This is a genomic window from Methylobacter sp. (assembly GCF_036845245.1).
Classification (GTDB): domain Bacteria; phylum Pseudomonadota; class Gammaproteobacteria; order Methylococcales; family Methylomonadaceae; genus Methylobacter_A.
Genome location: NZ_DAIUEH010000001.1, coordinates 1 through 57,671, shown reverse-complemented (window position 1 = coordinate 57,671; position 57,671 = coordinate 1). Strand labels below are relative to the sequence as shown.

Here is a 57,671-nt window from a genome sequence, read left to right as displayed (position 1 = left end):
GACCCTGACCGCAACGCCTATTCCGCGCACCTTGAATATGGCGATGTCGGGCTTAAGGGATATTTCCATCATTGCCAGCCCGCCGCCTAATCGTCATGCGATCAAAACTTTTATCAGCGAATGGATAGATGCACAGGTTAGGGAAGCCTGTTTGCGTGAGATCAAGCGCGGCGGGCAGGTGTTCTTTTTGCATAACGATGTTAAATCGATGGAAAAAATGGCCAGGGAACTGGAAAAGCTTGTACCTGAAGCGCGGATTGAAATTGCGCACGGACAAATGCCGGAGCGTGAACTGGAGCGCATCATGCTGGATTTTTACCATCAGCGCTTTAATCTGTTGTTGTGCTCTACCATTATCGAAAGCGGTATCGATATACCCAGCGCCAACACGATTATTATCAATCGCGCCGATAAGTTGGGGCTGGCGCAGTTGCATCAGTTGCGCGGCCGGGTCGGACGTTCGCACCATCGGGCTTATGCTTATTTTGTCGTGCCACCGAAAACGTTAATGAGCAAAGATGCCATTAAACGGTTGGAAGCGGTTGAGACATCAGGCGATCTGGGCGCCGGTTTTATGCTGTCGTCGCATGATATGGAAATTCGCGGAGCCGGTGAATTGCTCGGTGACGATCAAAGCGGGCAAATTCAGGAAATCGGTTTTACCTTGTATACCGAATTGCTTGAGCGCGCTGTCAATGCGCTCAAGTCCGGCAAACAACCGGAACTCGATATGCCGATGGACAGGGGGCCGGAAGTCGATCTGCAAACCTCGGCGTTGATCCCGGAAGATTATCTGCCGGATATTCATGGCCGTCTGGTGCTGTACAAGCGTATTTCCAATACCGAAACCAAAGAGGATTTGCGTGAGCTACAGGTGGAAATGATCGACCGTTTCGGCTTATTTCCGGAGCCGGTAAAAACGTTGTTCAGCGTTACTGAATTAAAGCAGCAGGCGGACAAATTGGGCATCAAAAAAATAGAGGCCAATGCCGTCGGTGGGCGCATTATTTTTTCGGCAACGCCTAATATTAATACGGATCAGTTGATTTCCCTGATACAAACGCAGGCGCAGGTTTATAAATTCGATGGTGCGGATAAGTTAAGGTTTATAAAACCGTTTGAAACAACCGAGCAGAAACTTGAGTTTATAACCGAGTTGCTGGATAAATTAACCATTAAGCCGGCGGTTAAACAATGACAATGCTTAAAATAATGGTTTTTAGCCTAGCGGCAATGTTGGGGATTTTTAGTAGCCCTGTTGTCGCTGAGGGTGGTGCGTATCAAATAGAGTTGATCGTCTTTTTGCAGTCTATGCCTAATACCGAAGTGTTTGATCAAGCTTCCAGTCAAATAAAGTGGCCGTCTGATTTGACTGAACTCTCGGCTTATAACAAACCGGAAAACACAACCCTTGATGACAGTTATGCCGCATTAGTTAAAGATTCGACTTATCGGCCGATCTTATATGTTGCCTGGGTTCAGCCGGGAGAAAAAGGGCTGAGCGCTCCTGTCGATATTCAGAGCGCCGACGGCAAGCTGAACGGCTATCTCCAGATACAACATGATCCGGGTTTGCAAATGACGGTTGATTTGGAGCTTAACGCTAATTCGGGCGATGGTTTCAGTAAATCTGTGGTTTACCGTTTAAATGAAAAGCGAGCCGTTAAATTGAATGAGGTCTATTATTTGGATCACCCAAAGTTTGGGGGCATTGTAAAAATAGCTCCTTTATAAGACATCTGCCAGAAAGCTGGCGTTTATCCTGAGCCGTCGGGAAAAGGTCTAATAAGGAGGACTATATTTACATTCGACCAACAATAAAAAAACTAGGGTTAAAGCGAATATTTATGTTATTAAAGTGCGGGCGATGGACATATCTACTATATTGAATGCAGGCATTTGAATTTGTGGAGTGACGACAGATGAGCTTTTGAAAGATCCCGGATAGATTGAGATCAATCAGGTTTTTTTAATATGTTCATGACTATTTATTTGACGTTTTATAAAAATAAACGGCTAATAAGGTTTGCTAAACAGTGCAAATACTTTGTTAGTCAAAATAATTAATTTGCGACTGCATTGATAGATATTTGCTCCTGCAATTTCTGCATTCACCATAATCATGTGGATTATGCAGGGGGTAGAGCATCGGAAGTAGGTGCTTTAGGCGATGCAGGGACAATTGCAGAGGAGGAATAATGAAGAGAAAAGATATAATCCCAACGAGCAAGGAGCGGGTGATGCGGGAAAATGATTTTATCGTTTCCAAAACTGACCTGACCGGCCGGATTACCTACGGGAATGAGATTTTTATCGAGTTTTCCGGATATGACGAGGAGGAGCTTCTGGGGAGTCAACACAACATCATTCGCCACCCCGATATGCCTCGAGTGGTGTTTAAGTTGTTATGGGATTATTTGGCGGAAGATAAAGAGATCTTTGCTTTTGTTAAAAATATGTCAAAAGATGGCGGGTTTTATTGGGTGTTTACCCATGTCGCACCCATGAAAGATAAAAATAAACAAAAAATCGGCTATAGCTCGGTGCGCCGTATGCCTAATCCCAAAGCTATTCCGATTGTGGCGGATTTGTATCGGACCATGCTGGATGCTGAGCGGAACGCGGGGCCAAAAGATGCTATGGCGGCTTCAGGAGCGGTATTGGGTAATGTGTTAAAAGACAAGGGTGTTACTTACGAGGAGCTGATCAATGTATTACAGTCGCTTTAAGAATAATGAATCTATCGCATTAACGATAGTTGCTTTTTGCTGGCTCTGTTCGCTTGTTTACGGATGGATGCCTGTTCTGAACTGGGTAGAGAGCGGCGGAGTAATCATTCCGTCTTTACTGACGGCCGGCTCAGCTTTATCTATTGTTTGGTGGCGCAAATCAAGAGTAGCCGATCAACAGTTGCTGGAGAAATTACTTAACGCCAGTCAGGAATGGGCGCAAGGATCTGTAGATGTACGACTTACCTATATAGGCGGAAAAGAGCGGCCGCTTCAACAGCTTGCCTGGAGCCTGAATAATTTGATGGATCAGGTGGAAACTGCGCAGATAGATATGTATTACTCCATGGCCTATGTGATATATGGGGATTTTACTCGAAAGAGTTATCCGCAAGGGCTACACGGCGGGTTTGCGTCGGCTCTGAAACAGCTTAATTCTGTTGCGAAAACATTATCCTCCACCACAAACTCCATCACTAAACTTATGAATGCCATGGCTGAGGGCGATTTTAACGAAAAAGTTGATGTTAATGTCGAAGGTGAATATAGACGTGCTGTAGATAACGCCATGCAAGCCATGCGGACTATGCAAACGATGTTGGGGGATGTTGGCAAGGTCATGGGTAATGTTGCTCAAGGCGATATCAGTCAACGTGTTCAGGCCGAAGGGCACGGCGACCTCGGCCAATTGAAAGAAGATATCAATCGTTCGCTTGATGCTCTGGGGAGTCTGAATGACATAGCGCTTATTGCGAGTGCGTTGTCCGAAGGTGATCTGACCCAAACGATCAGCAAGGACTATCCAGGCACTTTTGGTGCGGTGATTGCCGGCATGAACGGTACCGTAGCAAACCTCAGGGAGCTGGTAGAAGAAATCAAGGATTCGACCACTAACATCAATACGGCCGCCAAAGAAATTGCTGCGGGTAACAATGACCTGTCGCATCGCACCGAAGAACAGGCGGCCAGCCTGGAACAAACCGCCGCCAGCATGGAAGAGCTGACTTCCACTGTGCAGTTGAATGCCAAAAGTGCTCAACAAGCCAACCAACTGGCTGTCGGCGCGACGGATATTGCAGGCAAGGGGGTTGCAGTAGTAGATCAGGTTGTGACGACTATGGAAGGCATCAATGAGTCCTCGCGCAAGATTGTGGATATTATCTCAGTAATCGACGGTATCGCTTTTCAAACCAATATTCTCGCGCTTAATGCCGCAGTAGAAGCGGCTCGTGCCGGTGAGCAGGGCCGCGGTTTTGCTGTGGTGGCTGGAGAGGTGCGTAATCTGGCGCAACGCGCTGCTGCTGCCGCCGGAGAAATTAAAAATCTGATTGGCGATTCGGTAGAAAAGGTGGAGGATGGGACTAAACTGGTCGCCCGGGCTGGAAAAACCATGGAAGAAATTGTCAGTGCGATTCGCGGAGTTACGGTGATTATGTCCGAGATCAGAAACGCTTCTATTGAGCAAACGTCCGGCATCGAACAGGTTAATCAGGCTATTGGCCAGATGGATGAAGTGACTCAGCAAAATGCCGCCCTGGTAGAGCAAGCCGCAGCAGCTGCTGAATCATTGGAAGAACAGGCGCAAAACTTGTCGGTTACAGTAGGGCGCTTTACTGTTGATAGTGGATCGGTCAGCTCCCAGAGTACGCCCCGTGTAACGCCGAAGGTAAGTAGAAGTCCAGCGCCGGTTAGGGCTAAACCTCAATTGCAGATGGCCAGTGGCGATGACTGGGAAGAGTTTTAAGCTGACTGCCAAGGTTTTAGTTGTCAGTAAATGTCGTTATAGGGCTGATATCTGATTCTGTCTAAATAGTTTCAGGCTATAATAACCGCCATTACTATTCCGACATCTATTCTTAATCCTAATGATTTTTTCACTTATCCACACGTTTGTCCTGAATATGACCGGTTTAATTGTTAATGGTTGAAATGATTGCTATCAATCAACGCAGCAATGAACCGGTTCCCAAAAAAGCACCCTCTTGTTATCGCCGTAAAAGCTACAAAATGATCGTTCTTTTTGTGCTATGGCTTATTTATACTGCCTGCGCATTAGGTTGGTTCATCTTGGAAACGCCGTCCAGTGTACAATGCATAAATCATGTCAATTAAATTTAGGAAAAAGTGATGAATGATCAAGAAGACTTGTTAAAGCCCATTCGTGCACAGGTTGACGGTGTGATGATGGCTACAGTTGCCTTTGTGTTTTTGGTTACAGTCGTTGTCGGATGGGTTTATGACGGGATAGTTTTGAGCTTGGTCATTGGCCTTCCGGCACTAATAGTGCCTTTCTTGATATGGCGTTCGATGCCGGGTACGCTGATCTCAAGGCTGGCGATGGCAAGTGCGCTTGTAATTCAAATAGCGATTCAAATTCAAGTCAGTCATGGCTTGATAGAAATGCATTTCGGGCTGTTTGTGGTATTGGCTTTTTTATTGGCCTACCGGGATTGGCGACCGATTGTTTTTGCGGCCGGGCTGATTGCCGTTCACCACTTGGCCTGTAATTTTTTACAAGCTGCACAGATGGATGTGTGGGTATTTCAAAATGGACCCAACTTCGGTATCGTGTTGCTTCATGCCACCTATGTGATATTTGAATCAGTGATTTTGGTATATCTGGCCGTTCAGCTGCGGTTTGATGGCATTGAATTGGTAACGTTCGAATTACTGGCAGATCGTATTGCCAGTGGTGATTTGAGCACCGAAATGGATGTCAGGCAAGAAAAGGGCATGTTGCATTCAATGAAAACCATGCAGGACGTTATTAATAATTTTGTCACCGCACAGTCAGTAATGGCGCATAAACACGCTGAAGGCTGCATTTTTGAGCAACTCGATGACGCGCGTTTCCCCGGCACTTACGGCAAGATGGCGAAAGAAATTAATGAGCTGGTAGCGAGCCACGTCGCAGAAAAAATGCAAGTGGTCGATATTGTAAGCCAGTATGCCAAAGGCGATTTTTCCCGTGACATGGATCAACTACCCGGCGAAAAAGCCAAGGTGACGGCTGCGGTAGACGCCGTAAAAACAGCACTGCTTGGGATCAGTAACGAAATTAAAGCTATCGTCGGAGCCGGAGTGCAAGGCGATTTTACATACCGTGTCCAGGCCGATAACTTCGAGTTCCTGTTTAAAGAGATTTTGACCGATCTTAATACGTTAATCGAAACCTGCGATTCGGGCTTTAGCGATATTGAGCGTGTTGCGACAGCGCTGGCTCAAGGGGATTTATCGCAATCCATCAGCCAAAATTATCCAGGCACTTTTGGCCAAGTCAAAGAAGCTGTCAATGGAACAGTGGAAAACTTCAAAAATACGATAGGTGGAATTAAGGACTCCGTCGACACCATCAGTGATGCGGCTAAAGAAATTGCAGCGGGTAACAATGACCTGTCGCATCGAACCGAAGAACAAGCAGCCAGCCTGGAGCAAACCGCCGCCAGCATGGAAGAGCTGACCTCGACCGTGCAGCAGAATAGCGAAAATGCCAAACATGCCAGCCGACTTGCTACCAGTGCGTCGGACGTTGCCGGCAAGGGAGTTGCGGCAGTCAGCGAAGTGGTAACAACAATGGAAGGCATCAACCAAGCTTCAAGCAAGATTGTGGACATCATCTCGGTGATCGACAGCATCGCTTTCCAAACCAATATTCTCGCGCTCAACGCCGCAGTGGAAGCGGCTCGCGCCGGTGAGCAGGGCCGGGGTTTTGCCGTGGTGGCGGTAGAAGTTCGCAATCTGGCGCAACGTGCCTCCGCTGCCGCCGGAGAGATTAAAAACCTGATTGGCGATTCGGTAGAAAAGGTCGAGGACGGGACTAAACTGGTCGCCCGGGCTGGAAAAACCATGGAGGAAATTGTTAGCGCGATTCGCGGTGTCACGGCCATTATGTCCGAGATTAGCGCAGCTTCAGTTGAACAAACGTCGGGCATTCAACAGGTTAATCAAGCAATCAGCCAAATGGACGACGTGACGCAGCAAAATGCCGCCTTGGTAGAGCAAGCGGCAGCTGCCGCAGAATCACTGGAAGAACAGACAGGACATCTGTCGAATACGATAGCGGGTTTTAAACTGCATGGTGGCGCACACGTTTCTACTGGTCATGTTAATACTGGATTGGCGGTCGCTTCAAGTCAATCTAATAAAAAAAATGTACTTGTCAGGAGCTCATCCTATAAAAATATTCCTGTGTCAAATGAAACCGGCATAGATTTGGATAAGGCGCTTGAGAAACATTCTGACTGGAAAGTGAAACTTCGTACCGCGATATCAAAGCGTGAGGCGATGGATGCTGCAATGATTTCAAAAGACGATTGCTGTGATTTCGGTAAATGGTTACACGGTGAGGCCAAGTCTAAGCTTGGCCACCGGGCAAGCTATTCGGAATGTGTGTCCAAGCATGCGGCTTTTCATGTCGAGGCCGGTAAAGTTGCGACTATGATTAATGCAAAAAAATTCACTGAAGCGGAGAAAATGCTCGGCAATGGAGCCTCTTTTGTTTCCGCATCAACCGCAGTCGGGGTTGCCATTATGCGGCTGAAAAAAGACATCAGCGCTCCGACAAGCACGGTGGTCGCCAAGCCAAAAGTTCAAGTGGCGAAAGCAAATGCTGATGAGTGGGAAGAGTTTTAAATAGGCTAAGCTACTTGTTTAAACCGTGTTCAGGTTATAATAGCCGCCATTTACCAAGCCTTGGCCGATTGTCCAGGGCTTTTTTCATTACTAAAAGGTGGCTTTACACCGCCGCTCCGTCTCAATAAAATCAAGAAGCGGACTTTAGAATCGGGGGTGTGGCCTCAGTGATTTTCGGATGATTTACTATTAAAAATATGACACAAAAACTTTATATTCAAACCAACGGTTGCCAAATGAACGAGTATGATTCCGATAAAATGCGGGATGTGCTCAACGCTTCACATGGATTTGAATTAATTGATGATCCGAAACAAGCCGATGTCTTGTTGTTGAATACCTGTTCGATACGCGAAAAAGCGCAGGAAAAAGTATTTTCGGCTTTGGGCAAATGGCGCAAGATTAAAGACAAGCGGCCCGATGTAATTATTGGCGTCGGCGGCTGCGTCGCCAGCCAGGAAGGTGCCGCTATCCAAAAGCGGGCGCCCTTTGTGGATATAGTGTTCGGGCCGCAAACCCTGCATCGCCTGCCGCAGTTGCTGGACCAAGCGCGTAGCCAGCAAAAACCTGTAGTCGATGTTTCCTTTCCTGAAATAGAAAAATTCGATGCATTGCCGGAGCCAAGAGCCGAAGGTCCAAAAGCTTTCGTTTCAGTGATGGAAGGTTGCAGTAAATATTGTACGTTTTGTGTGGTGCCTTATACGCGAGGTGAAGAAATCAGCCGTCCGCTGGATGACGTGATTGCCGAAATCACCTCATTGGCCAAGCAAGGTGTGCGGGAAATCAATCTGTTAGGCCAAAATGTTAATGCTTATCGTGGCGTAATGGACGACGGCGACATCGCCGATTTTGCTTTATTACTGCATTATGTGGCGGCGGTGGAAGGTATAGACCGCATTCGTTTTACCACTTCTCACCCGATGGAATTTACTGACGAGCTGATTGAGGCTTTTGCCGAAATTCCGCAACTGGTTGACCATCTGCATTTGCCGGTACAAAGCGGTAGCGATCATATTTTAAAAATGATGAAGCGCGGTCATGCGCGTGCCGACTATATTGAGATTATCCGCAAGCTGCGCACAGTGCGGCCTAATATTTACCTGTCGTCTGATTTTATTATCGGTTTTCCCGGTGAAACCGATGCCGAGTTTGAAGAAACCATGTCTTTCATTGAGGAAATCGGCTTCGATTTATCATTTAGTTTTGTTTATAGCCAACGTCCCGGAACACCGGCGGCTGATTTACCGGATGATGTGCCTGCGGAAGTTAAAAAGCTGCGCCTGGAACGTTTTCAAAATCGCATTAATGAAATGACGGCGGCTATTTCACAGAGCATGATCGGCACCGTACAAACTGTTTTGGTTGAAGGACAGTCTAAAAAGAATCCGTTGCAAATGCAGGGCAGAACAGAGAATAATCGAGTCGTTAATTTTATTGGGCATCCAAGGTTGGCTGGACAGTTTGTCGATGTGCTGATCGCCGAGGCTTTACCCAATTCTTTACGAGGTCGGATAGTCGATGCTTCCGTTGATAAAATTATTAGTAACAGTTGATTTATGATTTCACAGGAAATTTCTCTAGCGCCTGCCGATAATGGCCGGTTATCCAATTTTTGCGGCCAATTTGATGCGCATTTGCGACAGATTGAGTCACGTCTTCAGGTTGAGATCGCTAACCGCGGCAATCAGTTTAAGGTAACGGGTTTAGATAATTCAGTAAAGGCGGCCTGTGCCGTTATGCAGAAACTATTTGCCAGCACCGAGAAAGAACAGTTGACTTCGGAATTGGTTCATTTAGCCATGCAGGATGCCTCCATCGAAGAGCTATTGGACGCCTCGGCAACGCCGTCCCAACAAAACGTAACGATCAAAACCAAATGCGGGATGATCAGGGGCCGCGGGCTCAACCAGCAAGAATATCTGAGGAAAATTGTGACTCATGATATCAATTTTGGCGTGGGACCTGCCGGAACCGGAAAAACTTATCTGGCCGTCGCTTGCGCTATCGAGGCATTGCAAAGCGAAAAAGTCAGAAAAATCATTCTGGTGCGTCCTGCGGTAGAAGCCGGTGAAAAGCTGGGCTTTCTGCCGGGCGATATGGCGCAAAAAGTCGATCCTTATTTACGGCCTTTGTATGATGCGTTATACGACATGCTCGGTTTTGAGCGGGTTGAGAAAATGATCGATAAAGGTATTATAGAGGTCGCGCCGTTGGCTTTTATGCGCGGCAGAACGTTGAATGATGCTTTCATTATTCTGGATGAGGCGCAAAACACCACAGTCGAGCAGATCAAAATGTTCCTTACCCGTGTGGGGTTCGGGTCAACGGCAGTGGTTACCGGCGATGTGACCCAGATCGATTTACCGTCGGAAAAAATGTCCGGTTTGCGGCACGTGCTTCAAGTATTAAAAAATGTCGAAGGCATCAGTTTTACCTTTTTCGATGCGCGTGATGTGGTCAGGCATCCATTGGTGCAGCGCATTGTTTATGCCTATGAAGCTTATGAAAAAGCAAACAAGGCCGAGTCGTGAACCAAATAGAAATCCAGGCTGTTTTTGAATCGGCAGGCCAGCCGGATCAGCAGCAAATCCAGCTTTGGGTTGATACGGCGCTGGATGATTTTGATCAGGACACCGAGATTGTGGTACGTATTGTTGATGAGAAGGAAAGTGCCGCGCTCAATGAACAGTATCGCCATAAATCAGGTCCGACCAATATTCTCAGCTTTCCGGCTGACTTGCCTGAAGGTATTGAGCTGGATTTGCTGGGCGATTTGGTCATATGTGCCCCGGTACTGGAAAAAGAAGCGCTGGAACAGGACAAGATATTGACGCATCATTGGGCGCATATCGTTGTGCATGGTGTGTTGCATTTATTAGGTTATGATCATATCGATGATGATGAAGCCGAGCTGATGGAAGACAAAGAGATAGCAATTTTGCATAAATTACATATCAATAATCCCTATATAGAGGTAAAAGATAAATGAGTGATGAACAACCCCCAAGTAGACACTCCCCACAGAAAAGCTGGGTTGATAAGATCAGCCACTTACTGACTGGGGAGCCGCAAGATCTTGAGGATCTACTTGAAATATTAAGAGAAGCAAGGGAAAAACGTTTATTGGATACGGACGCTTTAGCCATGATTGAAGGCGTTTTACAAGTATCTCAAATGCGGGTCAGGGATATTATGATCCCCCGCATTCAAATGGTTGTCGTACCCAAAGATGCCGAGCTGGAAACCATATTCCCGTTAGTTACCGAGTTTGGGCATTCGCGTTATCCGGTTATCGACGGCGATCGAAGTAAGGTGGTCGGTGTTTTATTAGCCAAAGACTTGCTGGCGCGTGTTTTAGAAAATAAGACCTTGAAAGTGCACGAAATAATGCGGGCGTCATGCGTCGTGCCGGAAAGTAAGCGCTTAAATGTGCTGCTGAAAGAATTGCGTACCAATGGTAATCACATGGCAATTGTTGTCGATGAGTATGGCCAATCGGCTGGACTGGTCACCATTGAAGATGTGTTAGAACAAATCGTCGGCGAGATTGAAGACGAGCACGACGATCATGAAGACGAAGGCTATATTTTTCAACGCAGTTCAAATGAATACATGATTAAAGCGTTGACGCCGATGGATGAGTTTGATGAATATTTTTCAACCCATCTGGCAACTGATGAATACGATACCATTGGCGGTTTTATTGTCAGTCAGCTTGAACATATGCCGAAAAAAGGCGAAAGCCTGGTCGTGGATTCAATGAAATTTGAAGTTATCAGAGCAGACAGTCGACGCGTACATCTGCTAAAACTGAAAATAATTGAGTAGAATTGTCCACGAAAAACACGAGAATATAAGGTTATGTCGACGTGAATTTTTCTCTTCACGCCTAAATTTTTAATCCCGGCTTTAGGATGGATATGTCGCCGTAGATTAATTAGACGTTGCTTTTTTGTGCTTCTCGTGGAGAAAATGTGTATCAGCCTAATCATATTTGATGTATTTAAACCGCGGATCATCGGGAGTGCCTTCCAATGCACCACCCTCTTTACCGGGCTGCCACATCACCACCTCTTCGATTTTACGGGCTAATTCGAAATCCTTGTTAGTAATACCTTTAGCGGCATGATTCATTAATTTAACGATCACAAAGGCATAGGAAACGGTAAGGTCCGGGTGATGGAATGCCGCCTCAGCCAAATGTCCTACCGTATTAACAACCATCAATGTCGCTTTCCAGCCGCTGGTTTTATATTTGCGGCGAATCCAGCCGTTTTCCAGATACCAGTGCGGTAGCTCTTCCTTTAATCGCTGCTCGATATCGGCATCGGAATAAGTGTCTTCATGTGTGCGTTCTCTCCAACCCATAATGGCTCACCTCTTGTTTGCTTATGAAAAGACCGGATAACCTTGCAGTTAGTTCTCCGGTTCCGGATGCGTGGCTTCGCAGCCTTGCTGATAAAAAGTAAATGACGGGGCAAATGGAACAACATCAATCGTCAAAGTTGTTTCTTTCTGGAATAGTTTAATGGGATTAGCCACGCTGTTGCGAAAATTAATGGACAATTGTTTAGTCAGTTTTTCTTGTGCTTCATCTGCGCCCAAGGCAAAAGGATCTTCCGCGAGATTGGTTGCATTAATGGCTTCCTGTAAAGCTTCTGTCGCGAGGGTTTGAATTTTGTTTTCGAAGTCACCGAAGATTTGCGGCCCTTTTTCACGTTTAATTCGTTCTATATCGGCCGGATCGGCATAGAGCAGAAATGCGCCTTTAACACCTTGAAAATCATTTTTACATACGCCGCCATCCATGATTCTGACCAGATTTAATGTTGTGTTGCCTTTAGTCCAGGTCAGCGGTGGATTTTGACCTGACATTTGCGCTGAACCTTCAGTTATTACCGGCGCTTTATCGGGAGCCGGTATGGCTTTTACGTCTTGTTTGAGTTCTTGAGTCGAACAGGCGGACAGTGTAATAAATACTATGCTGATCAAAATTTGTATGCTTGCTTTCATAAATGACGGGTGTCGTTTTAAGTGAGATTAGGGCATTGTAATCGTTAAAAAAGTCGTCAGGTAAAAAAATATGGCTGATCAGTCAAGAAATATAAGATGACATATAAAAAAATAAAAGCATTGATTATGTATAGCTCTTCCAAGCAATTGATCTTTTTTAAAAATGAATATCAACGCCCTAACTCATCACGGGACTTTATCGTTGTTCAATTAAAATTTCGCTTTACAAGCTTGTCATAAGTAATTAAAAAGTGAATTTTAAAGCTAGATTAATTACGACTATGAAAGTATCTAAATCCGTACCAGATAAATCCGCGCCTGAAGTTGGTGTCGACAAAAGTAAAGATGAAGTTGATCTTGATATTGAAGGCTTCGATTTGGGTTTGAGCAATGAATATATAACACTGCCTAATGAAAGTGAGCGAGCCGCAAAAAAGATGGCTGCACGCAGAAAAATTGAGCTGTACTGGGAGAAAAAACGATTGCAGGAGCAGCTCGGTGATTTTTATGACGAGGATATCGATTTTTAATGAAGTAATATCAATAGAGTAGCGCGGCGTTTATTTGTATGGAAATAATATAATTTTTGTTAAGTAACAGATTGTTGAACAGGTCTTGTCGTCGGGAGTCGAGTGTGTAATCTTGTTCAGCCGATTATTCAATCCGGTTTGCGCGTTTTTCGGTTAAAATTGTCACCCGTTAATGAGTTTTTCTTTTCGCAATCTGGATGCCATGACCATTTTCACCCCTGTTACAGCCGTCAATTATTTAAAAAAGTTATTTGTATTAATTTTTCTGATTATTTTTTCCGGTACAGCATCTGCCAAAGAACATTCCTTTCTGGTTCTTAATTATCACGACATACTTACTGCCCAAGATGCTAAACGTTCTGTTGATAAAATGGATGTCGGTGTTGAGCATCTTGAAGAGCATCTGGGGTGGTTGAAAAAGAAAGGTTTCAAGATTGTCAGTGTGCAAAATATTCTTGATGCTGCTGCCGGTAAAGATGTATTACCCGATAAAGCCGTGCTGTTGACCTTTGATGACGGCTACCAGAGTTTTTATACCCGTGTCTTTCCGCTATTAAAAAAATATCATTATCCCGCTACAGTTGCCTTGGTGGGAACCTGGATGGACGGTAACGTCACTGTCGACGATCCGGGCAAACCCTTGCTTACCTGGGCGCAGGTAAGAGAAATGGTGCAGTCCGGTTTGGTAGAGGTCGCCTCGCACAGTTACGACCTGCATAAAGGTGTGAATGCGAATCCTCAAGCCAGCTCGCAGGCCGCAGCAGTAACCCGGATATATGACGATCCGATGCTGGTTTATGAAACCGATGAGCAGTACCGCGAACGTATCCATGCAGCCTTGTTGAAAAGTGCCGAGTTCATTTTTCAGCATGTCGGCGTCAGGCCCAGAGTGATGGTCTGGCCTTATGGGGAATACAATCAAATCGCGGTGCAAGCGTCGCGTGAAGCTGGGATGCCGATAACGATGAGGCTGGACGACGGTTCAAATACCTTGGCGGATATAAGCACCTTGCGTCGATTGATCATGGTGGATAATCCCGATGTCAACCAATTCGCAGAAATTGTTACCGGGCTTCGTGCTGACAGGCCTTTACGGGTAGCGCATCTGGATATGGATTATCTTTACGATAAAGACCCCGAGCAAACCGAGCATAATCTGGATGCCGTGGTTCAACGCATCAAAGATATGCATATCAATACCGTTTATTTGCAGGCTTATGCCGATCCTGACGGCGACGGCAATGCCGATGCGTTATATTTTCCTAATCGCCATTTGCCGGTAAAACAGGATTTGTTCAGTCGGGTTGCCTGGCAGTTAAAAACCGTAGCCAGAGTCAGAGTTTATGCCTGGATGCCGATTTTGGCCTATCAGGGCAAAGCGCCGGAATCGTGGTATGTTCAGGAATGGCGGGACGGCAAGGCACAAAGTGCCAGCCATGTTTATACCAGGTTGTCGCCGTTCAATCCCGAAGCGCGTCAATATGTGGCTGAGATTTACGAAGATTTGGCCAAATATTGCAGTTTTGACGGCATCTTATTTCATGACGACGGAATTTTATCGGATTATGAAGATGTATCGCCGCTAGCGCTGGCTTTTACAAAAGAGGCATGGGGCCTGCCCGACCAATTCGAACAGTTGCATGCAACCAGCAAAATGCGCATGGCGTGGGCGCAACATAAAACCGAGTTGATTAACCAATTTACCGATGAGCTGGCAAGCCGTGTGCGTATTTACAGGCCCGACATCAAGACTGCGCGTAATTTTTATGCGTTGCCTTTGTTAAAGCCTTATAGTGAAGAATGGTATGCACAGTCCTTTAAATCCTTTTTAGCGCATTACGATTATGTCGCCATTGAAGCCATGCCGTTTATGGAAGAAGCCGATAATCCGATACAATGGCTTACAGAATTGGTGAAAGCAGCGGGTAAACAACCTGAAGGACTTAAAAAAACCGTGTTCGAGCTGCAATCAATCAATTGGAAAACCCAGCAGAAAATTCCGATGCCGGTATTTATTGAACAACTTGAGTTGTTGAAAAAACTCGGCGTTAATCACATTGGCTACTATCCGGACAATGTGTTTCAGGATCAGCCACGCCTAACGGATTTGCAACAACATTTCTCACCTCCTATCCAGCCGTAACCATGTATTTTGATTTAATCAACCTGTATAAGGGGGGCAATGCCGCTTGCCCTGAAAAACCATGACGACTTCATTGCAGAACTTGATCGCAATGCTACAAACCCAATGGCATGATTTTTTTTCAGCATGGGAGCCACTGGATGACTACATCGAAGGATTTATTTATTATTATCCTTTGTTTATGGCCTACATCTGGATGTTTGGCGCAATTATTTTTTATTTTCGTTATGAATGGCATCAGCAAGGTAACGCCGAACACCTGCCCGAATTAACCGAACAGCCGCCTGTTTCGATTTTGATCCCCTGTTATAACGAAGGAGACAATATCCGTGAAACCGTGGAAATTTTGCTGAGACAGAAATATCCCGCATTCGAAATTATCGCCATTAATGACGGTAGTAAAGACAACACCCTGGCAATATTGCAGGAGTTAGCAGAACAACACGATCAGCTTCGCGTGGTCAATTTACACACCAATCAAGGCAAGGCGATGGGTTTGCGTACCGCCGCGTTGCTGGCCAACAGTGAAATCCTGATTTGCATTGACGGCGATGCGTTGCTGGCTCCAGAAGCCATCGCCTGGATGGTGCGGCATTTTCTTAATAACCCGAATGTCGGTGCGGTCACCGGTAATCCGCGTATTCGTAATCGTTCTACGCTATTAGGCCGGATTCAGGTTGGCGAATTTTCGGCCATCGTCGGCATGATCAAGCGGGCGCAACGGTCATACGGACAGGTATTCACCGTCTCCGGCGTTATTGCCGCCTTCCGTAAATCCGCATTGCACGATGTCGGTTACTGGAGCAACGACATGGTCACCGAAGACATAGATATCAGCTGGAAGCTACAGCTAGCCGGTTGGTCTATCTATTTTGAACCGAATGCCTTGTGCTGGGTGTTGATGCCGGAAACCCTGCAAGGCTTATGGAAACAACGATCACGTTGGGCGCAGGGCGGAACCGAAGTGTTGTTGCGCTATTTTCGCGACCTGTTTCGCTGGTCGTCGCGCGGCATGTGGCTGTTGTATGGCGAATGCCTGATCAGTATCTTCTGGGCGTTTTTAATACTGTTACATATACTTTACGCACCCGTGGCATTGTTTAACGAGTCGACTAACGAATCGTTGCATGACCTTAGTCCTAACTGGACCAGCATGCTGCTGAGCCTGACCTGCCTTATCCAGTTCGGCGTCAGCCTGTTCATAGATTCGCACTACGAATACCGTACCGGCGGCGTTGCTCGGTATTATTACTGGATGGTCTGGTATCCCCTGGTGTACTGGTTGATAAATGTCGGCACCACCATCGTAGGCTCGATTCGGGCGATAAAGAAGAAACGCGGGCAACGCGCTGTCTGGGTCACCGTGGATAGGGGCTTGCGCGAAAAATGAAAGAATACATTATTAATGCTCCGCAGTTACAAAGCCTGCAAAAACGGGTGGGCGCTTTATTTGTCTGGGCCATCTGTTGGGTGATGTGGGTTTATTTGTTGATTCCTTTGGTCACATTAAGCAGCTGGGTGCTGGGTGATAGAAAAATGATCAACGAAATGCGCTGGTTTGGCGGTTACAAAAGCCTGCTGCAACTGATGGAGATTTATGTTGTAACTTTACTGGTGATGGTTGCACTCTGGTTATGCTGGATTTTTTATCGTAAATTCCGTAGCAGGATAATACTTCCGGCAGCAGATAAAATTGTTAACGACACCGAGCTGTGCGCGTTTTATCAGGTAAAAGCCGATGAACTGCAACAGTGCCGGAATGTATCGATGATTACGGTTTATTTTGACGATCATGGGCATATCGTTCATCTTGATCCTCATATAGATCGGTAGCCCCCTTAGAGAACTACAGCCTATTTGTTTGAAACGAGACAAGGTACTTACCAGTAAAAACGGAGGAGTAATATATGGCATTTATGTTAATGGAACCCACTAATCAAACTTTTCAGGAATTGATTGGCAACGGTGTGAAATATCAAGTGCCGAGGTTCCAAAGAGATTATGCGTGGGATCGAGAACAGTGGGAAGACTTATGGTCTGATATTGAGACTATTAAAGATGAACAATACCATTATATGGGTTATATCGTTCTTCAAAGGAAGAGTCAGCATGATTTTGAAGTCATTGATGGGCAGCAGAGGCTTATTACGCTTTCTTTAGTTGTACTTGCCGCTATGAAAAACATTCAATTGTTAATCAATAAAGAGGATGAAGCCGAAGCAAACAAAGAACGTTTAGGCGTTTTGACAGATCGTTATATTGGATCTAAAAATCCTATTTCTCTAAAAGTGGATAGTAAACTTTCATTAAATAGAAATAATGGTTCGAATTTTAAAGTGATTTGTTCTACGTTGGAGGCACCCAATAGAAGAGGACAAACAAATACCAATAAGCTGTTGAACAAATGTTTCAAATTTTTTGAAACAAAAAAAATGGGCGATACGGGACAAGAAATTGCTGAATTTATTGAGCGTGTTTCTTCAGGCATGATTTTTACCAAGATAGTCGTCCAAGATGATTTAAATGCCTATAAGGTATTTGAAACTTTAAATGCACGGGGAGTGCAGCTATCTACCCCTGATCTATTGAAAAATTATATATTTTCCGTAGTAACAAAAGATAATAATGTGTCAGATGAAGATCTAAATGAGCTTGATGAAAGCTGGTCTGAAATAGTTTCACAACTAGGGGAAAGTAATTTCACCGACTTTATTCGTTACCATCACAACTTCCAAGCAACTTTAGTTACCAAAAAAGACTTGTTTTCATCGGTTCGGAAGTTGGTAAGTACACCAGAAAAAGCCTATGAATATCTCCGCTCTTTAAGTCAATATGCACCTGTTTATGCCTCGCTTTTAAATCCTTATGATGAATGGTGGGCTTATCAGGATGTTGTTTATCGTGAAGTTAAAAAATATCTGGAAGGATTTGAATTATTTAATATAAAACAACCATTTACGATTCTAATGGCTGCGTTTTATCAGTTTTCTGCTGAAGAATTTGTAACACTTTCCAGATATTTGTACGTTCTGGCTATTAGATACAATGTCATTTGTCATTTTTCACCGAATGAGCAAGAATCCGCTTTTAATCAGCTAGCGATAAAAATCCATTCAAAAGAATTTGCTCGTGCAAGCCACGTTAAGAATAGCGAACTTTTTAGAAAACTTTATCCTAGTGATGAGTCATTTTGTAATGCATTTGAATTTCATAAAATGCCAAGTAAACGTTCTGCTAAAAAAATAAGATTTCTATTGGCTGAAATTGAAACGTATTTGGGGCATGAAACAGACTCTACCAAAACCACGTTAGAGCATGTTTGTCCCTATAATCCTGATCAGGATTGGGATAATTATTTTGGTGATGGGGTAAATGACATTCAAGATCGATTGGGCAATGTAGTTTTGCTTGAGAAGGATGAGTTACGAAGAGCAAGTTTTGAAGATAAAAAGAAGGCATATTTAGATGCGCACTACCCATTAGCTCAACAAGTCGCCTCTTATGACAAGTGGAACTTGCAGAACTTAAATGATTACCAAGCTTGGTTATCAAAACAAGCGGTGGGTACTTGGAAAGTGTCGTATGAATAACAATTTATTAACGGTCGGCTTCAACTTCTCATTAGAGCCTTAGCTCATTCTGTAGCTTTTATAATCGGGTTCTCGTGAAAATTGGATGCTGTTTATAACGTATTTGCCAGGAAACAAGAGGTACGCCGATATGTCAAAAGAATCCTTCCCCCTGTCCAAAGTCTACGGTCTGCTTGAGCCGGGACCGGTTGTGTTGGTCACTACTGCTAGAGAGGGTAGGGCGAATATTATGACTATGTCGTGGCATATGATGATGGAGTTCGAGCCGCCGATGCTCGCTTGCGTGATCAGTAACGGGAACTTCAGTTTCGATAGTTTAAAAGCAACCAAGCAATGCGTAATCAATATCCCAACGGTGGAGCTGTCGAAAAAGGTGGTGGATTGCGGGAACAGTTCGGGACGAACGGTCGATAAGTTCAAAGAGTTCGGGCTGACGCCGGTGGCCGCCTCATCTGTCGAAGCGCCGCTTATCGACGAATGCTACGCCAATCTTGAATGCAGGGTTGTTGATGATAAGATGGTAGCCAAATATAACCTCTTCATTCTTGAGGTCGTCAAAGCCTGGATTGATCCGCGGAAGGAACATCCGCAGACGATTCATCATCTTGGCGAAGGCGCGTTCATGGTCGCCGGCGAGACGATCCATTTGCCCTCCAAAATGAAATAACTACTCCAGCCATTCGATAATGTAGTCTTCCAGGTCTTCGATGTCGTCGACTTCTGATTCCTTTATCGCATAGCTGCTGATTGAGACTCCGGCATTCTGCGCGCTCTTAGAGTCTCCTGAGAGTAGCGGATGCCAAGGGGGAAGTTCTTTTCCATCGTTCAATAATCGGTAAGCGCAGCTTGCCGGTAGCCAGTTGTATTCGGTAAAGCTGTGTTGTTTTAAATCCAGGCATTCCGGGACTAATTGGGTGCGTTCGCTGTAACGGGTGCAGCGGCAAGTCTCAAGGTCGATCAGCTTACAGGCGACGCTGGTAAAGTAGAGGTCGCCGGTGTCTTCGTCTTCCAGTTTGTGCAGGCAGCATTGCCCGCAGTTATCGCATAACGACTCCCATTCTTCGGCGGTCATTTCCGATAGTTTTTTGGTTTTCCAAAAACTCATACGGCGTTGCTCATTAACAGGCTGAAGTTGCAATTGGACAATCATTAAGCAGTTCCCATACTGGTTTGATATTCTCGGGTAAGGGCGCAAGCCTGCCTAATTCGACCCATTGGTTGGCCGGGCTGTGAAAGTCGGAACCGACCGAACCGGCCAGTTCAAAACGTTTTGCGTAAGAGGCGACCAGTTTTATTTCATCGCTGTTATATCGGCCGGTTACAACTTCTATGCCTTGGCCTCCGGCCTTCTTGAACGCCGCCAACAGGCGTTTTATCCAGCTGGCGGTCAGTTTGTAGCGCAAAGGATGCGCCAATACAGCGACGCCGCCGGATTGGGTGATCCAGTTTACCGCCTGTTCCAGCTCGGCCCAGGTTGTCGAAACATAAGCGGGTTTTCCGGCGCCAAGATAGCGGTCGAATGCTTCCTGCTGGGTCGATACATGGAATTGCGACAGCAGAAAGTCGGCGAAATGGGTACGGGTGATCATGCCATCGCCGGCAGCTTTTTTGACGGCTTCCAGCGCGCCGGGAATGCGTTTTTTCTCCAGCTTATCTGCGATTTTTTCGGCGCGTTCGGTGCGCATGATTTGCAGGTTGCGGGTGGCCTCGGCAAGCGGCGGATAGGCCGGATTAATGCCCAGTCCGACAATATGAAAACATTTATTTTGCCAGCTGGTCGATAATTCAATACCGGGTATTAATTTAATGCCTGCTGCGTTTGCCGCAGCCTGTGCTTCGCCAAGTCCTGCGACGGTATCGTGATCGGTTAACGCCAGCGAGGTGACACCGCATTCATGAGCGCGGCGCACTAATGCAGTGGGCGATAATGCACCGTCGGACGCGGTAGAGTGGCAGTGTAGATCGTAGTTTTCAGTCATAGTTTTTTAGTTAAGGATGCAAGGAAGAGGCAATGTGTCCTTGTACCTGATTTACTGATACTCACCATAAAGTTTTGCATAAAGGCCGTTTTGGCTGAGTAGGGTTTCATGTTGTCCATGCTCGCAGATTTTGCCTTGTTCAAAAACATAAACATGATCGGCCTGTTTAACGGCACTTAGGCGATGGGCGATAATAATGGTGGTGCGGTCTTTTAAAAACTCCGCCATCGCTTGATGCAATTTGTGCTCTGTTTCGCTATCCAGCGCCGAGGTGGCTTCATCCAGTATGACCACTTTGGGATCGGCGACGATCATTCTGGCAATGGCTACGCGCTGCCTCTGGCCGCCGGAGAGTCTCATGCCCAACCGACCGACGACGGTGTCCAGTCCTTGGGTCAGATCTTTGACGACATCGTTTAATTGCGCGATGGCCAGCGCATTCCATAATACCGCATCGGGAGCCGGTTTACCCAGGGTCAGATTGGCGCGGATGGTGTCGTTAAACAGCACGGGATGCTGCAGCACGGTGACGACGTTTTCCCTGACCACTTCCAGACCGATGCGGTCTATTGCGACATCATCGAAATAAATCTGGCCGCTGTCGGGCGGATACAGGCCGATCAGGGTTTGTATCAACGTCGATTTTCCGCCGCCGCTGGCGCCCACCAGCGCAACCTTTTCGCCAGCCTTGATTTTTAATTGGATGCCGTCGAGTATCTTTTCATCGCTGTAGCTAAAATGCAGGTTTTCTACGCGTAAAGAGACGGTTTTTTTATGTAAAAACGGGTTTTCAAGATGGGGGTAATGAGGTTCCTGTTTTAATGCGTTAAGCCGGTTGATACGGATTAACGCAGCTTTGGCCGCATAAAACGCATATTGGATGCTTAAAATTTCCTGCACCGGAGCCATCATAAACCAGAGATAGCCGAACACGGCCAGCATTTGTCCGATGCTGAGATCGGAATAAAACACCATCATCATTGCGCAGGCGCGAAATATGTCAAAGCCGAACAGGAATACCAAAAAGCTCAAGCGCGTTGCTGCATCGCTTTTCCAGGCAAAAGCCGTGGAAAAATCTTTAACAGACCGGGCAGATTCAATCAGTTGGTGACAATAATGTTTCTCGCGATTGCTGGCGCGTATTTGATGGATGGCTTCCAGCGTTTCAGTCAAGGATTGTTGAAAAACTTCGTATGCCGAGTTTTCTTTGGATTTAAGGTCTTTAACGCGAGAGCCGATAACGCGGGTAAAATAAATAACTACAGGATTAAGCAGCAGAATAAATAAACCCAGCTGCCAGTGCATCCATAATAATATGACGGCAGTGCCGATAACGGTCAGGCCGGACACCAGCAGTTTACTGACGGTAGTGCCGATAAAGGTGTCGATCGTATCAAGGTCTTTGACCAGATGAGTCACAACGGTACCGGTGCCCAGGCTTTCGTATTCGGACATTGAAATATTTTGCAAATGGCCGATCAGGTCGGTGCGGATGCGGAATACAATATCTTTCGCAATGCAGGAAAATTGCCGGGATTGAATGATGTTGAAAATGATCGCAATGATGCGCAGGACCACGCTGATCAGCAAAATAAAGCTGATATAAAGAAGAGGGATTTGCCAGGCGACAGGAAACATCAGGTTAACGGTTTTAATGATAACGCCGGGTTTATGCAATAGAACTTCATCGACCAACAACGGCATTAACAACGGCACCGGAACGCTGGCAATGGTTGCCAGAATGGCGATAAAATGAGAAATAATCAGTTCTTTTTTGTGTTCTAGAGCAAATTGGTAGATAGTTCCCCAACTGTATGACTGGGTAGCTTGTTTTGTTTGCAAGGGATTTGATAGGGATGTTTTCATTAGCGCTTGATTATATCTGTCTGAAACATCTTTAGGAATATATTTACTGTGAGTGAAATATGAAATGTCTGGCGTGGATTGTGTTGTTATATCCGCTTCTTTTTTCCGACGCAGTGTTTGGCAATACACTTAGCCAGCAAAGAAACGATTTTTTACTGGCGGAAAAACTGCTTGCTCAAGGAAATAATGCGGCATTCATGCAAACCAGTGCCGCTTTGATTGATTACCCTCTATATCCCTATCTGCAATACCAGTGGCTGAAAGATAATTTACATCAAACCGACCGGGTTTTGGTTTTTCTAACGACTTATGAAACGACCCGCTATGCTGGGCTATTAAGATCTAAATGGCTGGATTATCTGGCTAAAAACGAGCGTTGGGACGATTTTATCCGGCATTATAGCGCCGCCAGGGATAGTGTGTATGCCGCAAGCCTGTCTGGAGCGGGCTCTCCGAAAGCAGTCGAAAATATTGCGCTTGAATGCCAGTACAATCTGGCAATCTATAAAACAGGCAATCAACAACAGGCATTAAACGAGGCTAAACGTTTGTGGCTTACCGGAGATTCGCTGCCGCAAGAATGCGATCCGCTGTTGTCGGCATTGACGATGTCCCCTGACTTCACGCCGGAACTTATTTGGCAGCGCTTTGAGCTGGCTTTGCACAAAGATAATGTTTCGGTGGCGGAATATGTACGCCGTTCGTTGAGTATTGCCGATCAGGATGTTGCCGATCTATGGTTACGGATCCATCAAAAGCCGACTCTAATCGAAAATAGCGGCTTTTTAAGCCCGCAAATGGGGCGACTTTTCGCGCATGGCGTAGATCGGTTGGCAAAATCTGATTTGAGTCTGGCTGTTAAACTTTGGGATGATAAAAAAAGCACGTTCCAGATAGATAACCCGACAGTCCAGCAGTTGGAGCGCAGTCTCGCGATTAGTTTGGCGCGCAGCCGAAATCCCGATGCGTATTATCGCCTTAATCAGTTGCCTGTTGTCGATCCTGAAGTTAATGAATGGAAAGTCAGGGCGGCTTTGCTTGAACAAAACTGGCAACATGTTGCCGAGGCGCTGACTGGTTTGACGGATCAAGAGCGGCAGGATCCTAAATGGCAATACTGGCTGGCCAGGTCGCTGGAGAAAACCGGGAACTCTTTGCAAGCACAGGATGTTTATATCAAATTAGCGGAGGATCGTAGTTTTTACGGGTTCCTGGCCGCCGATAATGTTCATAAGCCTTATCAATTTTCCAATAAACCGGTTTTTCTGGCGGAAAATGAACTTGAAAATCTGGCAAATGAAACCGATTTTAAAGTGGTTCGGGAATTTAATTTACTGAACAGGGACATGGAAGCCGAACGGCAGTGGTGGTATGCGGTAAAAAAACTGACTAAGGAACGGCTCATGATCGCAGCCAAATTGGCTCAGCAATGGCATAAAGATCAAATTGCCATTGCTACGTTAGTCAAAGCCGATTATTGGGACGACTTGGCTTTGCGGTTTCCGGTTTATTATTCGAATCAGGTTCATAGTAACGCCTATCTGCATGATCTCGATCCGGCCATTGTTTTCGGCCTTATTCGGCAGGAGAGCATCTTCAATAAAGATGCCGAGTCATCTGTTGGCGCACGTGGCTTAATGCAGGTGATGCCTAGAACGGGAATGCAGATAGCTCGCGATTTGAAGGAAAAATGGCAGTCGGACAATAGCCTGTTTAACCCTGATGTTAATGTCAGATACGGTTCTTTTTATTATAAGCAACTGCTGAAACAATTTCATGGCCACTTTGCATTAGCAATTGCGGCTTATAACGCAGGGTCCGGGCGGGTAGCAAAATGGCTGCCGAATGTTGCGTCTATGCCCGCAGATATCTGGATAGAAACCATCCCGTTTAAAGAAACCAGGAAATATGTCACTTCTGTACTTTCTTATGCCATTATTTATCAGCAACTCATACAAAGAAAGGGCTTGAAGATGAAAGAATTCATGCTTGATGTGCTTCCCGGCTAAAAATAGAGCTGATTTTTTTTGATGGCTGTTAGATAATGCACAGTTTAGAATAATAATAATTACGTTAAGGTATATAAAGAGCATGGGGAAACAGCACAGTTTTACGCGCGAAGAATTGTTGATGTCCGGCAGGGGAGAACTGTACGGGCCGAAAAATGCGCAATTGCCTCTACCGAATATGTTAATGATGGATCGTATTACCCTTATAACCGATGAAGGTGGTACATACGGAAAGGGTGAAATCATTGCTGAACTGGATATAACGCCTGATTTATGGTTTTTTGCCTGCCATTTTCAGGGCGACCCTGTAATGCCGGGTTGTTTAGGACTGGATGCGATGTGGCAGTTAGTCGGTTTCTTTTTATGCTGGATGGGCGGCCCCGGCAAAGGTCGCGCTTTGGGGGTGGGTGAAGTGAAATTTACCGGGCAAGTATTGCCCACCGCTAAGAAAGTGACTTATCGGGTCAATTTAAAAAGATTGATAATGCGGAAGTTGGTTATGGGTATTGCTGATGCCACTATGGAAGTCGATGGCAAAGTGATTTATGAAGCCACCGATTTACGGGTTGGTCTGTTTACTTCCACCGAAGATTTTTAGAGGCGTTAATAATGAAAAGAGTCGTAGTAACCGGTTTAGGCATTGTTTCCAGCATAGGGAATAACCGAACAGAGGTTGTCGATTCCCTAAAGGAAGGCCGATCAGGAATTGTTTTTGCAGACGTTTATCAGGAAATGGGTTTCCGCAGTCATGTTCACGGACCGATTAATATAGATTTAGACGAATTTATCGACCGTAAAATAAAACGTTTTATGGGCGATGGCGCTGCGTTCAACTATATTGCAATGCAACAGGCAATTGATGATTCAGGTCTGGGTGAATCAGAAGTTTCAAATTTCAGAACCGGCCTGGTGATGGGTTCCGGCGGTCCTTCAACCTCAAACATTGTTGAAGCTGCTGATATTTTGCGTGAAAAAGGCATCAAAAAAGTGGGGCCTTATATGGTTCCAAGAAGCATGTCCAGCACCAATACCGCATGCCTTGCGACACCTTATAAAATTAAAGGCGTCAATTACACGATAAGCTCGGCGTGTGCGACCAGTGCTCACTGTATCGGTCATGCGATGGAACTGATCCAGATGGGCAAACAGGATGTCGTGTTTGCCGGTGGCGGCGAAGAAGTGCATTGGACGATGTCGATGTTATTTGATGCGATGGGTGCTTTGTCTTCCAAATACAATGACACGCCGGCAACAGCCTCAAGACCTTATGATGAAACCCGTGACGGCTTTGTAATATCCGGCGGCGGCGGTGTGTTGGTGATTGAAGAACTGGAGCATGCCAAAGCGCGTGGCGCAAAAATTTATGCTGAGCTGACCGGTTACGGCGCAACTTCCGACGGTTACGATATGGTTCAGCCTTCGGGTGAAGGCGCAGTGCGCTGTATGCAGCAGGCGATGGCGACTATAAACGGCAGTAAGATCGATTATATCAATGCCCACGGCACCAGTACCCCGGTCGGCGACACCAGGGAACTTGAAGCTCTGCGCAATGTGTTCGGTCAGGAAAATGTGCCTTTAGTCAGTTCGACAAAATCGCTGACTGGTCATGCATTAGGTGCGGCAGGCGTTAACGAAGCGATTTACTCATTGTTGATGATGGAAGAAAACTTTCTCAGTGCTTCAGCCAACATCGCCCAACTTGATCCAGGTGCGGAAGGTATTCCGATAGTGCGTGAACGTAAAGACAACATTACGTTAAACACTATTATGTCGAACAGCTTCGGCTTCGGCGGCACTAACGCTACACTGATTTTTCAGCGTTACAACGGTTAACCATATCTTTTATTCACCACGAAGACACGAAGAGCACGAAGTTTTATTTCTTCGTGCTCTTCGTGTCTTCGTGGTGATAGGCTTTTATTCTTTATCTTTAAATAGATCATATCTCTGACCATGTCAGATCTAAACCAAAAATCCAGAACCCAGTTTAACAAGCTGCAAAAGAAATTGCGGCACACGGTCGGCGATGCGATTGCCGACTACAACATGATTGAAAATGGCGACAAGGTCATGGTCTGCCTATCCGGGGGCAAGGATTCCTTCACTCTGTTGGACATCCTGATGCACTTGCAAAAAACCGCTCCGGTTGAGTTTGAACTGATTGCGGTCAATCTGGACCAGAAGCAACCCGGATTTCCCGAGCACGTATTGCCGGAATATCTTGAATCGCTAGGCGTGCCGTATCATATTATCGAAAAAGACACCTACAGTGTGGTAAAGCGAGTTATTCCAGAAGGGAATACCACTTGCGGCCTGTGTTCACGTTTGCGTCGTGGTACCCTGTATGGTTATGCCGAAGCCAATAATGTCACCAAAATAGCTTTGGGTCATCATCGTGACGACATTCTTGAAACTTTTTTCCTGAACATTTTCTATGGCGGAAAATTAAAAGCGATGCCGCCCAAGCTGTTAAGCGACGATAAGAAAAACATTATCATCAGGCCGTTGGCATACACCCGTGAAAAAGACATAGAACGCCTTGCCGCATTTAAAGATTACCCGATTATTCCGTGCAACTTGTGCGGTTCCCAGGAAAACCTGCAGCGCCAAGCCATGAAAGTCATGTTAAAAGGTTGGGATAAACAGTTTCCGGGACGCTTGGAAACCATTTTTACCAGTCTGCAAAATGTCGCGCCCTCGCAGTTAGCCGATACCCAGTTATTCGATTTTGCCGGGTTAACGCTAACGCGGAGCCAACAAATCGAAGAGCAGGTTATGACATTTAATGCCGGTTTGGAGGTGTTGGCTCAGTGACCTGTATTATTCTTTTTACCGATTTTGGGCCGTCCGGCCCTTATATCGGGCAAATGGAATCGGTGTTACGGCTGACAGCCCCGAATGTACCTGTTATCAATCTGCTGAGCAATGCCCCGACAGCCGATCCTCGTTTAAGTTCTTATCTATTGGCGGCGCTGCGTTACAGTTTCCCTGTACACGGTATTTTTCTGTCCGTGGTTGATCCAGGCGTTGGCGGTGAGCGCAGGGCCGTTGTTTTACAGGCTAATGGACAAACGTTTGTCGGGCCGGATAACGGCTTGTTGAATACCGTTGCGGTTCAATCCCAAAAAGTGCAATGGTCGGAAATTATCTGGAGACCGGACCATTGCTCAATGAGTTTTCAAGGCAGGGATTTATTCGCCCCGATTGCTGCAAAGCTGGCTATTAATGCGGCGGATAATTCATTGCGGCCATTCGAGCGAAATGATTTAAGCGCTTGGCCTCCGGACTTGGCTGAAGTGATTTATTTCGATCATTACGGTAATGCGATGACCGGATTGCGCTACGGTGAAGCCTTTTCCGGTAAGACTCTAACGGTTAATGGTATTACGGTTAAACAGGCCGGTACTTTCGGCGATGTCGAAGAACAGCAGGCTTTCTGGTATAAAAACTCCAGCGGCCTGATTGAAATTGCGGTCAATAAAGGTTATGCAAAACAGCAACTGGCTTTGGAATTAGGAATGGCAATCAGTTTAAAACTATCGTAACAGTCCTAATGGCCTTAAGCCGGTAACTTGGGATGAACAGCCTTCGCTTATAGTTTATAATCACCGCTCTAAAGTTTTCATTGCCCGGCGTTCATCTGTGCGCTTGGTCTCGACTGTCATTGGTTAAATACACTTCATGCAAGAAATAAATCCGATCAAAAATAAAATAGCCGACTTAAAAAGCCGTGGCGATGCCCTTAGGAGGTATCTTTGACTTTGACGTTAAAAGCGAACGTTTAGTCGAAGTTTTAAGAGAGCTGGAAAACCCGAAAATCTGGGATAATCCCGAAGAAGCGCAAGCCTTAGGAAAAGAGCGCGGTCAGCTGGAAGTTATCGTTAACACCATTAATGACTTGGAGCATGGCCTGTCTGACGCGGAAGAATTGCTGCTGATGGCGGTCGAGGAAGACGATGAAGAAACGGTCGAGACTGTCGTCGATGATCTGGCTCATTTTGAAAAAAGAGTCGCGGACCTGGAATTTCGCCGTATGTTCTCCGGGCAAATGGATGCCAATAATGCGTTTTTGGATATACAGTCCGGCTCCGGCGGCACCGAAGCCCAGGATTGGGCTTCGATCATCGAGCGTATGTATTTGCGTTGGGGTGAGCGCAAGGGGTTCAAAACCGAGCTAATTGAAGAATCGCAAGGCGATGTGGCCGGGATCAAAAGCGCCACGATCAAATTCGAAGGCGAATATGCGTTCGGCTGGTTACGCACCGAAACCGGCGTACATCGCTTGGTCAGGAAATCGCCGTTCGATTCAGGCAACCGCCGCCATACCTCGTTTGCGTCGGTGTTTGTATCGCCGGAAATCGACGATGACATAGATATCGACATCAATCCCGCCGATATTCGTGTCGATGTCTACCGTGCCAGCGGTGCGGGCGGTCAGCATATCAACAAAACCGAATCGGCCGTGCGTATGACTCATAATCCGACCGGAATCGTCGTGCAGTGTCAAAGCGACCGTTCACAGCATAAAAACCGCGACACCGCGATGAAGCAATTGAAAGCCAAATTGTACGAGCTGGAAATGCGTAAACGCAGCGAAACAGCGCAGGCATTGGAAGATACCAAGTCGGATATAGGCTGGGGCAGTCAGATTCGTTCTTATGTGCTGGATCAGTCGAGGATCAAGGATCTGCGCACCAGTGTAGAAACAGGCAACACCCAGGCTGTTTTGGATGGCGACCTGGATCAGTTTATCGAGGCCAGCTTGAAGAGCGGCTTGTAAAGCCATCATGAATAAAACGGAGCTTGAAATTTTAGCCGCTATCAGAATTAATGAGGCGGGTGTTCTTTTAACTGCGGATTGTTATCAGGGCGCCTACTATTTAGCAGGCTACGCGGTGGAATGTGTATTGAAAGCCTGTATTGCCAAGCAAGTTAAAGAGTTTGATTTTCCAGACAAAAAACTTGCCAATGATAGTTTCACGCATAAGCTTTCTGATCTGGTCACTACCGCTGGATTAAAGCAAAAACTAACTGAACAAGAAAAACAAAATAAAGAATTTAAATTAAATTGGGCAGTTGTTGTTGAATGGTCAGAGGAGTCTCGTTATAAATGCGTCATTACAAAACAAGAAGCGCATGATCTTTTTATTGCAATTACCGACAATGAATCAGGAGTATTGCCATGGCTAAAGAAATATTTATGACGCAATGGTTCTCGGATGAGATGCTTTTAGCCGGTGAATCTTTGATAAGGCGATTAGACGCAACTGATGCAAAAGTACTGGCCGCTTTTTGGTTATTGGATGCCGAAGATAAAACCTGGAAATTGACGATAGTCTCGCCGCTCGTTGAAAGCGAAGGGCCCAGAAACTATTACAAACGCATTAATGACATTAATGAGTCTGCAAAGCCTGATGAAAACGTGATTGCATTGCACGATATTAGTGTAAGCGATACCGATAATCGTATTGTCAAAGCAATAAAACGCAGTGTTTTAGGTGACTCTATACTTGGAAATAATAGACTTGGCAAGAATACACTAGGGGGGGTTTACATTGAAGATATGTACCTTTATCGAATGGACTGGGAATTACTTGGAGACACTCCCAATCCAGCTACGAAGGATAAAACCATTCCGCTAAGTCCATAAGGAAAACCGGCATGATGCGGTTAACTACTCTCGACTTGGCTCGCATAGCGATTTATTCAAATAAATATTTTAATCTTATAACTTTTTAACGAAAGCCCATGTCAGAAATTGAGCACGACGAACAAGAACAAATCAAACAACGCCGCAGCAAATTGAATGAGTTGCGTGAAAACGGCGGCATTGCTTTTCCTACCGATTTTCGCCGCAATGTAGTGGCAGGCGAGTTATTGGCCGAATACGGCGAAAAATCCAAAGAAGAACTTGATGAAAAACCCTTGCGAGTAAAATTGGCCGGTCGGATGATGACCCGTCGGGTGATGGGTAAGGCCAGTTTCTGTCATATTCAGGACATGTCCGGCCAAATACAGCTTTATGTGACTCGCGATGCATTGCCCGAAAGTTTTTATAACGAACAGTTCAAAAAATGGGATATAGGCGACATCATCGGCGCGGAAGGTGTCTTGTTTAAAACCCAGACAGGCGAACTCAGTGTTAAGATCGATGCTATTCGCCTGCTGACTAAAGCCTTGCGTCCGTTACCTGAGAAATTCCACGGTATTGCCGATCAGGAAATCAAATACCGTCAGCGCTATCTGGATTTGATCATGAGCGAGCAATCGCGCAACACCTTTTTGATTCGTTCCAAGGTGGTAGCTTATATCCGTCAATTCCTGATCGAGCGCAATTTTCTCGAAGTTGAAACGCCGATGATGCAAATGATTCCCGGCGGCGCAACGGCGCGTCCTTTTACGACTTTTCATAACGCGCTGGACATGGAGCTGTATTTGCGTATTGCGCCGGAATTGTACTTAAAGCGCCTGGTGGTCGGCGGTTTTGAACGGGTATTCGAAATTAACCGTAACTTCCGCAATGAAGGTTTATCGACCCGTCATAATCCTGAATTCACAATGCTGGAGTTTTACCAGGCTTATGCGGAATACCATGAATTAATGGACTTAACCGAAGCCATGTTGCGCGGCGTTGCGATGGAAGTATTAGGGCAAACCATGATTACCTATCAAGGCGAGCAATACGACTTCGGCAAGCCGTTCGACCGTATGACCGTGGTCGAATCCATTCTGCATTTTAATCGGGATTTAACCGCGGAAAATATCGCCACCCGCGAAGCCGCCGTTGAAGTCGCCAAAAAGTTGAATATTCCGGTTAAAGATGGTTACGGTCTGGGTAAAATTCAGATTGAGATATTCGAAAAGACTGTAGAAAGCCGGTTGATGAATCCGACTTTTATCACCGCTTATCCGGTTGAAGTATCGCCATTGGCAAGACGCAATGACGACGATCCGCATGTCACCGATCGTTTTGAATTTTTTGTCGGCGGACGGGAAATTGCCAACGGCTTTACCGAGTTGAACGATGCCGAAGACCAGGCCGCGCGTTTCCAAAAACAGGTCGAAGAAAAAGAAGCCGGTGATATTGAAGCCATGCATTTTGATGCCGATTATATCGTCGCACTGGAACACGGCATGCCGCCTACGGCAGGGGAGGGCATAGGTATCGATCGTTTAGTCATGCTGTTTGCCGATGCACCGTCAATACGCGATGTGTTGTTGTTTCCGCATATGAGACCTAAGGGTTAAGGAACGGCAGTATATTTGGTTAATTCACCACGAAGGCACGAAGGAAAATATAAAGCTTATGTCTTCGTGGTGTTTTTTGATTTTTATAACAGTAATTAAAAGTTGTCCTTCAACCGCCTGATTTCCGCGAAAACCTCCACCGGCTTGTTATTCACCATTTTAATGGTTTCCTGCAACGCCAAACTGTCTTCCCTGAAAAATGGATTAGTCTCCAGTTCCTGTTCTATTGTCGACGGCACCGTCGGCAAGTGATTTGCTCTCAGTTGATTGACGTCATCCATTCTTTGCTGTAATTGCCGGTTATCAGGTTCTACGGTTAAAGCAAAGCGGCCATTGGCTTGCGTGTATTCATGAGCGCAATAGATTTGAGTCGATGCGGGCAAAGCCTTCAGTTTCTGCAACGAATGCCACATTTGTTCCGCTGTACCTTCAAATAACCGACCGCAGCCCATCACAAATAAAGTATCCCCGCAAAACAGCAGGTTGTCGTCAGCAAAATGATAAACAACATGACCGCTGGTATGGCCGGGCGTCGAGATTACGCTAGCCGAATGCTTGCCGAGTTTTACCTCGTCGCCGTCAACAACGCCGCGATCAAAACCGGGAATTCTATGCCGGTCTGAAAGACCCGCAATAACCGTGCAGCCGGTTTTTTGTTTCAATTCGAGATTACCGCCAACATGATCGGAATGGTGATGGGTATTAAGAATAGTAGTTAACCGCCAGCCTTTTTGATCCAACACATCTAAAACCGGCTGGGCGACAGCAGGATCTACAACAGCGGTTTCACCGGATACAGGGTCATGTAGCAGATAAATGTAATTATCGTTTAAGACGGGGAGTGTCAGGATGGTTAGCATGTTTTAACTCCTTATTCGGGTTTCAAGTAACGGATCATTCTCGGCATGAAAATGAGTCGCCTAACACATAAACCACCTATAAATTTGACCGATTAAAAGGTAGAGTTTGGCATCGATGTTCATGCCAAATTGTGGTTTAACCGACCAACGGTTTGTGGAACTTAGTGGCGGTTATCAGATTCTTCCCGTATGGGTAGGGTGAAATAAAAACAGGTGCCTTTTTCAGATTGGCTATTGAAACACAAAGTACCTTCGTGAGCTTCAACCAGTGATCGGCTGATCGATAATCCCATGCCCATACCGTTTGTCTTCGTGGTGTAAAACGGCGTCAATATTTTTTGTTGCTGGTCTTCATCAAGGCCGGGGCCATTGTCTTTTACACTGATCAGAATGTCATTATCGGGAGTCAGGCTGCTATGGATAGTCAGCTGGCGCAATTGTTTTTCGGGTAAATTTTGTAAGGCATCAACGCTGTTTCGTATCAGGTTGATGATGACTTGCTCAATTTGTATCTGATCGACGCAAACAGCTGGTAAATGATTTTCCAATTCAAACGTCAGTTTTATGCCGTTTTGTTTCAGTTCGGGAATACATAAGCCGACAGCATCATGAATCAAATTATTAACATCAGCGATTGAACGGTGTTTTGCATGAGTTTTGATAAATTCCCTCATCCGGTGAACGATCCGTCCCGCTCTTAAAGCCTGTTGTTGGGTTTTGTATAACACCTCGGCTAGTTTTACCAGATCGGGAGTTTCAGTATTAATCAGGTTTAGGCTGACTTGCGCATAACTGGAAATTGCAGCCAGCGGTTGATTGACCTCATGGGCAATACCTGAAGCCATTTCTCCCATCAGCCCAAGGCGGGTGACATGGGCGAGTTCGTCCAGGCGTTCCTTGTCTTGCTGTTCCCTGTGCTTGCGTAAACTGACATCACGCACAATGTAGGTAAAATAGTGCTCATTATCGATGGCGAACTCTGCGATGGACAGATCCAGGGGCACTACAGAACCGTTTTTATGAATGCCTTCAATTTCCCGGATTTGACTGGCAAATTTTACTGCCTGAGGCAAGGCATAACTTGGCGATAGCGGCATCAGTGTACAAATGTTGCAACCAATCAGCTCTTCCGGTTTATAGCCAAAAATAATTTCTATTGCGGCATTAGCGGATACGATAATGTCGGACATGTCATAGGTGATAATGCCTTCTACCGATGCATTAAAAATGGCGTTGAGTTTGTCTTCTATTTGTTTGCGTTGAGTAATGTCGTACAGAATCACCAAATGCTCGCCCGAAAAATCGTGATGAATCGTAGCGGCAGACGCCAACGCGGTTTTAATGCTGTCGTGTTTGCAGTGAATAGTTACTTCCAAAGGCGGAAAGTCGACCAGCCCCAGATTGGCTTTTTCTTGTGTCATTTGCCAAGTGGTTTCTATCCACTGCCGATAGTCCGGATCCGGGTAAGCTTTCAGACGCCAGTCTGGCAGAGTGGGAATATCATCTATGCTGTAACCAAAGGTTTGCACAAACGCTTGATTGAGGAAAGTAATATTCAACTGCTCATCATGCAACGCCATCGGTACCGGACAAGCCTCAATAATCGAACGAAATTTTGCCTCGCTGGCTTTTAGTTCATTTTCCATTATTTTGCGTTCGGTGATGTCGATATGCATGGCAACGTAATGGGTGACTGCGCCGACGGCATCTTTCACCGCAGTGGCGATTAACCACGAGGGATAGACTTCGCCATTCTTGCGGCGGTTCCAGATCTCACCTCGCCATTGGCCGGTTTTATTCAGGATATTCCATAATTGGCGGAAAAAGGCAGGACTGTGTCGCTCTGATTTCAGAAGATTGGGTGTGTTACCGATGATTTCTTCAGCATGGTAACCGGTAATGGTGCACAAAGTCTGATTGACACTGATAATGTTTGCTTTGGCATCGGTTATTAAAATACCTTCCATGGTGCTCTCAAACATCGTTGCTGCCAGGCGTAGTTTTTCCTCCACCCGTTTGCGCTCGATTGCATAGTGTATGCTCCGGTGTAATATGCCGCTCGTCAGGTCACTTTTAACCAGATAATCTTGTGCGCCTGCCTGAGCCAGTTTTATCGCCAAGTCTTCATCGTCAAGACCGGTCAATATGATGATAGGCAAGTTGGGCGCTTGGCGATGCAGACGCCAAAACGTATCCTGTCCAAAGGCGTCCGGCAGCGATAAATCGAGTAAGGCGACATCGAAATGTTCTCGTTTCAGTAACGCTAAACCTTCTTCCAGCCGTTCGGCATGAGTCAGGTGGAAAAACTGCTTCGTGTTTTCCGTTAATAATTCGCGCAGTAGCACGACATCGGGTTTATGATCTTCTATCAACAGGATATTCATATGCACATATGTCTATCAGAAAGTTGTAGTAGATTCGCCGTTGCATAATCTAATCTAAACGGAGTTTTGAATCTGATTTTTGCTCGAAAGTTTTCAAGCGGTTTTCCTATGGTCGGCTGTTTTTGATGTTGTGTATTGATTGGCGGTTTGCAATTGCGAAACCGCTCTACACCGTTTAGATTTTCTTAACGTCCATGATAAAAATATCTCTATGCACAAAACTTCTCAATCTGAGCAAGAATACCCTGTATATCCAAACCGCACAATGCCAGCAATTCTTCTCTGGTGCCTTGCTCGACAAAACTGTCCGGCAGGCCGATATTCAGCACCTGCATCAGGATTTGTTGCGCTTGCAGGAAGTCGTTGACGGCGCTGCCGGCGCCACCGGCGAGTACGTTTTCTTCGACGGTGATGAATATTTCATGACTCTTGGCTAATTCAAGCACCAGTTCGGTATCGATAGGTTTGACAAAACGCATGTTGACTATGGTGGCGCCTAACTGCTTACCGGCTTCCATAGACGGAGTTACCATGCTGCCCCAAGCCAGGATGGCGATACGGCTGCCTTGATGACGAACTTCGGCTTTACCTATTGGAAATGCGGTCATGGTTTTATTAATTGCAGCGCCGGGACCTTTGCCGCGCGGATAACGCACGGACGCCGGGCCTTGATGCATAAAGCCGGTATAGAGCATTTGCCGGCATTCGTTTTCATCGGCAGGCGCCATGACCAGCATATTCGGAATGCAACGCATATAGCTGTAATCAAAACTACCGGCATGGGTTGGGCCGTCCGGGCCGACTAAACCGGCGCGATCCAGCGCAAATAACACATCCAGGTTCTGGATCGCGACATCATGAATCATCTGGTCGTAGGCCCGTTGCAAGAACGTCGAATAAATCGCTACAACCGGTTTGGCGCCTTGGCAAGCCTGCCCTGCAGCCAGTGTTACCGCATGTTGCTCGGCAATCGCGACATCAAAGTAACGTTTTGGGTAACACTCAGAAAATTTGACCAGCCCGGAACCTTCGCGCATCGCCGGAGTAATGCCCAGTAAGCGCTCGTCTTGTGCCGCCATATCGCAGAGCCATTCGCCGAATACTTCCGTGTAAGTCGGATGCGGGGAGGGTGCCGATTTGGGCAGACAGTCTTTGCTGGGGTCGAAAGCCGGTACGCCGTGATAAGCCAGCGGATCTTTCTCGGCAGGCGGATAACCTTTGCCTTTTTGGGTAACGATATGCAAGAAGCGCGGACCGGAAATATCTTTCAGGTTTTCCAGCGTCGATACCAGCATGTCCATGTCATGCCCGTCTATCGGGCCGATATAATTAAAGCCCAGCTCTTCAAACAATGTGCCCGGTACAATCATGCCTTTCATGTGTTCTTCGGTGCGTCGCGCCAGTTCCCAAACACTCGGAATACTGCTTAAGGCTTTTTTGCTGCCTTCGCGCATTGAAGAATAAAATTTGCTGGACAAAATTTTTGTCAGGTAATTATTCATCGCGCCGACCGGTGGCGAGATCGACATGTCGTTATCGTTCAGGATCACCAGCAGATTGGCATCCAGCGCGCCCGCATGATTCATTGCTTCAAACGCCATACCGCCGGTAATGCTGCCGTCGCCGATAATCGCGACCATTTTCTTGTCTTCGCCTTTTAACGCCGAAGCAATCGCCATACCCAGAGCTGCGCTGATCGAGGTACTGGAATGGCCGACGCCGAACGCATCGTATTCGCTTTCTGCCCGATTAGGAAACGCAGAAACCCCGTCTCGGGTACGGATCGTAGTCATGCGTTCTTTACGTCCGGTCAGGATTTTATGCGGATAAGCCTGATGGCCGACATCCCAAACCAGCTGATCGGAAGGCGTGTCGAACACATAATGTAAGGCTATGGTTAACTCAACCGTACCCAGTCCGGCGGAAAAATGGCCGCCGGAAATGCTCACGGTATGGGTTAAATAGTCGCGTAATTCTTTTGCCAAAGGCTTAAGCTGGCTTTTCGACAGCTTGCGCAGATCGGCAGGGGTGTTGATGTCTTTGAGCAATGGGTAGTTTTGTATTGTATTCATATTAATAAAGAGGTTCGCGATAGAACATCAGGATAATGCCAATCTGAAACAGCGCGGCAACAGAAATAAACCCGGCAATATCTTTGCCCGGTTTGTCCAATTTTAATTCCAGCCAACGACCGCATGCCAGAATCAGAGAAAAAGTTCCCATCATGGTATGCCCGACCTGGATAAGGAAAGCACTTTTGGGCTGAAAGCCTATATGGGAATGAGTCAGCAGCATCAAGCCGCCAAAAGCGGCCAGCAGCGGAAACACAAAGGGCAGTTTACTGTCCGGGTTCTTGGTTATTCTGGCTGTAAGCTCCATAACGCCAAGTACAAATACCAGCAAAGTTGCAATCCGATGCTGCAGTACTTCGCCGTTATTGAAAGTGCTTTCCCAGAAGCCTATCGGACCCAAAGGCCAGGTTTCCGCATCGCTACGGAAAAACAGGAAGATACCCAGTCCGACAAAGCCTAAAGGCCAGTATTTAAAATATTCAACCCCAGTTTTTTTTACATAAGACAACATCGCAAAGAAGCTCATCACGGTCAGGAAAATACCGGAGATGTTATGGTTGTAGTTCGACCATTCGGTTGCGGCCAGCGATGGCACTTGGCCGACAATGGCAACGCGTCCGGCTTCGCCTGCAATCAAGTCGGTATGTGCTGGAGAGCTTGTTTGAGGGATTTGCGGACTAAAAGTATTCAGAACTTCCTGCCAACTTGCAGTCAGGTTTGGAATATCAATAGCCGGAGGCTGAGACGCCAAGCTCGCGGCGGTAAACAGCAAGGTAACCAGGACAAAGGTTTCCGCTTCGACATAATAGGGCACGCGGTTATGTAGAGCGTGGCTATTGCCGGAAAATCCGAATGCCGTGACGGATGATTTATTTAACCAGGCGAATCCCAAAGCCATAGCCATTAAGGTAATTTTTACCATCAGTAAATTACCGTAGCCGGTACCGATCAGTCCGTTCCATGTGCCGATGTATTGCAGAGCCATAGGCAAACCTGAAATCAGGATCATTGCAACCGAGGCTATTCCGAACGTAGAGAAACGCTTTAGCAATAAAGGCCATAATTCAGCTGAAACCTGTCTGCTGTTATGCAAGAGCCAAAGATGGACCAACTGAAAAACACCTCCGATCCAGGCTGCTGCGGCCAGTTGATGGATGATCGTCAGCGACATCAAAATAAACTGATTTTCAAAGCGTCCCGCGCCATGTACCAGCCAAGCGCCTGAAATAATCATCGGCAAGGCCACAACGCCGGCAGTTATCCAGCATTCTTTTGAAAAAGGATTTTTACTGAGATATTGATAGCAATAACCGGCCAAAAACACAGCCAGTATTGTACGTATTATGCCGCCTACGAATTGTGTGGTGTCGGCGAACTCGGGGAACGGCCATCGCTCAAGTACGGCTGTCATTAACCATACCTTGAGAATAATTTTGAAAAGTTGGGCTGCAGCCAACCAAATACCGCCTTTATAAATAAGGGCAATGGTTTTTTGCAGTAATACCGCCGAGTATCCGTCTTGATAATGCCACGGGCGCAATACAAAAAGTCCCCAAAATAGGCTGCCGATTGCTAATGAATAACAAATCAGGTCGAAACCGCCAATGAGGGAGTCGAGAAAATCAGCTATACCGGCCATTGCTAACTCCTATTTGGAAACGGAAAAATGAATAACATCTTCGGTTAAATGACCGTCGGCAGCGAAGACTTTAAACCTGAGCGCATAATCGCCGGTTTCCAACGCTGGAATATGGACAATAATCTGACCTTGTTTACTGCCGGTGACGGCTTGTAATAATTGATGTTTATCGCCTTTACTGACCAGGAAAATTTGCGACAAGCCCAGTTCAATCTGCGAGTTAAACGACAGCTCAACTTTTGCCGGGTTATTGGCATGAATGGGCGTGATCTTCAACGAATAATCGGTTATTACCGCATGAGCGAAGGCCCATTGTGTTTGGCACAACATTAAAAATAATAAACTTATTGAAATGATTTTTTTCATCACTATTCCCCCGATCAATTATTTTTTGCCTTTCAAGGCATGTCCCGCCAGATTCTTGCCCAAATCCCAGATGGAACCGGGAATTTGATGGGTATCGGCTATGGCTTTATCAAATGAATTGACTATAGTGTCGCGGTCTTTTTGCGTTAAGTTTAAAGGGGGCAGCAATTTGACCACGTTCATGCCGTGCCCTGCAACCTGCGTTAATATGTGGTGTTCTTTAAATAAAGGAATAGTGATCATTTGACAGAACAAACCTTTATTGGCTGCTTCCAGCATCGCCCAGGCCGCTTTTAGCTTTAAGCTCTTCGGTGATTGGAATTCAATCGCAATCATCATGCCTTTGCCGCGCGCTTCTTTCAGGAATTCATATTTGCCGGTCATTGCATTCAGGCTGTCGATAATGTCGGTGCCGACTTTCATGCTGTTTTCGACCAGTTTTTCCTCTTCCATAACGTGCAATGTGGCAAGACCTGCCGCCATCGCCATATTGTTTTTGGAGAAGGTGGAACCATGCACGACGGCTCTATCCATACGGTTATAAACCGTATCCATGATTTTCTGGGTCATCGCGACCCCGCCGACCGGAACAAAACCGCCGGACAGGGCTTTGGCCATACAAATCATGTCCGGTTTGACGTTCCAATGATCGATAGCCCAGAACTTGCCGGTGCGTCCCAAGCCGGTTTGGACTTCATCGGCGACAAACAAGGTGCCGTATTTTTTGCATAAGCGTTCGACTTCGGGCAAGTAGTTATCATCAGGTACATTAACGCCTTTACCTTGAATAGGCTCGACGATGAAAGCAGCAACGTCTTTGTTGCTTAAGGCTTGTTCCAGCGCTGCAAGATCATTGAAAGGCACAGCGCTGCAACCGGGCAGCAGAGGGCCGAAACCCTCGCGGAAAATGTTTTCGCCGTTTAACGACAGAGAACCCATGGTCAGACCATGATAGCCGTGTTCGCAGAAGACGATTTTTTCACGCTTGGTGGTGTAGCGGGCAAATTTAATTGCGGCTTCTACGGATTCGGTTCCGGAGTTGCAAAAGAACATTTTGTTCAGGTTGTCCGGTGTGGTTTTCAGGATTTCCTGCGCCAATAATCCGCTGAGTACTGACACATCCATTTGTACCAGATTGGGCAATTCCAGTGTTAAAGTCTCAGTTAAGGCGCTGATAACGGTCGGGTGGTTGCGGCCGATTGCAAATACGCCGAAACCGCTGAGCAAGTCCAGATATTCCGTACCTTCCTGGGCATAGAGATATTGTCCGATAGCCTTTTTATAGTGGCGGTCGTAGCCTATGGTCTTTAACACTCTGACCATTTGATTATTTAAATGTTGTTCGTGCAGATCAAATTTATCAGTACTGTGTTGAGAAAAAAGTTCGGCGATGCTGAATGACATTAGTTACCTCAAAAAATTAAATTCTTTTGCCGCTGAAAGCAGGCAGGACTATTAAAGAACACATCACTGTGAAAGTAAGGCCTATGGCCAATACTAAACCCATACTTGCCATGCCCTGATGAGCAGTGAAGGCAAGGCTTGAAAAACTGCACAAGGTCGTTATGGAGCTGAAAATAATGCCTCGGGTGGTGCTGCTTTGCAGCAAGTTTTCATCTTCACCCGAGCTGGAATGGTGTCGGTGCATGATAAGTATGCTACTGTCGATACCCATGCCCAACAGTAAAGGCAGGGCAATGATGTTGGCGAAATTGAAAGGGTTGTCCAGTAACACGTTAGTTGCACCGGTTAACAAAGCAGCCAATAATAATGGCATGATAACCAGTAAGGTTTTCCTTACATTTCTATACATCAACAATAATAACACCACAATGGCAATAAAAGCACCGCTAAAGGCGTTAATAAATGCCTTGACTATAGCGTCGCCCCCCGCCTGATTAATTATCGGCAGACCGGAAACTGTGTTATCAACGGTCTGTACCTGTGTAACAAATTCTTTTAAATTCTCAGGTCTATTTTGGTCCTTTTCAGGTGTGATCAGGACTCTATAGAGGCCGTTAGCGCTGACCCAGTGCGATTTTATCTCCGCCGGTAAATCGGCCAGTTCAAAGGGTATGGCTGTCAGGCTGGTGCGTAGGCGTTCTATGGTAAACGGTAGCAGGCCTAAAATGTTTTTTTCCAGCTGAATGTAACTTGCTGTCGGAGTCTGGGTGGTATCAGTTTGTTTCATGAACGCTTCGATGCGCTGTTGTAATTGCTGCAAGGTCTGTTGCGGCACATTAGGCGAATGTTCGACAATGGCTTTTTTCAATGCTTCATTGAACTTAATCAATGCTGTCTGCTGATTGACTGTATCGAGTATGTTGTCAAAGTTTTTTAGTTGACCGCCCAGCATCAGGTTTAAATCTTCAATGGTTGCCAGCTTTTCGTCCTGATTTTTAGCGATAAAACTTGCCAAGGTCAGGGAGTCGTGTACAGATGGCTGATGCTTTAGTTCGTTGGTGATTTTATCCGCTGCTTCAAGATCACTTGCCAACGCGGTCAGTGCAAACGGGGATTCGGTTTTGGACTTTAACAGCTCTTTAATGGTTATGACCGATTCGCTGTTTGGGTCTCTGAGGTTGATAGGATTGTAATCAAAAGTAAGATCGGTCAATACAAAACAGGCGCCGATGCCCAGTAGTATGGAGACGATTTTGATGCCGGTCGAAAAGCGGAAAGGAAAGGTGATTATAAAGGCCGGGGTTAACGGTGAGCGTATCGGCTTTACCTTATCGACAGGAAAAACGCAGAATAACGCCGGTAACACTGTCAGCGAAATAATCAGGCCGATGAAGATGCCGCCACCTGAAATAACGCCTAATTCGGATACGCCCGCATAATCTGTGGGTATGAATGCAAAAAAACCAATTGCTGTGGCCAGGGCGCATAAAAATAATGAAGATCCGACATCACGGATACTGATCAGGATGGCTTCGCTATTCGATAGGCCGTCCGCTTTGCCTTCGCGATAATGCAGGCAGATATGGATCGCGTAATCGACTCCCAGTCCGATATATAAACTGGCAAAAGCGATGGAAATGACATTTAAATGGCCCACGGTGATAGCGGCGAACCCTGCCGTCAATATCAATCCCATAACTAGAACGATATAGGTTGTAATCAGCAAACGTATTGAACGCAGGCCTATCCATTGTATTGCGAATACTAATACCAGTGACAACAAGCCCGAGAATGTGGCGCCTTTGGTAACGCTCTCAAGTTCTTCGTGTTCCAGCGCGGTTTCGCCGGTTATGCGAATACTGAGAGAAGGATTTTCCGCCATGATTGCATGACTGATTTCGCGTGCTGCCGAAAGTGCGACGTCAGCCGGCAGCATTTCATTAAAATGCATTTTAGGTTTGGCTATGACGATAGTCCGGTTAGATTCGGTTTGTGCGGCTGCATCCTTATAGTTGTCGCTGGACAATATGTTTTGCCAGGATAAATAGTGCGATTGGCCAAGCAACTGATTTTTCAGGATGTCGTCAATGGCGAGCAGTATCGGATTTAAATCCATAGGCAGGGCATGGTCATGCCGGTTTAGTGCCTGGCCGATAATGTCGAATAAGCCTTCAAGGTGATAATTCTGCGCCATGTGACCTATAAAAGGCTGGGCGTCAGTCAGTTTTTGGGCGAAATTATCCAGATCGTTTTGATCCAGATAGAGTAAGGCTTGCTGTCTGAAAAAGGCGTTATCTGTGGGTATGTAGGCGGAATCAAAGCGATCGTTTGCTTTAACTAACTGTTCGGCAAGCTTGCCGGCAGCTTGAGAAGATTCTTCCGGTGTTTCAGCCTCAACCACAAAAATAATGGTAGTGGCATCATCGGGAAACGCCTGGTTAAAATGCGCCTGGTTTTGCTGGAAAGGCAAGTCGGGTGACAGCATTTCAGCCGTGTTGGTGTTAATCTCCAGGTTTTTAATGGTGTAGTACAGAGTGGCGCCGCACAGCAATAGCGATAGCAATAGCAGTGTCCACGGGCAGCGCATGATTTGTCGCTCGCACCATCCGATAAGGGCGTTGAAAAAAGATGACATGCTGTTATACGGCTGGGCTAGCGGCTGCGGTCAAATGGTCGAGCTGTTTAGCGACCAATTTTAACGTGTTTTTTGCGTCCTTGAAATGCAGGCCCAGCTTGATCAGTCCGGGTAACTCAGCAGGATGCCGTGCAATAAATACTAACAACTTAGCTAAAACGATGTCGCCCTGCCCGTTAAGAGAGTGATTGATGGCTTTGGGCAAGTCCATGTTAACCGGGTCTGCAATGGCCCTGATGGCAATGAAAGACAGATCGTTTTGCCGGGCAACTTTGGCTATGGCGATACTCTCCATGTCCAATGCAATTGCGCCGGTTTGAGTATGCAGGTGCGTTTTGTCGTTGGCAGTAGCTACAATGGTAAGGCTTTCAGCCAAACTGCCGGTATGGATTTTTAGAAGTGGGGAGAGCAGGTTTTTGGTGAGCCTGAGCCAATCTTCGGTAATGCCGATTTGAGCGCCGTCGGCATCTATCAACGTATCGGCTAAGACCAGATCACCCGGTTTTAATGATTTACTGAGGGCGGCTGCGCAACCCCAGCTGATCAGCCGAGTAGCGCCTTGCGCAATTAATAACTCGGCTGCCGTGCGCGCATTGACGGCGCCTGCGCCGGAATAAGCGAGTACGATCGTATCGCTAATAAAAACGCAGCCCCCTTTATCAATTTTTTTTGAGGTCAGGGTGCTGAGTTCTTCCAGTAAAGCAACGACAATGCCAGTGATCAATTTATATCGCCAGGGATGGTGTGTATGTCACAAGCCAGTCCGGAACTGGCGTGACGATCGCCAGGAATGGTGTGCATGTCGCTAGTCCGGCAACCGGCTTGGCAATTAAGCTCGTTACGGTATCGAGCCAAGGCCCAAAGCGGAAAGAACTTATCGTAACCGTGGTACTTGAGGTAAAAAACTTTCGGAAAGCCGGGCGCGGTAAAGCATTCGTCATTCCATATGCCGTCAACTCTTTGATTGCGCAAGATGAAATCGATACCGGCTTTCACTTCATGGCTATGAGCTTCACCCGCCGCCATCAGCGCCAAAACAGCCCAAGCTGTTTGGAATGCGGTGCTGAAACCATATTGACCACTTTGGCTGACATCATGATAGCTGTAGTTGTCTTCACCCCAGCCGCCATCGCCGCGTTGTACGCTTTTTAACCATTTTGCGGCTTTGGTGTAGAGCGGGTCGGTTTTAGGCAGGTTGGTTTGCTCCAATCCAAGCAATACTGACCATGTGCCGTAAATGTAGTTAGTGCCCCAGCGGCCGAACCATGAACCGTCCTGTTCCTGTTCGCTACGGATATAGTCGATAGTGCGCTCCAACGCAGGTAAATACTCGGCATGATCCTGTGCCACTCTAGCCATCAGCATCGCGCAACGCGCGCTGACATCCGATGTGGGTGGGTCTAACAGCGCCCCGTGATCGGCAAATGGAATTTCATTCAGGTAATAGTTGGTGTTGTCGACGTCAAACGCACCGTAGCCGCCGTTTTTAGATTGCATGCCGACTATCCAACGGGTTGCCCGGTGTATCGACTCATCCAGGTGGGGCAAGTTCGATTCCGCCATCGCAAAAGCAACAATCGCCGTGTCGTCGACATCGGGATAATGCGGGTTTGCAAATTGAAATGCCCAGCCGCCGCCTGCTAAATCAGGCTTGGAAATTCGCCAGTCGCCGGGCTCGTCAGACAGCTGCTTGCTTTTCAACCAGTCGTAGGCGCGAGTCAGGCTTTTGCTGTTGCCGATCTTGTCGGCTTCCTGTAAAGCCAATGCAGCAAGTGCTGTATCCCAGACCGGAGACAAGCAAGGTTGGCAGTAGGCGTCATGCTCATTAATGACCAGCAATTTGTCTATCGCTTTACGTGCGGTGACGACATGATGATGATCGGCTGGCATGCCCAGCAGCAGCATGGCTTCATATGAATTGACCATTGCCGGAAAAATTCCGCCCAAGCCGTCTTCTCCGTTCAGTCGTTCAATAAACCAGTTTTTGGCTTTTTCAATCGCCAGTTCATGGGCTTTTTTCGGAATCAGCGGGCGTGTTACCCGGCCCAGTTTATCCAGACCTAGAAAGATTTTATTTAAAGCGGTTCTTTCAGGAAAATAATGCTTTTCTTTGTCGGGATGGGTGACGAAAAGCTCCAGGATATTAATGCGGTAAGGGTTTTTTGCCGTCGCTTTTAAGGTGCAAAGAATAAATAAAGGCACCATAACGGTTCTGGACCAGTACGATACTTTATCCAAATGGAACGGAAACCAGCTGGGAAACAGCATGATTTCGACAGGAATATACGGAACTCCGCGCCAGGGCAATTGCTCGAAGGTTGCCAATGCAATACGGGTAAACACATTGGCTTTAGCCGCGCCGCCTTGGCTGAGAATGTAATTTCTTAATCGAACCATATGTGGGGCGTCGATAGAATCTCCGGCCATTTTTAACGCGTAATAGACTTTAACGCTGCAACTGATGTCGCCCTCGCCGCCGGTATACAACGGGTAACTGCCATCTTTAGATTGACGGGATCTTAGGTAATTAGCGATTTTGGCCTGTAGCGATTCATCAATTTCACCCAGATAGTGCATCATCATGATGTACTCCGACGGGATCGTGCAGTCTGCTTCCAGTTCAAATACCCAATAGCCGTCTTTGTCTTGCAGGCTTAATAATTTGTCCTGCGCTTTGTTAATGGCTCGATTGAGATCAAACGCATAGTTGTTGACAGTATTCGATGAACTCGAAATAGTGCTGACATTTATCTCTGAATTGGCTTCGTTAAACATAAGTTACGTCCTTAAAAATTTACCTTGGCTTCTGAGGATGGTGTTGAATATGTCCAGTCGGGCGTTTTGAGATCACGACTTGTTAAGTTAAAAAGCAAGCTAAGCATGATGTTGCTGCGTCCGGTCAATCGGGTCGCAAGAATAGTTGCTTTAACGCTGTTACGAGTGATTTTGACTTGATCGGAATTGCTGAAATCCAGGTTTTGTTTGATTTTCTTTAAGGTCAAAATAGCCATTCCTAACGCCCAAAGACAGAAATTACGAATGCCGCTTTCATGCGAGGGAAGCAACTGCGTGTATTTCAATGCGTTATGTAGATGACCGTGAGCAATGCTGATCAAGTGTTCCAGGCCTAAGCGGAAGTTTTTATCGTGGGTTTCCGGCGTCAGGTTTTTAAGATCGAATCCTGTTTCGGTAAAAATATCCTGCGGTAACCAGCAAACGCCACGTTCGGCGTCATCCCATATATCTTTCAATATATTGGTCATTTGCAGTCCCTGGCCGAAAGATACCGACAGGCGAAGCAGTTCGTCTTTATGTTGGGCAATTTCCGGTGAGTAATGGCAAAAAAGCTTGGCCAGCATTTCCCCGACGCAACCTGCAACGTAATAACAGTATCTGTCCATGTCGGCAAGCGTTGCCAGGCCGCCATGCAGATCTTGGGCCTGAAATATTGGCATGCCTTCAGCCATGGTTTCCACGCAGCAAGCCAGTGCTTCGATTTGATCGGGATCAAACTTATGAGTGATTTGAATAACCCTCGGCAAGACATGAATCAAAGTGTGCTCAGCGGGAATGGTTTGCTCGGAAAGCAATGGCGCAAGATCTACGGCAAACGGCTCTGAATTGTTGCCGGTTTTTACGACATGAATAAACTCCGAGCAAAAATATTTTTTTTGCTGGGGAGATAGAGAAACTTCATCTTCTATAGTGTCGACAATACGGCATAGCAAATAAGCGTTTGCTACTGGGCTGTATAACTTTTCCGGTAACTGGGGAATAGTCAACGCAAATGTTCTGGAGACGCCTTCAAGTAATAGCGCCTGAAATTCATCATCAGATAAATTACTGAGTGATTTTGGGTTATCCAGGGATATTTGAGTTTCACTCATGGTATTTTTGATGTCGATTTGCACGGTTAATTTAAGTTGGTAAGTGGCAATAATAGACTGTTTGTTGGTATTTTGCAAAGCAATGTTGTTTTGTTGCAAATATGCTAATATGATAGCGGCTAGAAGCGCTTTATTGCCAGTAAAAATAAGCAGTTAGTCATGTTTGTGTGATATTTCCAACATAGACGGAAAGTTGCGATTTTTATAGGCTATTTACATACGCTGACTATAAAACTGGAGTCGCCAGATAAAAAATAGTATGCTAATCAGTAATAGATAAGCGCTTGTATTATATAATAGGCTTATGGATATTCCTTGATTCCTATCGTTAAAAATGAGTAGGCAGTTGTATTTTAGTGAATATTATTTTTTTGTTGTTTTATTGATACAGTTTTTCCATTCTATAGTGTATGTGGTTTTCAGGGCGTTCATCTTATCTGGGCGTCATTAAGTTTTTTAAGTTTTTTTGGAGGGTTTGCTTGTGGGAGTTCCTTTACGTCAGCAGTTGACTGTAGGTAGTTATTTGATTAAGCAGAAGTTGAAAGGGGTTAAAAAATATCCTTTGGTGCTGATGCTTGAGCCTTTGTTTCGTTGCAATTTAGCCTGTGCAGGCTGTGGTAAAATCGACTACTCCGATGACATTCTCGACAAGCGTCTTTCATTTGAAGAATGCATGCAGGCTGTAGACGAGTGCGATGCACCGATGGTGTCCATTCCAGGTGGAGAGCCGCTCATCCACAAAGAAATGCCTCAAATTGTTGAAGGCATCATTGCGCGGAAGAAATTTGTTTATCTGTGTACTAATGCACTTTTGTTGAAAAAGAGGATTGACGATTACAAGCCATCCCCTTATTTGACATTTTCAATTCATTTGGATGGCATGCAGGAAAGGCATGATACGTCCGTTTGCCAGGAAGGTGTTTTTGAACGGGCTGTTGAGGCCATAAAATTGGCATTGGAAAAAGGCTTTAGGGTCACCGTAAACTGCACCCTGTTTCAAGGTGAAAGCTCTCAAGAAGTTGCCGATTTCCTGGATTACGCGATGGAACTTGGCGTTGAAGGTATAACTATTGCTCCCGGCTTTAGTTATGAGCGTGCGCCTCAGCAGGATGTGTTTATTAAAGGTAGTGATGTTAAGGATTTGTTCCGGGGCATTTTTAAAATTGGCAAAAAGCGCAACTGGAAATTAAATCATTCGTCGCTATATCTTGATTTTCTGGCAGGTAACCAGAATTACGATTGTACGCCATGGGGCAATCCGACCCGTAACGTGTTCGGCTGGCAAAAACCCTGTTATTTGCTGGCTGACGAAGGTTATGTTTCAAGCTTTCAGGAGCTTTTGGATACGACTCCATGGGAAAAATACGGCAGCGTTAACAATCCTAAATGTGCAAGCTGCATGGCCCATTGCGGTTATGAAGCAACGGCTGTTGAAGATATGTTAAGTCATCCGTTGAAAGCATTGTTAACATCGATTAGGGGGCCAAAAACCGAGGGTGCCATGATACCTGTGGCTACGCCTGAGTATGCAAAAGAAAAGTTGTCATCAACCATTGCAGGAATTCCTGTAAGAGTAGAGATTACCGACTAGAATGCTCGCATATCCCGCCCTGCATTGCTTACCGCCTGCATTCGCTTAGAAATACACGCGGTGTTGTTGGGCGATGCAGGGCAATTTCGATGACTGCATGGATGCAGTTGCCTAGAATTTTATTTAAGATTGCAGCTATGGCGGTCCTGTAGTGTTAAAGAAACTTATGAATACGTATTAGTTCTTACGAGGTTTTTTGATTATGGTTTTAAAAAATATGAAGTTAGCTGTCGTTTTTATGTTCCTTTTGTTCGGGACGGCGAACGCCTTTGCGGCAGATGAAGGGGCGGCAACTGCAAAACAGGTCGTAGAAAAATTTCAAGCCGACCTTATTGCTGTAATGAAGGATGGTAAGAAATTAGGCTATGCAGGAAGATATGAAAAACTAAAGGATCCTGTTTCCAATAGTCACGAGCTGACAAAAATCGCCCGCATTGTTGTCGGTAAAGAGTGGGAAAAGTTATCCGAAGAGCAACAACAAAAACTGGTTGATGTATTCAGCCGATTGAGTATTGCTTCTTACGCGCATAACTTTAAAGATTATTCGGGAGAATCATTTGTATTTGATTCAGAAGAGGAAACAACAAGAGGCGGCGTTGTGGTGCATTCTCATTTTGTTGTTCCGGGCGATAAGCCCGTTAAGTTCGATTACATGCTAAAGGAAAAGGGTACGAGCTGGCGCATTATTAATATCATTGCCAATGGCGTAAGTGATTTGGCCTTGAAAAGATCGGAATATACAACTATTTTACAGCGTGAAGGCTTTGACGCCTTAATAACAAAGATCAATGAAAAAATTGACAATTATTCAAAACAATAGGTTTTAGGCCAATGAACAGACCACAAAACGGCAATCGTAGCGTTAAAATGCAACATACATTTTCAGGGATATTAATCGGCGTTGCGATCACTTTGGGCGGTTGTGCGACAACGAGCGGTGTTGAACAGCAAACTGTAGCGAACAAAGCTGATCCTTATGAGAACTTTAACAGGAAAATGTTTGTTTTTAACGATCACGTTGATAATTATGTCGCCGAACCTATTTCAAATGCCTATAAATGGATAACTCCGCAGTTCATGCAAACCGGAGTTTTTAACTTCTTTAATAACCTGAAAAATGTCAATGTGGTCATCAACGATGTTTTGCAGGCTAAGTTTTCACAAAGCGCTGAAGATACCGGACGATTTGCGATCAATTCCACCGTAGGATTGGGCGGACTGTTCGATGTAGCCAAACATGTAGGTCTGGAACAAAATGAGGAGGATTTCGACCAAACCCTTGCGGTATGGGGTGTGCCTCAAGGCTCTTATCTGGTGCTGCCTATTCTGGGGCCGTCGACTGCGCGCGGTATTCCTGGGGCGGTATTTGATACAGCGGCAAATCCCGCCAGTTACATAGGTATGCCTGTACAGCTGGTGTCCATGCTGAATGCGAGAGCCAGCGCGGAAGGTGCGTTGAAGTTTATTGATGAAGCCGCGTTGGATCCTTATGTGTTTACACGCGAATCTTTTTTGCAATGGCGTACAAACTTGGCTACGGATGGAAAGTCGGAAGCGTCTGATGTTGACGGTTTTGATGATGAACCGCTTGACGGCAATAAAGGCACCGCTTCCGGACAAAGTTCGCCTGGCAATGCCGATGCAAGCAACAAAGCCGGTTTTGCTCTGCGCCTAGACGCAGAGACTAAAGAGTTTGAACAAGCGTCGCATTCATTCAGCAGTGTCGCTCAATCATTTGATGACACCGCCAAATCGTTTGAAGATGCTGGTGCTAAACTGGATAAATTGAAAAAGTCAAAAAAATACGCAAGATAGTATTTTTAATCCGAGCTACAAGGATGTGGCTTTAATAATGCAGTAAAGAATGGACTTCATAATTCCCCAGCTTTTCCCTTCCTTCCAGAAAATCCAACTCGACGACAAATGCGCAGGCCTCCACTTTTGCGCCCAGTTGTTCAATTAATTCACAGCTCGCTTTTGCAGTTCCGCCGGTTGCCAGTAGGTCGTCAATTAATAAAACCCTATCATTCGCCTCAAAGGCGTCGATATGCGCTTCCAGGGTAGCCGAGCCATATTCAAGGTCATACGATACGCTTTGCACATCATAAGGCAGTTTGCCCGGCTTTCTGAGCGGGATAAATGGAAGCCCTAGTTCCCATGCAACCAAAGAGCCAAAGATAAAGCCGCGCGCCTCCATACCGGCAACTGCGGTAATATTTCGCCCTAAAAAAGGCTGCAATAATTGATGAACGGCAAGTCTCAAAGTAGCGGGATCTTTTACCAGTGGCGTAATATCTTTGAAGATAATGCCGGGTTTCGGAAAGTCGGGAATGTCACGGATTTTGTCTCTTAATCTATTCATTTTTATATTATTTTTAAGGTGTAAGAATTTCAGGCTAGGTAAAACGCTTGGTCGATTTTGCTTTTTTATTTTAGCACTAAAAACATAGCGGAATAATTGAAGCACTGTTTTAGTTTCGCTCTTAGTAAAGCCGAATAATCCGTCGCAGTTGTGAGCGCTTCGATTAAACCTTTGCCAAAAAGTTGAGTACAATACCCTACACGCTTGCAAAGGCAGCTTTTCGAGTTCCCGGCTTTCATCTTGATTATTAGAATTTCCCTGTTGTTGATTTTGGCCTCATTACCGGTGTTTTTATTGGTAGAGCTGTTATTGTGGTTAGCTATACCCGGTTTGCCGTGGGCATTGACTATGCTGGGATCGGCAATGCTGTTAAGCGCGTTTGCTGTGCTGATAATCGCCGGATTATTGGGTTTTTTTAAAATAATCGTCCGCTCTGTTTGGGATTATTTTTCATCTAAACAGCGGGTACAGCGGCGGTTGTGGTTTGTTCAGGCCCGACGGGATCAGGTCAAGCGGTTGCTTTATTTTAAGACAATGCAAGTAAAGTATTTTAATGAACTGAACAGAAAACGCCTGTTAAAGCTTAATAATCGCAAGCACATTCAGTCGCTGTCCAGGGCTATCGAAAAAGACCTGCTGTCGATTAAAACAAAGCTACCGGGAACAACTTATCGGCAACTGCAACAAGATAATGCCCGTTACCGAAACCGGCATGATATTGAGGCGTTGTTAAAATTGCAGCAAAAAATTTCCACCATTGATTAGCGCACGACTATGTTAAAAAGCTGGGTTTTTAATATTATTAGCCTGTTCCATTCGGTCAAGGATGAAAACCTGAAGTGGCAGCAGGCTAATCAGGACAGTCAGGCAAAGCTCAAGCATGCCCGTGTCCTTGCCGAGAAAGCCCTGGAAGCCGAATTAAAAAAGAAAAGCGTACAGCTGGAGCACGACATCAGCTTGCTGAAGACTAAACACGACGCCGAGCTGTCGATGTTCAAGACCAAGTGCAAGCAGGATGTTAAAGACTATAAACAGTATCTGGCGGCGCTGGACCAACTTAAATCTTCAATTCAGGCCAGTTATACCCATCTGCCCGAGGCGGTCGCTTTCACTATTCATCATCATGCGAAATATTTGCTAAATCAGATGTGGGAAGCGGAAGATTTCGAGCAGAAAATGCAGCACGAGATGCAGTTAATCCGGTTTATGACGACCGTACATGAAGATGCACGCTTGCATTTGGAAGGTGTAACTACGGACAATCTGCCGGAAAGAACGCTGAGTTTGATACAGCAGCAATGAAAATCCACTGTAGGAGTCGCTCCTACAGTGGGGGGTAGCTCTTTAACCCAACTTAGCCTTCAAAAAATCAATCACATCCGCAAACGGAATTTCCTCGTTTGCCTCAGCCGTTCTGGCTTTGTATTCAACCGTGCCGGAATCCAGGCCTCGGTCGCCTACCACGATGCAGTGCGGGATGCCGATCAGTTCCATGTCGGAAAACATAAACCCGGCACGGACTTTCCTATCATCGAATAATACATCGATTCCGGCCGCCAGCAAGTCCTGGTACAACTGCTCGGAAGCTACTTTCAGGCGCTCGGATTTGTGCATGTTCATCGGGCATAGCGCTACCTGGAAAGGCGCAAGATTAGCCGGCCAGATGATGCCTTTATCGTCATGGTTCTGTTCGATCGCGGCGGCAACCACACGGGAAATGCCGATACCGTAACAGCCCATGGTCATGATCTGGTTTTTACCGCCTTCGTTGATGACACCGGCTTTCATGGACTCGCTGTATTTGGTGCCCAGCTGGAAAATATGGCCGACTTCAATGCCGCGAGCCAGCGTGATTTGGCCTTTGCCGTCCGGACTGGGATCGCCTTCAACCACCATGCGCAGGTCCGCAATGTGATCAGGAACAGGCAAATCGCGTTCCCAGTTGACGCCTTTATAATGCTTGCCGTCTTGATTCGCACCGCAAACGAAGTCGGACATTAAGGTTACGCTACGATCGGCAATGACCTTGATCTTTAAGTCTATCGGGCCGATAGAGCCGGGTTTGCAATTGCAGGCGCTGAGGACTTGCTCATCGCTGGCGAATTCAAGCGGCGAGGCGATACCGTCAATCTTGATGGCTTTGATCTCGTTAAGGTTATGATCGCCTCTTAACAACAGCGCAACCAGCGTGTCTTCTTCACCTTTAACGATCAATGTTTTCAGGCATTGCGTGGCGGGAATATTTAAAAAACCGCACACTTCCTCAATGCTGTGCTGGTTAGGCGTATCAATCAACGTCAATGTTTCGGTAGCCGGACCGCGAGAGCCTGTAGGCATCACTGCTTCGGCCTTTTCAACATTGGCCGCATATTCGCTGTCGGTTGAGAACGCAATCGCATCTTCGCCGGAATCGGCTAGTACATGAAACTCATGCGATACCGCGCCGCCGATTGAGCCGGAATCGGCAACTACCGCACGAAACTTCAAGCCCAAATGATTAAAAATATTGGTATAAGCCTGATGCATCGCATCATAAGTAACTTGCAACGATTCCTGGTCCAAATGAAAGGAGTAGGCGTCTTTCATAATAAATTCGCGCGAACGCATCACGCCGAAACGTGGACGGATTTCGTCACGGAATTTGGATTGGATTTGATAATAAGTGATAGGCAGCTGCTTGTAGCTTTTGATCTCGTTACGCGCCAGATCGGTAATGATTTCTTCGTGCGTGGGGCCCAGGCAAAAATCGCGGTCGTGGCGATCTTTTAACCGTGCCAGTTCCGGACCGTATTGCTCCCAACGACCGGTTTCCTGCCACAACTCGGCAGGTTGCAGGCCGGGCATTAACACTTCCAGCGCGCCGGTCTTTTCCATTTCCGCGCGGGTGATTTTTTCGACTTTGCGCATAACTCGCAGCCCCAACGGCAACCAAGTATAAAGACCGGCGGCGAGTTTGCGGATCAGGCCTGCGCGGATCATTAGTTGATGGCTGGCTATTTCGGCATCAGCCGGTGTTTCTTTAACGGTATTGAGCGGGAATTGAGTAGTACGCATTATGTTTTAAGGTGATGAGCGATAAAAAACCGCTATTTTACAGATTTAATGCCGGTTTAGTCATCCTGTTGTCGTAATCAATTCAGATTACCGGAATTTATCCGGGTATCAGGCTTCGATCTTGCGAATACTTAATGATTTAATCCTGATGTTATTGGAGGTTAACGATAACAGCACGGGTGGCAATGCATTCAGCCAATAGGTATTTTTGCATATTGTACAAGCCATTTGTTTGCTCTAATTTGAATCATCTTTTGTCCATACCTGTGCTTGATCCCGAAGAGTAGTTATTAATGGAACAAATATTGACGCTCAATTCGACAATATAGTTTTTCTTCATCGCAACCTATTTTCGATAGGCTACACAGCAAATAAACAGTAATTTCCCTCTGGCAGAAAGCAGTACTAACGGAAAAACGATGTCCGAATTTAAAGAAAATTTAAAGAAGGCTGAGCGCTTCCTGAAGGTCGCTCAAATGCATGAAGAACATTGCAATTACAATAATTTATACGATTTTCTGAGTATCGACAGAATAGCAACTAAAGAGAAGATCAAAGCAAGCATCGAAGAGAAGTATAAGTGCTATCTATCCGAGCAAAACGTCAATGATTGCGGGGCATTAACAAAAGCATTTATTTCATCACAAGCTGCTATCGAATATATCTTATGTAAATGCCGGGCTGAATATGACAATCATTTGATTGACCTTAAAGTAAAAGCGCTACGAAAACATTTTATATCCCTGACAGGTACCGATCGCGAACTCGACGCTAAAAATAAAAAGGCCGTCATTAAAGAAGGCATAGAAGCCGGTTTGTCTGAAACGACCATTATCAAAATAATCGGCCGGTGGATGAAAAAAGATGGCATCAAACGAATTGAAGTACTTTCATCATCCGAGTCTCCAGCCGGTCATGCGCATGAAGACCTTCTTGATAAAACACATTATGAAATATTCGAAATTCCCAATAACGCGGATTACCCTGAGATAAAGCAAATCTACGATGAGGAAGATAAAAAATACATAAAGGCAGGAGATAAGGCAAGGTGGAACCGGGTTTCAGAAGGCTCGGAAATCCTGAAGAATAAGGATAACAGGGATACTTACGATAATAAGATAAAAGAGTCAGGACCAGCGCTTGAAGACGAAGTGCCGGTTCTGAAAGTCATCTGTAAGATGGATAACTATTATGTATATAAAGATGTAAAAAAAGGTACGCCATTTACTGAGACAATCTTAATTAAGAATGACGAAAAAGGCCAATTGAAAGGGAAAATAAGTTCGGATGCTGAATGGTTGGTGCCTGAGACCGATGTGATCGCACCTGACCATGAACAAACTCTTGAGATCTATATTCTTACCGCTAATATGCCTGCAAACACCTATGACGCTAAGGGCACAGTCACCATTAATACCAATGGAGGCCCTCCCTATTCGATATCTTTCAGGGTTATTTTGCAAGATCTTGAAATTGCCGTTAATAAGTTCAGAAAGACTTGTGTTCCTGTTGCTATCGCTTGCGCCGGTTTTATAGGCTCCTTTAGCGATTCCCCATTTTTATTCTTTCCGCTGGCTGCCATTTTTGCAGGAATAATCTCTTATTCCGCCGCTGAGTTTATAGTGACGGCAACGCTGAAAAATGGCCTAAATATACTTAAGTTCCCCTCTATCGTCATGCAATGTGCGGCAGGAAGCGTTGCCGTCCTGACACTCCTGTCTCACTCTAGCGGTAGTTCGATTATTAAGAGGGAAGATGGGCAAGAAAAGCCCGGTATAGCGGTTAGTTCGGAAAAACAGCAACCGTTACCAACACTGTCGGAAGCCGGAAAAATGCCGGTTATTCTGTATCAGGCGGATCATAATCAGCAATTCAGTCTGATAGATGAGATTCTCACTAAAGAAACCGTTGCATTACCTGACGGCTTGATAAGCATGGAGCCAAAAACAGTGGATTTTGCTGATTTTTGGCAGCCTTGCGAAGGAAGCGCCTGCCCGCTTACAGCCGCTGTTGAAGCGAATACCAATGCGCAAAATACCCTACATCAGTCTCCATTAGTCGAGGTTGAGATGAGCCGGAGTATCGGCGCTGAAACCAATCGGACTATGCGCAGAAATACCCATATTGCTTCAAGCATGGTTAACAGGAAAAAGTGGAAGCCTAAAATAAGCAGTTTTGCGCCGCCTTCTCGAGATGATCTATAAATCAGGAAGAACTCATGTTATTAAACAGTAATCCTTTTTATATATTTTTAATTGTTGCAATAGCGACATCCGGTTGCGCTTATAACTTTCCTGTTGTGGTTGATCCGGTTAAAGATATGCATCAATCCCAGCTTGTCAGGAAAAAGATGCCTATAAAGGTTGGTATGTACTTGAGTGAAGATCTTAAACAATACATCTACAAACAGCAAAAAATGGGTACGACTTTCCAGATGAGAGTGGGGGAATATTTGCTGCCAATCGCCATGACAATGGGCTCGACGATGTTTGATGATGTTATAGTGGTGAATTCTCTCCCTCCTTATAGTGATAGTTACAGGCCGGATGTCGAAGCCGTTATTAGACCGGAAATTCTTTTTTATTACGGCGATGCTGTTGGGGCGTTTTCAGGGTATATCAAAGCAAAAACCAAATTGCGTATTACAGCTTATGATTTAGGTGGAAATGTTTTATGGCAGGATGAAGCAATAGGGGAAAGTAAAAGTAAAAACATGGATTTTGTCAGTAGTTTTCTTGGGGACATGGAAGAGGTTGGTAAAACAGGGTATCAGGCCGCTTTTTCCGCGGCGACCCAGATAATAAATGATTTTTATGCAAAGCCTCCGCAGGCGCTTTTTGCTCTTGTTGAAATTAAGAAGGCGGAAAATTTAAGAAATTGGGGAGCGTTAGCCGATTTTGAACTTTTTAAAGAGCTTTATGAAAAAGGGCAGTTTCAATACGATAAAAAAAACTATTACCAGTCGTTATATTTATTCGCAAAGGCATCAAGCATAGCCCCTGATGAACCGGCAGCATTATTTTATACCGGAGCCAGTTACACTCACACCGGTGATAAGCGGGGAGCTTTAAATAAATTCACCGATATCATTAAAAAGAAAGCTTCAGGTCAAGAAGCCAGCGATTCAAAGAAATGGATTCGAAGGCTGGACGACCCTTTAAAGGTGGGAATTATCGACGGTAATAAAGTTAATAAGCCTGTATTGAATAATGGCGTAATTCAAGACGCCTTAATAAATAGCGGCATGTATAACGTTATGGATACCTCCAAGTTAGTGCCTTCAAACAACCCTGTTACACAGGCGGATTTTCCTCAATTCCTTGATAAATGTTATAAAAAAGGCATCAAGGTCGTTATTTTGCCTGATATCGACAGTTCTTCTAAACAAGCCCAGTCGGACCACTATGACGGTGAAGATGTTGCGACAGAGCATACGGTTAAAATTTCGGCAAAAGTATATTCAACAAAGAAAAAACATCTAAAAACTGAGGTTCAAATAAACGAAAAATCGAGCACTATGAACGCACAAACAGAGGAAGAAGGGATGAAAACAAAACAACAGCTATTGCAAAGTGGTGCTAAGAAGCTGGTCTTACAGCTATTAAAGAACGATATTTTTTAATAAATAGGACTTACGCAAGAACCATTTCAAGCGATGGTTTTCTCAGTTGTTGAACG

General features: G+C 45.8%; 48 protein-coding genes (1 of these 48 running past the window's edge). 31 read left to right on the top strand and 17 right to left on the bottom strand.

From position 1 onward, the window contains the following. The 9 genes from mfd to V7051_RS00200 all read left to right on the top strand — a co-directional run. On the top strand, positions 1-1,198 hold the end of the coding sequence (gene mfd, locus V7051_RS00240; protein WP_333872868.1) for a transcription-repair coupling factor. Its footprint begins 2,276 nt before the window's first position; only the last 1,198 of its 3,474 coding nucleotides appear in the window; the start codon falls outside the window, past its left edge; it ends in the stop codon at positions 1,196-1,198. Then, complete coding sequence (locus V7051_RS00235) at positions 1,195-1,734, top strand: CsiV family protein (RefSeq protein WP_333872867.1); 540 nt, start codon at positions 1,195-1,197, stop codon at positions 1,732-1,734. Before mfd ends, V7051_RS00235 begins: the two co-directional genes overlap by 4 nt. A gap of 464 nt (positions 1,735-2,198) precedes the next feature. Further along, positions 2,199-2,729 (top strand): PAS domain-containing protein, encoded by a 531-nt coding sequence (locus V7051_RS00230; protein ID WP_333872866.1) that lies wholly within the window; start codon positions 2,199-2,201, stop codon positions 2,727-2,729. Then, a complete protein-coding gene (locus V7051_RS00225) occupies positions 2,710-4,473 on the top strand; it encodes a methyl-accepting chemotaxis protein (RefSeq protein WP_333872865.1) in 1,764 nt (587 codons plus the stop codon). The genes V7051_RS00230 and V7051_RS00225 overlap by 20 nt, the downstream gene beginning before the upstream one ends. 383 nt (positions 4,474-4,856) lie before the next feature. After that, a complete protein-coding gene (locus V7051_RS00220) occupies positions 4,857-7,361 on the top strand; it encodes a methyl-accepting chemotaxis protein (protein ID WP_333872864.1) in 2,505 nt (834 codons plus the stop codon). 197 nt (positions 7,362-7,558) lie between these two features. Continuing rightward, a complete protein-coding gene (gene miaB / locus V7051_RS00215) occupies positions 7,559-8,914 on the top strand; it encodes a tRNA (N6-isopentenyl adenosine(37)-C2)-methylthiotransferase MiaB (RefSeq protein ID WP_333872863.1) in 1,356 nt (451 codons plus the stop codon). A gap of 3 nt (positions 8,915-8,917) precedes the next feature. Further along, positions 8,918-9,892, top strand: coding sequence for a PhoH family protein (locus V7051_RS00210; RefSeq protein WP_333872862.1), 975 nt, complete (start codon positions 8,918-8,920; stop codon positions 9,890-9,892). Beyond that, positions 9,889-10,350 carry an rRNA maturation RNase YbeY gene (ybeY, locus tag V7051_RS00205; RefSeq protein WP_333872861.1) on the top strand — a complete coding sequence of 154 codons (462 nt, stop codon included), beginning with the start codon at positions 9,889-9,891 and terminating at the stop codon, positions 10,348-10,350. Before V7051_RS00210 ends, ybeY begins: the two co-directional genes overlap by 4 nt. Next, the gene (locus V7051_RS00200) at positions 10,347-11,189 is read left to right on the top strand and encodes an HlyC/CorC family transporter (protein ID WP_333872860.1); all 843 of its coding nucleotides are present in this window, start codon (positions 10,347-10,349) and stop codon (positions 11,187-11,189) included. The genes ybeY and V7051_RS00200 overlap by 4 nt, the downstream gene beginning before the upstream one ends. A gap of 156 nt (positions 11,190-11,345) precedes the next feature. Here the strand turns inward: V7051_RS00200 and V7051_RS00195 are convergent, their stop codons facing one another. Together V7051_RS00195 and V7051_RS00190 are read right to left on the bottom strand one after the other, a co-directional pair. Then, positions 11,346-11,729, bottom strand: coding sequence for a 4a-hydroxytetrahydrobiopterin dehydratase (locus V7051_RS00195; protein ID WP_305267728.1), 384 nt, complete (start codon positions 11,727-11,729; stop codon positions 11,346-11,348). Positions 11,730-11,777: 48 nt separating this feature from the next. Further along, positions 11,778-12,374: a hypothetical protein gene (locus V7051_RS00190; RefSeq protein ID WP_333872859.1), complete on the bottom strand. Its 597-nt coding sequence runs from the start codon at positions 12,372-12,374 to the stop codon at positions 11,778-11,780. Positions 12,375-12,625: 251 nt separating this feature from the next. On the opposite strand from V7051_RS00190, the gene V7051_RS00185 reads away from it, so the two are divergent. From V7051_RS00185 to V7051_RS00160, 6 genes are all read left to right on the top strand, one after another. Next, a complete protein-coding gene (locus tag V7051_RS00185) occupies positions 12,626-12,904 on the top strand; it encodes a PA3496 family putative envelope integrity protein (protein ID WP_334181096.1) in 279 nt (92 codons plus the stop codon). Between the two features lie 202 nt (positions 12,905-13,106). Next, positions 13,107-15,047 carry a poly-beta-1,6-N-acetyl-D-glucosamine N-deacetylase PgaB gene (gene pgaB, locus V7051_RS00180; RefSeq protein ID WP_333872857.1) on the top strand — a complete coding sequence of 647 codons (1,941 nt, stop codon included), beginning with the start codon at positions 13,107-13,109 and terminating at the stop codon, positions 15,045-15,047. A 61-nt stretch (positions 15,048-15,108) separates the two neighbouring features. Further along, complete coding sequence (gene pgaC / locus V7051_RS00175) at positions 15,109-16,437, top strand: poly-beta-1,6-N-acetyl-D-glucosamine synthase (RefSeq protein ID WP_333872856.1); 1,329 nt, start codon at positions 15,109-15,111, stop codon at positions 16,435-16,437. Beyond that, positions 16,434-16,880 carry a poly-beta-1,6-N-acetyl-D-glucosamine biosynthesis protein PgaD gene (gene pgaD / locus V7051_RS00170; protein ID WP_333872855.1) on the top strand — a complete coding sequence of 149 codons (447 nt, stop codon included), beginning with the start codon at positions 16,434-16,436 and terminating at the stop codon, positions 16,878-16,880. The genes pgaC and pgaD overlap by 4 nt, the downstream gene beginning before the upstream one ends. Positions 16,881-16,954: 74 nt before the next feature. Beyond that, positions 16,955-18,637, top strand: a complete 1,683-nt coding sequence (locus V7051_RS00165) for a DUF262 domain-containing protein (protein WP_333872854.1) — start codon at positions 16,955-16,957, stop codon at positions 18,635-18,637. 130 nt (positions 18,638-18,767) lie between these two features. Continuing rightward, complete coding sequence (locus V7051_RS00160) at positions 18,768-19,304, top strand: flavin reductase family protein (RefSeq protein ID WP_333872853.1); 537 nt, start codon at positions 18,768-18,770, stop codon at positions 19,302-19,304. On the opposite strand, the gene V7051_RS00155 is transcribed toward V7051_RS00160, so the two are convergent. Genes V7051_RS00155 through V7051_RS00145 form a run of 3 tightly spaced genes read right to left on the bottom strand, consistent with a single transcriptional unit; the run spans position 19,305 to position 22,482 of the window. After that, a complete protein-coding gene (locus V7051_RS00155; RefSeq protein ID WP_333872852.1) occupies positions 19,305-19,742 on the bottom strand; it encodes a YcgN family cysteine cluster protein in 438 nt (145 codons plus the stop codon). It lies immediately after the preceding gene. 13 nt (positions 19,743-19,755) lie between these two features. Then, positions 19,756-20,616: a PHP domain-containing protein gene (locus tag V7051_RS00150; RefSeq protein ID WP_333872851.1), complete on the bottom strand. Its 861-nt coding sequence runs from the start codon at positions 20,614-20,616 to the stop codon at positions 19,756-19,758. Between the two features lie 51 nt (positions 20,617-20,667). Continuing rightward, the gene (locus V7051_RS00145; protein ID WP_333872850.1) at positions 20,668-22,482 is read right to left on the bottom strand and encodes an ABC transporter ATP-binding protein; all 1,815 of its coding nucleotides are present in this window, start codon (positions 22,480-22,482) and stop codon (positions 20,668-20,670) included. A 59-nt stretch (positions 22,483-22,541) separates the two neighbouring features. Between V7051_RS00145 and V7051_RS00140 the strand changes: the two genes are divergently transcribed. From V7051_RS00140 to lysS, 9 genes are all read left to right on the top strand, one after another. Further along, positions 22,542-24,491, top strand: coding sequence for a transglycosylase SLT domain-containing protein (locus V7051_RS00140; protein WP_333872849.1), 1,950 nt, complete (start codon positions 22,542-22,544; stop codon positions 24,489-24,491). Positions 24,492-24,573: 82 nt separating this feature from the next. Then, positions 24,574-25,089 carry a 3-hydroxyacyl-[acyl-carrier-protein] dehydratase FabA gene (gene fabA / locus V7051_RS00135; protein WP_333872848.1) on the top strand — a complete coding sequence of 172 codons (516 nt, stop codon included), beginning with the start codon at positions 24,574-24,576 and terminating at the stop codon, positions 25,087-25,089. Between the two features lie 11 nt (positions 25,090-25,100). Next, positions 25,101-26,324 (top strand): beta-ketoacyl-ACP synthase I, encoded by a 1,224-nt coding sequence (gene fabB, locus V7051_RS00130; RefSeq protein ID WP_333872847.1) that lies wholly within the window; start codon positions 25,101-25,103, stop codon positions 26,322-26,324. Positions 26,325-26,444: 120 nt separating this feature from the next. Beyond that, complete coding sequence (gene ttcA / locus V7051_RS00125) at positions 26,445-27,305, top strand: tRNA 2-thiocytidine(32) synthetase TtcA (RefSeq protein WP_333872846.1); 861 nt, start codon at positions 26,445-26,447, stop codon at positions 27,303-27,305. Then, entirely contained in the window at positions 27,302-28,036 is a 735-nt protein-coding gene (locus V7051_RS00120; RefSeq protein ID WP_333872845.1) for an SAM hydrolase/SAM-dependent halogenase family protein, read from the top strand. Before ttcA ends, V7051_RS00120 begins: the two co-directional genes overlap by 4 nt. Before the next feature lie 136 nt (positions 28,037-28,172). After that, a protein-coding gene (gene prfB, locus V7051_RS00115) for a peptide chain release factor 2 (RefSeq protein ID WP_333872844.1) occupies positions 28,173-29,271 on the top strand; the annotation gives its coding sequence in 2 pieces (ribosomal slippage) (positions 28,173-28,247 and positions 28,249-29,271; 1,098 coding nt in all). A 7-nt stretch (positions 29,272-29,278) separates the two neighbouring features. After that, on the top strand, positions 29,279-29,695 hold the full coding sequence (locus tag V7051_RS00110) for a DNA-binding protein (RefSeq protein ID WP_333872843.1): 417 nt from the start codon (positions 29,279-29,281) through the stop codon (positions 29,693-29,695). After that, on the top strand, positions 29,674-30,141 hold the full coding sequence (locus V7051_RS00105) for a hypothetical protein (RefSeq protein ID WP_333872842.1): 468 nt from the start codon (positions 29,674-29,676) through the stop codon (positions 30,139-30,141). Before V7051_RS00110 ends, V7051_RS00105 begins: the two co-directional genes overlap by 22 nt. 98 nt (positions 30,142-30,239) lie before the next feature. Next, positions 30,240-31,739, top strand: coding sequence for a lysine--tRNA ligase (gene lysS, locus V7051_RS00100; protein WP_333872841.1), 1,500 nt, complete (start codon positions 30,240-30,242; stop codon positions 31,737-31,739). 95 nt (positions 31,740-31,834) lie between these two features. On the opposite strand, the gene gloB is transcribed toward lysS, so the two are convergent. The 10 genes from gloB to V7051_RS00050 form a co-directional block, all read right to left on the bottom strand. Further along, a complete protein-coding gene (gloB, locus tag V7051_RS00095; RefSeq protein ID WP_333872840.1) occupies positions 31,835-32,599 on the bottom strand; it encodes a hydroxyacylglutathione hydrolase in 765 nt (254 codons plus the stop codon). 161 nt (positions 32,600-32,760) lie between these two features. Next, complete coding sequence (locus V7051_RS00090; RefSeq protein WP_333872839.1) at positions 32,761-34,983, bottom strand: PAS domain S-box protein; 2,223 nt, start codon at positions 34,981-34,983, stop codon at positions 32,761-32,763. A 209-nt stretch (positions 34,984-35,192) separates the two neighbouring features. Then, on the bottom strand, positions 35,193-37,055 hold the full coding sequence (dxs, locus tag V7051_RS00085; RefSeq protein WP_333872838.1) for a 1-deoxy-D-xylulose-5-phosphate synthase: 1,863 nt from the start codon (positions 37,053-37,055) through the stop codon (positions 35,193-35,195). A gap of 1 nt (position 37,056) precedes the next feature. Continuing rightward, on the bottom strand, positions 37,057-38,694 hold the full coding sequence (locus V7051_RS00080; protein ID WP_333872837.1) for a copper resistance D family protein: 1,638 nt from the start codon (positions 38,692-38,694) through the stop codon (positions 37,057-37,059). A 9-nt stretch (positions 38,695-38,703) separates the two neighbouring features. Then, a complete protein-coding gene (locus V7051_RS00075; RefSeq protein WP_333872836.1) occupies positions 38,704-39,060 on the bottom strand; it encodes a copper resistance CopC family protein in 357 nt (118 codons plus the stop codon). Positions 39,061-39,078: 18 nt separating this feature from the next. Continuing rightward, a complete protein-coding gene (locus tag V7051_RS00070; protein ID WP_333872835.1) occupies positions 39,079-40,464 on the bottom strand; it encodes an aspartate aminotransferase family protein in 1,386 nt (461 codons plus the stop codon). Between the two features lie 16 nt (positions 40,465-40,480). After that, positions 40,481-43,099 (bottom strand): MMPL family transporter, encoded by a 2,619-nt coding sequence (locus V7051_RS00065; RefSeq protein WP_333872834.1) that lies wholly within the window; start codon positions 43,097-43,099, stop codon positions 40,481-40,483. Between the two features lie 4 nt (positions 43,100-43,103). Beyond that, positions 43,104-43,823: a phosphorylase family protein gene (locus V7051_RS00060; RefSeq protein WP_333872833.1), complete on the bottom strand. Its 720-nt coding sequence runs from the start codon at positions 43,821-43,823 to the stop codon at positions 43,104-43,106. Continuing rightward, positions 43,820-45,874, bottom strand: coding sequence for a squalene--hopene cyclase (gene shc, locus V7051_RS00055; RefSeq protein ID WP_333872832.1), 2,055 nt, complete (start codon positions 45,872-45,874; stop codon positions 43,820-43,822). Before shc ends, V7051_RS00060 begins: the two co-directional genes overlap by 4 nt. Positions 45,875-45,885: 11 nt before the next feature. Beyond that, positions 45,886-46,986, bottom strand: a complete 1,101-nt coding sequence (locus V7051_RS00050; RefSeq protein ID WP_333873011.1) for a phytoene/squalene synthase family protein — start codon at positions 46,984-46,986, stop codon at positions 45,886-45,888. A gap of 481 nt (positions 46,987-47,467) precedes the next feature. Here V7051_RS00050 and hpnH point away from each other — a divergent pair, with 481 nt between their 5' ends. The 3 genes from hpnH (at position 47,468) to V7051_RS00035 (ending at position 50,392) form a co-directional block, all read left to right on the top strand. Continuing rightward, positions 47,468-48,577 carry an adenosyl-hopene transferase HpnH gene (hpnH, locus tag V7051_RS00045; RefSeq protein ID WP_333872831.1) on the top strand — a complete coding sequence of 370 codons (1,110 nt, stop codon included), beginning with the start codon at positions 47,468-47,470 and terminating at the stop codon, positions 48,575-48,577. Positions 48,578-48,779: 202 nt separating this feature from the next. Beyond that, entirely contained in the window at positions 48,780-49,397 is a 618-nt protein-coding gene (locus V7051_RS00040) for an ABC transporter substrate-binding protein (protein ID WP_333872830.1), read from the top strand. Positions 49,398-49,408: 11 nt separating this feature from the next. Further along, the gene (locus V7051_RS00035) at positions 49,409-50,392 is read left to right on the top strand and encodes an MlaA family lipoprotein (RefSeq protein WP_333872829.1); all 984 of its coding nucleotides are present in this window, start codon (positions 49,409-49,411) and stop codon (positions 50,390-50,392) included. A 31-nt stretch (positions 50,393-50,423) separates the two neighbouring features. Here the strand turns inward: V7051_RS00035 and V7051_RS00030 are convergent, their stop codons facing one another. After that, entirely contained in the window at positions 50,424-50,939 is a 516-nt protein-coding gene (locus tag V7051_RS00030; protein ID WP_333872828.1) for an adenine phosphoribosyltransferase, read from the bottom strand. Positions 50,940-51,179: 240 nt separating this feature from the next. On the opposite strand from V7051_RS00030, the gene V7051_RS00025 reads away from it, so the two are divergent. Beyond that, a complete protein-coding gene (locus V7051_RS00025) occupies positions 51,180-51,704 on the top strand; it encodes a hypothetical protein (protein WP_333872827.1) in 525 nt (174 codons plus the stop codon). Between the two features lie 9 nt (positions 51,705-51,713). Beyond that, positions 51,714-52,241: a hypothetical protein gene (locus tag V7051_RS00020; RefSeq protein ID WP_333872826.1), complete on the top strand. Its 528-nt coding sequence runs from the start codon at positions 51,714-51,716 to the stop codon at positions 52,239-52,241. A gap of 42 nt (positions 52,242-52,283) precedes the next feature. On the opposite strand, the gene V7051_RS00015 is transcribed toward V7051_RS00020, so the two are convergent. Further along, a complete protein-coding gene (locus tag V7051_RS00015) occupies positions 52,284-53,993 on the bottom strand; it encodes a proline--tRNA ligase (RefSeq protein WP_333872825.1) in 1,710 nt (569 codons plus the stop codon). Positions 53,994-54,412: 419 nt separating this feature from the next. Here V7051_RS00015 and V7051_RS00010 point away from each other — a divergent pair, with 419 nt between their 5' ends. Together V7051_RS00010 and V7051_RS00005 are read left to right on the top strand one after the other, a co-directional pair. Then, on the top strand, positions 54,413-56,197 hold the full coding sequence (locus tag V7051_RS00010; protein ID WP_333872824.1) for a hypothetical protein: 1,785 nt from the start codon (positions 54,413-54,415) through the stop codon (positions 56,195-56,197). 14 nt (positions 56,198-56,211) lie between these two features. Continuing rightward, positions 56,212-57,615, top strand: coding sequence for a tetratricopeptide repeat protein (locus tag V7051_RS00005; protein WP_333872823.1), 1,404 nt, complete (start codon positions 56,212-56,214; stop codon positions 57,613-57,615). The last annotated feature ends 56 nt before the right edge of the window (positions 57,616-57,671 follow it).

Bases quoted from the DNA above. Each gene is read 5' to 3' on its own strand.
- miaB (WP_333872863.1), top strand. From the start codon at position 7,559: ATGACACAAAAACTTTATATTCAAACCAACGGTTGCCAAATGAACGAG.
- ttcA (WP_333872846.1), top strand. From the start codon at position 26,445: ATGTCAGATCTAAACCAAAAATCCAGAACCCAGTTTAACAAGCTGCAA.
- V7051_RS00035 (WP_333872829.1), top strand. From the start codon at position 49,409: ATGAACAGACCACAAAACGGCAATCGTAGCGTTAAAATGCAACATACA.
- V7051_RS00225 (WP_333872865.1), top strand. From the start codon at position 2,710: ATGTATTACAGTCGCTTTAAGAATAATGAATCTATCGCATTAACGATA.
- V7051_RS00200 (WP_333872860.1), top strand. From the start codon at position 10,347: ATGAGTGATGAACAACCCCCAAGTAGACACTCCCCACAGAAAAGCTGG.
- fabB (WP_333872847.1), top strand. From the start codon at position 25,101: ATGAAAAGAGTCGTAGTAACCGGTTTAGGCATTGTTTCCAGCATAGGG.
- V7051_RS00080 (WP_333872837.1), bottom strand. From the start codon at position 38,694: ATGGCCGGTATAGCTGATTTTCTCGACTCCCTCATTGGCGGTTTCGAC.
- V7051_RS00145 (WP_333872850.1), bottom strand. From the start codon at position 22,482: ATGAAAACATCCCTATCAAATCCCTTGCAAACAAAACAAGCTACCCAG.
- lysS (WP_333872841.1), top strand. From the start codon at position 30,240: ATGTCAGAAATTGAGCACGACGAACAAGAACAAATCAAACAACGCCGC.
- V7051_RS00190 (WP_333872859.1), bottom strand. From the start codon at position 12,374: ATGAAAGCAAGCATACAAATTTTGATCAGCATAGTATTTATTACACTG.
- V7051_RS00050 (WP_333873011.1), bottom strand. From the start codon at position 46,986: ATGAGTGAAACTCAAATATCCCTGGATAACCCAAAATCACTCAGTAAT.
- pgaB (WP_333872857.1), top strand. From the start codon at position 13,107: ATGACCATTTTCACCCCTGTTACAGCCGTCAATTATTTAAAAAAGTTA.
- V7051_RS00030 (WP_333872828.1), bottom strand. From the start codon at position 50,939: ATGAATAGATTAAGAGACAAAATCCGTGACATTCCCGACTTTCCGAAA.
- V7051_RS00230 (WP_333872866.1), top strand. From the start codon at position 2,199: ATGAAGAGAAAAGATATAATCCCAACGAGCAAGGAGCGGGTGATGCGG.
- V7051_RS00210 (WP_333872862.1), top strand. From the start codon at position 8,918: ATGATTTCACAGGAAATTTCTCTAGCGCCTGCCGATAATGGCCGGTTA.
- gloB (WP_333872840.1), bottom strand. From the start codon at position 32,599: ATGCTAACCATCCTGACACTCCCCGTCTTAAACGATAATTACATTTAT.
- fabA (WP_333872848.1), top strand. From the start codon at position 24,574: ATGGGGAAACAGCACAGTTTTACGCGCGAAGAATTGTTGATGTCCGGC.
- V7051_RS00090 (WP_333872839.1), bottom strand. From the start codon at position 34,983: ATGAATATCCTGTTGATAGAAGATCATAAACCCGATGTCGTGCTACTG.
- V7051_RS00155 (WP_333872852.1), bottom strand. From the start codon at position 19,742: ATGAGTTTTTGGAAAACCAAAAAACTATCGGAAATGACCGCCGAAGAA.
- V7051_RS00140 (WP_333872849.1), top strand. From the start codon at position 22,542: ATGAAATGTCTGGCGTGGATTGTGTTGTTATATCCGCTTCTTTTTTCC.
- dxs (WP_333872838.1), bottom strand. From the start codon at position 37,055: ATGAATACAATACAAAACTACCCATTGCTCAAAGACATCAACACCCCT.
- V7051_RS00105 (WP_333872842.1), top strand. From the start codon at position 29,674: ATGGCTAAAGAAATATTTATGACGCAATGGTTCTCGGATGAGATGCTT.
- V7051_RS00220 (WP_333872864.1), top strand. From the start codon at position 4,857: ATGAATGATCAAGAAGACTTGTTAAAGCCCATTCGTGCACAGGTTGAC.
- V7051_RS00015 (WP_333872825.1), bottom strand. From the start codon at position 53,993: ATGCGTACTACTCAATTCCCGCTCAATACCGTTAAAGAAACACCGGCT.
- pgaD (WP_333872855.1), top strand. From the start codon at position 16,434: ATGAAAGAATACATTATTAATGCTCCGCAGTTACAAAGCCTGCAAAAA.
- V7051_RS00150 (WP_333872851.1), bottom strand. From the start codon at position 20,616: ATGACTGAAAACTACGATCTACACTGCCACTCTACCGCGTCCGACGGT.
- V7051_RS00040 (WP_333872830.1), top strand. From the start codon at position 48,780: ATGGTTTTAAAAAATATGAAGTTAGCTGTCGTTTTTATGTTCCTTTTG.
- V7051_RS00075 (WP_333872836.1), bottom strand. From the start codon at position 39,060: ATGAAAAAAATCATTTCAATAAGTTTATTATTTTTAATGTTGTGCCAA.
- pgaC (WP_333872856.1), top strand. From the start codon at position 15,109: ATGACGACTTCATTGCAGAACTTGATCGCAATGCTACAAACCCAATGG.
- V7051_RS00235 (WP_333872867.1), top strand. From the start codon at position 1,195: ATGACAATGCTTAAAATAATGGTTTTTAGCCTAGCGGCAATGTTGGGG.
- V7051_RS00010 (WP_333872824.1), top strand. From the start codon at position 54,413: ATGTCCGAATTTAAAGAAAATTTAAAGAAGGCTGAGCGCTTCCTGAAG.
- V7051_RS00165 (WP_333872854.1), top strand. From the start codon at position 16,955: ATGGCATTTATGTTAATGGAACCCACTAATCAAACTTTTCAGGAATTG.
- V7051_RS00110 (WP_333872843.1), top strand. From the start codon at position 29,279: ATGAATAAAACGGAGCTTGAAATTTTAGCCGCTATCAGAATTAATGAG.
- V7051_RS00005 (WP_333872823.1), top strand. From the start codon at position 56,212: ATGTTATTAAACAGTAATCCTTTTTATATATTTTTAATTGTTGCAATA.
- V7051_RS00065 (WP_333872834.1), bottom strand. From the start codon at position 43,099: ATGTCATCTTTTTTCAACGCCCTTATCGGATGGTGCGAGCGACAAATC.
- V7051_RS00195 (WP_305267728.1), bottom strand. From the start codon at position 11,729: ATGGGTTGGAGAGAACGCACACATGAAGACACTTATTCCGATGCCGAT.
- V7051_RS00070 (WP_333872835.1), bottom strand. From the start codon at position 40,464: ATGTCATTCAGCATCGCCGAACTTTTTTCTCAACACAGTACTGATAAA.
- V7051_RS00160 (WP_333872853.1), top strand. From the start codon at position 18,768: ATGTCAAAAGAATCCTTCCCCCTGTCCAAAGTCTACGGTCTGCTTGAG.
- V7051_RS00020 (WP_333872826.1), top strand. From the start codon at position 51,714: ATGTTAAAAAGCTGGGTTTTTAATATTATTAGCCTGTTCCATTCGGTC.
- shc (WP_333872832.1), bottom strand. From the start codon at position 45,874: ATGTTTAACGAAGCCAATTCAGAGATAAATGTCAGCACTATTTCGAGT.